At 47.7% G+C, this 57,671-nt stretch carries 57 protein-coding genes, 2 tRNA genes, 1 other RNA gene and 1 other annotated feature; of the genes, 38 read left to right on the top strand and 22 right to left on the bottom strand.

Translation table 11 applies throughout. The annotated features are described in order from the left end of the window. Window positions 1–81 precede the first annotated feature (81 nt). Window positions 82–1,524, bottom strand: a complete 1,443-nt coding sequence (locus Q6A92_RS01805) for a catalase (protein ID WP_274399142.1) — start codon at window positions 1,522–1,524, stop codon at window positions 82–84. 712 nt (window positions 1,525–2,236) lie between these two features. Between Q6A92_RS01805 and Q6A92_RS01800 the strand changes: the two genes are divergently transcribed. The 5 genes from Q6A92_RS01800 (at window position 2,237) to Q6A92_RS01780 (ending at window position 5,515) form a co-directional block, all read left to right on the top strand. Further along, window positions 2,237–3,172 carry a cation diffusion facilitator family transporter gene (locus tag Q6A92_RS01800; RefSeq protein ID WP_274399144.1) on the top strand — a complete coding sequence of 312 codons (936 nt, stop codon included), beginning with the start codon at window positions 2,237–2,239 and terminating at the stop codon, window positions 3,170–3,172. An 86-nt stretch (window positions 3,173–3,258) separates the two neighbouring features. Then, a complete protein-coding gene (locus Q6A92_RS01795; RefSeq protein WP_274399145.1) occupies window positions 3,259–3,711 on the top strand; it encodes a chemotaxis protein CheW in 453 nt (150 codons plus the stop codon). A 104-nt stretch (window positions 3,712–3,815) separates the two neighbouring features. Then, complete coding sequence (locus Q6A92_RS01790) at window positions 3,816–4,460, top strand: HD domain-containing protein (RefSeq protein ID WP_274399147.1); 645 nt, start codon at window positions 3,816–3,818, stop codon at window positions 4,458–4,460. A 147-nt stretch (window positions 4,461–4,607) separates the two neighbouring features. After that, window positions 4,608–5,168 carry a DUF420 domain-containing protein gene (locus tag Q6A92_RS01785; protein ID WP_274399208.1) on the top strand — a complete coding sequence of 187 codons (561 nt, stop codon included), beginning with the start codon at window positions 4,608–4,610 and terminating at the stop codon, window positions 5,166–5,168. A gap of 77 nt (window positions 5,169–5,245) precedes the next feature. Continuing rightward, window positions 5,246–5,515, top strand: coding sequence for a hypothetical protein (locus tag Q6A92_RS01780; RefSeq protein WP_274399149.1), 270 nt, complete (start codon window positions 5,246–5,248; stop codon window positions 5,513–5,515). On the opposite strand, the gene Q6A92_RS01775 is transcribed toward Q6A92_RS01780, so the two are convergent. The 7 genes from Q6A92_RS01775 to Q6A92_RS01745 form a co-directional block, all read right to left on the bottom strand. After that, window positions 5,494–7,209 (bottom strand): DUF6044 family protein, encoded by a 1,716-nt coding sequence (locus Q6A92_RS01775; RefSeq protein WP_274399150.1) that lies wholly within the window; start codon window positions 7,207–7,209, stop codon window positions 5,494–5,496. The two genes, Q6A92_RS01780 and Q6A92_RS01775, sit on opposite strands and share 22 nt — an antisense overlap. A gap of 201 nt (window positions 7,210–7,410) precedes the next feature. After that, on the bottom strand, window positions 7,411–7,641 hold the full coding sequence (gene rpsR / locus Q6A92_RS01770) for a 30S ribosomal protein S18 (protein WP_274399151.1): 231 nt from the start codon (window positions 7,639–7,641) through the stop codon (window positions 7,411–7,413). 43 nt (window positions 7,642–7,684) lie between these two features. Continuing rightward, window positions 7,685–8,197 carry a single-stranded DNA-binding protein gene (gene ssb / locus Q6A92_RS01765; RefSeq protein ID WP_274399152.1) on the bottom strand — a complete coding sequence of 171 codons (513 nt, stop codon included), beginning with the start codon at window positions 8,195–8,197 and terminating at the stop codon, window positions 7,685–7,687. A gap of 23 nt (window positions 8,198–8,220) precedes the next feature. Beyond that, window positions 8,221–8,526: a 30S ribosomal protein S6 gene (gene rpsF, locus Q6A92_RS01760; RefSeq protein WP_274399154.1), complete on the bottom strand. Its 306-nt coding sequence runs from the start codon at window positions 8,524–8,526 to the stop codon at window positions 8,221–8,223. Between the two features lie 124 nt (window positions 8,527–8,650). Continuing rightward, window positions 8,651–9,751: a redox-regulated ATPase YchF gene (gene ychF, locus Q6A92_RS01755; protein ID WP_332236826.1), complete on the bottom strand. Its 1,101-nt coding sequence runs from the start codon at window positions 9,749–9,751 to the stop codon at window positions 8,651–8,653. Window positions 9,752–9,809: 58 nt separating this feature from the next. Beyond that, window positions 9,810–10,034: a DUF951 domain-containing protein gene (locus Q6A92_RS01750; protein ID WP_332236825.1), complete on the bottom strand. Its 225-nt coding sequence runs from the start codon at window positions 10,032–10,034 to the stop codon at window positions 9,810–9,812. A gap of 81 nt (window positions 10,035–10,115) precedes the next feature. Next, a complete protein-coding gene (locus Q6A92_RS01745; protein WP_274399158.1) occupies window positions 10,116–11,498 on the bottom strand; it encodes a glycine--tRNA ligase in 1,383 nt (460 codons plus the stop codon). Between the two features lie 502 nt (window positions 11,499–12,000). On the opposite strand from Q6A92_RS01745, the gene yyaC reads away from it, so the two are divergent. Then, window positions 12,001–12,588, top strand: a complete 588-nt coding sequence (gene yyaC / locus Q6A92_RS01740) for a spore protease YyaC (protein WP_332236824.1) — start codon at window positions 12,001–12,003, stop codon at window positions 12,586–12,588. Between the two features lie 233 nt (window positions 12,589–12,821). On the opposite strand, the gene Q6A92_RS01735 is transcribed toward yyaC, so the two are convergent. The 11 genes from Q6A92_RS01735 to rpmH form a co-directional block, all read right to left on the bottom strand. Continuing rightward, complete coding sequence (locus tag Q6A92_RS01735; RefSeq protein ID WP_274399160.1) at window positions 12,822–13,682, bottom strand: ParB/RepB/Spo0J family partition protein; 861 nt, start codon at window positions 13,680–13,682, stop codon at window positions 12,822–12,824. Next, window positions 13,663–14,436 (bottom strand): ParA family protein, encoded by a 774-nt coding sequence (locus Q6A92_RS01730; RefSeq protein ID WP_274399161.1) that lies wholly within the window; start codon window positions 14,434–14,436, stop codon window positions 13,663–13,665. Before Q6A92_RS01730 ends, Q6A92_RS01735 begins: the two co-directional genes overlap by 20 nt. Before the next feature lie 138 nt (window positions 14,437–14,574). After that, window positions 14,575–15,435: a nucleoid occlusion protein gene (noc, locus tag Q6A92_RS01725; protein ID WP_332236823.1), complete on the bottom strand. Its 861-nt coding sequence runs from the start codon at window positions 15,433–15,435 to the stop codon at window positions 14,575–14,577. Window positions 15,436–15,533: 98 nt separating this feature from the next. Next, complete coding sequence (rsmG, locus tag Q6A92_RS01720) at window positions 15,534–16,241, bottom strand: 16S rRNA (guanine(527)-N(7))-methyltransferase RsmG (RefSeq protein WP_332236822.1); 708 nt, start codon at window positions 16,239–16,241, stop codon at window positions 15,534–15,536. A 21-nt stretch (window positions 16,242–16,262) separates the two neighbouring features. Further along, complete coding sequence (gene mnmG, locus Q6A92_RS01715; RefSeq protein WP_332236821.1) at window positions 16,263–18,152, bottom strand: tRNA uridine-5-carboxymethylaminomethyl(34) synthesis enzyme MnmG; 1,890 nt, start codon at window positions 18,150–18,152, stop codon at window positions 16,263–16,265. Between the two features lie 71 nt (window positions 18,153–18,223). Next, on the bottom strand, window positions 18,224–19,603 hold the full coding sequence (gene mnmE / locus Q6A92_RS01710; RefSeq protein ID WP_332236820.1) for a tRNA uridine-5-carboxymethylaminomethyl(34) synthesis GTPase MnmE: 1,380 nt from the start codon (window positions 19,601–19,603) through the stop codon (window positions 18,224–18,226). Between the two features lie 431 nt (window positions 19,604–20,034). Next, window positions 20,035–20,658: an RNA-binding cell elongation regulator Jag/EloR gene (gene jag, locus Q6A92_RS01705; protein WP_332236819.1), complete on the bottom strand. Its 624-nt coding sequence runs from the start codon at window positions 20,656–20,658 to the stop codon at window positions 20,035–20,037. After that, entirely contained in the window at window positions 20,655–21,434 is a 780-nt protein-coding gene (gene spoIIIJ, locus Q6A92_RS01700) for a YidC family membrane integrase SpoIIIJ (protein WP_274399167.1), read from the bottom strand. The genes jag and spoIIIJ overlap by 4 nt, the downstream gene beginning before the upstream one ends. A 42-nt stretch (window positions 21,435–21,476) precedes the next feature. Next, a complete protein-coding gene (gene yidD / locus Q6A92_RS01695; protein ID WP_274399168.1) occupies window positions 21,477–21,713 on the bottom strand; it encodes a membrane protein insertion efficiency factor YidD in 237 nt (78 codons plus the stop codon). A 2-nt stretch (window positions 21,714–21,715) separates the two neighbouring features. Next, window positions 21,716–22,069, bottom strand: coding sequence for a ribonuclease P protein component (rnpA, locus tag Q6A92_RS01690; RefSeq protein ID WP_274399169.1), 354 nt, complete (start codon window positions 22,067–22,069; stop codon window positions 21,716–21,718). A gap of 105 nt (window positions 22,070–22,174) precedes the next feature. After that, complete coding sequence (gene rpmH / locus Q6A92_RS01685; protein ID WP_188803355.1) at window positions 22,175–22,309, bottom strand: 50S ribosomal protein L34; 135 nt, start codon at window positions 22,307–22,309, stop codon at window positions 22,175–22,177. 718 nt (window positions 22,310–23,027) lie between these two features. On the opposite strand from rpmH, the gene dnaA reads away from it, so the two are divergent. The 14 genes from dnaA (at window position 23,028) to Q6A92_RS01615 (ending at window position 39,924) form a co-directional block, all read left to right on the top strand. Then, window positions 23,028–24,452 carry a chromosomal replication initiator protein DnaA gene (gene dnaA / locus Q6A92_RS01680; RefSeq protein ID WP_274399170.1) on the top strand — a complete coding sequence of 475 codons (1,425 nt, stop codon included), beginning with the start codon at window positions 23,028–23,030 and terminating at the stop codon, window positions 24,450–24,452. Window positions 24,453–24,688: 236 nt separating this feature from the next. After that, window positions 24,689–25,831, top strand: coding sequence for a DNA polymerase III subunit beta (gene dnaN, locus Q6A92_RS01675; RefSeq protein ID WP_274399209.1), 1,143 nt, complete (start codon window positions 24,689–24,691; stop codon window positions 25,829–25,831). Window positions 25,832–25,957: 126 nt separating this feature from the next. After that, entirely contained in the window at window positions 25,958–26,179 is a 222-nt protein-coding gene (gene yaaA, locus Q6A92_RS01670) for a S4 domain-containing protein YaaA (RefSeq protein ID WP_274399171.1), read from the top strand. 14 nt (window positions 26,180–26,193) lie between these two features. Beyond that, window positions 26,194–27,318, top strand: coding sequence for a DNA replication/repair protein RecF (recF, locus tag Q6A92_RS01665; RefSeq protein WP_332236818.1), 1,125 nt, complete (start codon window positions 26,194–26,196; stop codon window positions 27,316–27,318). A gap of 5 nt (window positions 27,319–27,323) precedes the next feature. Further along, window positions 27,324–27,587, top strand: a complete 264-nt coding sequence (gene remB, locus Q6A92_RS01660) for an extracellular matrix regulator RemB (RefSeq protein WP_274399173.1) — start codon at window positions 27,324–27,326, stop codon at window positions 27,585–27,587. A 59-nt stretch (window positions 27,588–27,646) separates the two neighbouring features. Further along, window positions 27,647–29,566: a DNA topoisomerase (ATP-hydrolyzing) subunit B gene (gyrB, locus tag Q6A92_RS01655; RefSeq protein ID WP_274399174.1), complete on the top strand. Its 1,920-nt coding sequence runs from the start codon at window positions 27,647–27,649 to the stop codon at window positions 29,564–29,566. Window positions 29,567–29,669: 103 nt separating this feature from the next. Further along, the gene (gene gyrA / locus Q6A92_RS01650; protein ID WP_274399175.1) at window positions 29,670–32,198 is read left to right on the top strand and encodes a DNA gyrase subunit A; all 2,529 of its coding nucleotides are present in this window, start codon (window positions 29,670–29,672) and stop codon (window positions 32,196–32,198) included. A gap of 24 nt (window positions 32,199–32,222) precedes the next feature. Beyond that, window positions 32,223–33,308 (top strand): HD-GYP domain-containing protein, encoded by a 1,086-nt coding sequence (locus Q6A92_RS01645; RefSeq protein WP_332236817.1) that lies wholly within the window; start codon window positions 32,223–32,225, stop codon window positions 33,306–33,308. A 228-nt stretch (window positions 33,309–33,536) separates the two neighbouring features. Beyond that, complete coding sequence (guaB, locus tag Q6A92_RS01640; RefSeq protein ID WP_274399177.1) at window positions 33,537–35,003, top strand: IMP dehydrogenase; 1,467 nt, start codon at window positions 33,537–33,539, stop codon at window positions 35,001–35,003. A 111-nt stretch (window positions 35,004–35,114) separates the two neighbouring features. Beyond that, the gene (locus tag Q6A92_RS01635; protein ID WP_332236816.1) at window positions 35,115–36,458 is read left to right on the top strand and encodes a D-alanyl-D-alanine carboxypeptidase family protein; all 1,344 of its coding nucleotides are present in this window, start codon (window positions 35,115–35,117) and stop codon (window positions 36,456–36,458) included. Window positions 36,459–36,652: 194 nt separating this feature from the next. Then, entirely contained in the window at window positions 36,653–37,537 is an 885-nt protein-coding gene (gene pdxS, locus Q6A92_RS01630; protein WP_274399179.1) for a pyridoxal 5'-phosphate synthase lyase subunit PdxS, read from the top strand. Window positions 37,538–37,550: 13 nt separating this feature from the next. Then, window positions 37,551–38,126 (top strand): pyridoxal 5'-phosphate synthase glutaminase subunit PdxT, encoded by a 576-nt coding sequence (gene pdxT, locus Q6A92_RS01625; RefSeq protein ID WP_274399180.1) that lies wholly within the window; start codon window positions 37,551–37,553, stop codon window positions 38,124–38,126. A 49-nt stretch (window positions 38,127–38,175) separates the two neighbouring features. Next, window positions 38,176–38,395, top strand: a binding site (T-box leader). A gap of 44 nt (window positions 38,396–38,439) precedes the next feature. After that, a complete protein-coding gene (serS, locus tag Q6A92_RS01620; protein ID WP_274399181.1) occupies window positions 38,440–39,729 on the top strand; it encodes a serine--tRNA ligase in 1,290 nt (429 codons plus the stop codon). A gap of 48 nt (window positions 39,730–39,777) precedes the next feature. Continuing rightward, a complete protein-coding gene (locus tag Q6A92_RS01615) occupies window positions 39,778–39,924 on the top strand; it encodes a hypothetical protein (RefSeq protein ID WP_274399182.1) in 147 nt (48 codons plus the stop codon). Between the two features lie 62 nt (window positions 39,925–39,986). Here the strand turns inward: Q6A92_RS01615 and Q6A92_RS01610 are convergent, their stop codons facing one another. Continuing rightward, the gene (locus Q6A92_RS01610; protein WP_274399183.1) at window positions 39,987–40,646 is read right to left on the bottom strand and encodes a deoxynucleoside kinase; all 660 of its coding nucleotides are present in this window, start codon (window positions 40,644–40,646) and stop codon (window positions 39,987–39,989) included. A gap of 538 nt (window positions 40,647–41,184) precedes the next feature. Here Q6A92_RS01610 and cspD point away from each other — a divergent pair. After that, on the top strand, window positions 41,185–41,385 hold the full coding sequence (cspD, locus tag Q6A92_RS01605) for a cold-shock protein CspD (RefSeq protein ID WP_023511604.1): 201 nt from the start codon (window positions 41,185–41,187) through the stop codon (window positions 41,383–41,385). Between the two features lie 188 nt (window positions 41,386–41,573). Continuing rightward, window positions 41,574–41,646, top strand: a tRNA-Arg gene (locus Q6A92_RS01600). Between the two features lie 906 nt (window positions 41,647–42,552). On the opposite strand, the gene Q6A92_RS20200 is transcribed toward Q6A92_RS01600, so the two are convergent. Continuing rightward, the gene (locus Q6A92_RS20200; RefSeq protein WP_443029671.1) at window positions 42,553–42,630 is read right to left on the bottom strand and encodes a putative holin-like toxin; all 78 of its coding nucleotides are present in this window, start codon (window positions 42,628–42,630) and stop codon (window positions 42,553–42,555) included. Window positions 42,631–43,387: 757 nt separating this feature from the next. On the opposite strand from Q6A92_RS20200, the gene Q6A92_RS01595 reads away from it, so the two are divergent. Beyond that, on the top strand, window positions 43,388–44,875 hold the full coding sequence (locus tag Q6A92_RS01595) for an MFS transporter (protein WP_332236815.1): 1,488 nt from the start codon (window positions 43,388–43,390) through the stop codon (window positions 44,873–44,875). 177 nt (window positions 44,876–45,052) lie between these two features. Here the strand turns inward: Q6A92_RS01595 and Q6A92_RS01590 are convergent, their stop codons facing one another. Beyond that, window positions 45,053–45,799 carry an NADPH-dependent oxidoreductase gene (locus Q6A92_RS01590; RefSeq protein WP_274402217.1) on the bottom strand — a complete coding sequence of 249 codons (747 nt, stop codon included), beginning with the start codon at window positions 45,797–45,799 and terminating at the stop codon, window positions 45,053–45,055. 225 nt (window positions 45,800–46,024) lie between these two features. Here Q6A92_RS01590 and Q6A92_RS01585 point away from each other — a divergent pair, with 225 nt between their 5' ends. The 15 genes from Q6A92_RS01585 (at window position 46,025) to Q6A92_RS01515 (ending at window position 57,274) form a co-directional block, all read left to right on the top strand. Beyond that, on the top strand, window positions 46,025–46,336 hold the full coding sequence (locus tag Q6A92_RS01585) for a hypothetical protein (protein WP_332236814.1): 312 nt from the start codon (window positions 46,025–46,027) through the stop codon (window positions 46,334–46,336). 187 nt (window positions 46,337–46,523) lie between these two features. After that, window positions 46,524–47,297, top strand: coding sequence for an RNA polymerase sigma factor (locus Q6A92_RS01580; protein WP_332236813.1), 774 nt, complete (start codon window positions 46,524–46,526; stop codon window positions 47,295–47,297). Window positions 47,298–47,347: 50 nt separating this feature from the next. Then, entirely contained in the window at window positions 47,348–47,935 is a 588-nt protein-coding gene (gene clpP / locus Q6A92_RS01575; protein ID WP_274402214.1) for an ATP-dependent Clp endopeptidase proteolytic subunit ClpP, read from the top strand. A 190-nt stretch (window positions 47,936–48,125) separates the two neighbouring features. After that, window positions 48,126–48,668 carry a biotin transporter BioY gene (locus Q6A92_RS01570; RefSeq protein ID WP_274402213.1) on the top strand — a complete coding sequence of 181 codons (543 nt, stop codon included), beginning with the start codon at window positions 48,126–48,128 and terminating at the stop codon, window positions 48,666–48,668. A 582-nt stretch (window positions 48,669–49,250) separates the two neighbouring features. Further along, entirely contained in the window at window positions 49,251–49,406 is a 156-nt protein-coding gene (locus tag Q6A92_RS01565; protein ID WP_274402212.1) for a YpzG family protein, read from the top strand. 233 nt (window positions 49,407–49,639) lie between these two features. Further along, window positions 49,640–50,281 carry a Bax inhibitor-1/YccA family protein gene (locus Q6A92_RS01560; RefSeq protein WP_274402211.1) on the top strand — a complete coding sequence of 214 codons (642 nt, stop codon included), beginning with the start codon at window positions 49,640–49,642 and terminating at the stop codon, window positions 50,279–50,281. A 181-nt stretch (window positions 50,282–50,462) separates the two neighbouring features. After that, a complete protein-coding gene (gene uraA / locus Q6A92_RS01555) occupies window positions 50,463–51,734 on the top strand; it encodes a uracil permease (protein WP_274402210.1) in 1,272 nt (423 codons plus the stop codon). 339 nt (window positions 51,735–52,073) lie between these two features. Further along, entirely contained in the window at window positions 52,074–52,547 is a 474-nt protein-coding gene (tadA, locus tag Q6A92_RS01550) for a tRNA adenosine(34) deaminase TadA (RefSeq protein ID WP_274402209.1), read from the top strand. Between the two features lie 683 nt (window positions 52,548–53,230). Continuing rightward, window positions 53,231–53,323 (top strand) — tRNA-Ser (locus tag Q6A92_RS01545). Between the two features lie 63 nt (window positions 53,324–53,386). Next, an RNA gene (gene ffs, locus Q6A92_RS01540) (signal recognition particle sRNA large type) lies at window positions 53,387–53,654 on the top strand. A gap of 168 nt (window positions 53,655–53,822) precedes the next feature. After that, window positions 53,823–55,529: a DNA polymerase III subunit gamma/tau gene (dnaX, locus tag Q6A92_RS01535; RefSeq protein WP_274402208.1), complete on the top strand. Its 1,707-nt coding sequence runs from the start codon at window positions 53,823–53,825 to the stop codon at window positions 55,527–55,529. A 24-nt stretch (window positions 55,530–55,553) separates the two neighbouring features. Continuing rightward, window positions 55,554–55,868 carry a YbaB/EbfC family nucleoid-associated protein gene (locus Q6A92_RS01530; protein WP_274402207.1) on the top strand — a complete coding sequence of 105 codons (315 nt, stop codon included), beginning with the start codon at window positions 55,554–55,556 and terminating at the stop codon, window positions 55,866–55,868. 135 nt (window positions 55,869–56,003) lie between these two features. Further along, entirely contained in the window at window positions 56,004–56,600 is a 597-nt protein-coding gene (recR, locus tag Q6A92_RS01525) for a recombination mediator RecR (protein WP_274402206.1), read from the top strand. Window positions 56,601–56,682: 82 nt separating this feature from the next. Continuing rightward, window positions 56,683–56,901 (top strand): YaaL family protein, encoded by a 219-nt coding sequence (locus Q6A92_RS01520; RefSeq protein ID WP_274402205.1) that lies wholly within the window; start codon window positions 56,683–56,685, stop codon window positions 56,899–56,901. Between the two features lie 103 nt (window positions 56,902–57,004). Next, window positions 57,005–57,274: a pro-sigmaK processing inhibitor BofA family protein gene (locus Q6A92_RS01515; RefSeq protein WP_274402204.1), complete on the top strand. Its 270-nt coding sequence runs from the start codon at window positions 57,005–57,007 to the stop codon at window positions 57,272–57,274. Window positions 57,275–57,671 lie beyond the last annotated feature (397 nt).

Below are 57,671 nucleotides of genomic sequence, written 5' to 3'. Positions count from 1 at the left end.
ATTCGGTGTTTCTCCTGCCTCTGACTTCCCAGCTGCTTTTACCCTGCATCCGATTCTAGCCTTTCCTTATATAGATCGAACTTATTTAATTTCATCCAATTCAATATTCAGCGCCTTGGCAACACGAGTCCCGTAATCCGGGTCGGCTTGGTAAAAATGTTTCGTTTGCAGAATTTTCACTGCCTGGCTGTCTACGGAACCCAGATTTTTTGCAATCGTTTGAATCAGACGATCCCGTTCGTCGGTACTCATGACGTGGTATAAACGGCCGGCCGCAGAGTAGTAGTCGGTATCATATGGCTTGAAATCACCCAGTTTCCCGTGCACTTCATCCTGATGGATTCGAGCACCCGGATCTTCGACCGGTCCCCCGTGACTGTTCGGTTCATAGTTGACAGAGCCATCCTGCCCCTGCGCCATAAACCCGTCCCGTTCGTAGTTGTGTACTTCATTTAACGGACGATTGACCGGCAATTGTTCATAGTTCACACCGAGTCGGTAACGTTCGGCATCTTTATAAGCAAATAAACGTCCTTGAAGGAGTTTATCGGGTGAAGCTTCAATTCCGGGAACAAAGTTCGCCGGTGAAAAGGCCGCCTCCTCGATCTCATCGAAATAGTTCGTCGGATTTTGATTGAGGGTAAATTCACCGACTTCAATCAACGGGTAATCTTTATGCGACACAACTTTGGTGACGTCGAAAATATCATATTTGTAATCCAGTCCGGCTTGATAGGGCAGGATTTGTACGTAAACCTTCCATGAAGGGAAATCACCGGTTTCAATGGCGTTAAATAATTCGTTCTGCAAGTAGTCCGTATCTTCACTGGCGGCCTTGGCGGCGACCTCATCGGTCATATTTTGAACGCCCTGCTGGGTAATGAAGTGATATTTTACCCAGAATATCTCGCCTTTGCCGTTCACCCACTTAAAAGTATGGCTGCCATAGCCATTCATCGTGCGATAACTGGCTGGGTTGCCCCGGTCGCCCATTAGATAGGTCACTTGATGCACGGATTCGGGAGAATGAGCCCAAAAGTCCCATTGCATGTCGTTATCCCGCCGGTGAGTCCGCGGATCACGTTTTTGCGAGTGAATGAAATCGGGAAATTTCAGCGGATCATTTACAAAGAAGACCGGCGTATTGTTACCGACAATGTCGTAATTTCCCTGCTGACTGTAGAATTTCAGCGCAAAGCCGCGAACATCGCGGATGGTATCCGGATAACCCGATTCGCCGGCTACTTGTGAAAATCGAAGAAGAATCGGCGTTTCTTTTCCGGTTCCGTTAAACAAGTCTGCCTTAGTATATTCGCTCATGTCATGGGTCAGCTTAAATATCCCTTTGGCACCAGCTCCCTTGGCGTGGACAACCCGTTCCGGGATGCGTTCACGATTAAAATGAGCCAGCTTTTCCAGCAACTGATAATCCTGAATGAGTACGGGACCCCGCTCGCCGGCTGTCAGAGAATGATTGTTGTCGGCCCATGGCTGCCCCGCTTCCGTCGTTAATTGATCCGTCATCTTTAATTCCCCCCTCTATCAAATGATCACAGGCAATTCTCTTATTTACATGATAATCATAATAAAGTGACACCATTTATACAAGAGCGATACCGCAAGGGAAAAAGCTGCCGCGAATGATTCATAAACCGGCACTGACGCGGTACTCTCGCTCGCTCCGGCCGGCGGGACCGATTCCTCACGATGGCTGTCAACGGAAGCGTAGCGGCCGTTGCAATGACGTTAATAACGGTGTAAAATAATACTTGTTAGTTTTAAATTGAGAAAGCGTTTTAAATGAACCGATAGATGCCCGAATTCTTCTTCCCGTTTGTTCCCACAGGGTGAGTGAACAAGCAGCGATATTTCGTTGTTTCAACGCTCTAAAAGAATTGGGCCTTTTTCGTATTGATTCTTTTTATATCGGCAGTTTTAGGCTAAAGTGTCATTCGAGAGTTGGTGCAGATCATGGCTGTTATCACTGCGCGGGACGCCTTGAAACGCAAAGATGCGGGACGCAGTTCCGTTATCCGTTCAGGCAGAAGAACGGCCGGGGAAGCTTTTCCGGCCTTGGCGCGCTATCCGGCTGGTCTTTTTAAATTCACCCGTTTCCTGTTCCCGGCGGGTCCAGTAAAGAATAAAAGAATGCTTTTAAAAAGACAATCCTTTTCCGGATTGCCTTTTCTCTTTATTAATTTTCCTCAAGCAAACAATTTAAGGGGGGTGAATCTTTATGGCCCGTGAAAATCCGAAAGCAGTGAAGGCGGCCTGGATCAGTCTGATCAGCAATTTTTTCCTGACATTGATCAAAATTGTCTGCGGTTTGTTCTTTCGCAGCACCGCGCTTATCGCAGACGGTGTGCATAACGGCGGGGACGTTATCGGTTCAATTGCCGCTATCGGCTCAATGAAGCTTTCCAATCATCCGGCCGATAGAGATCATCCCTACGGTCACGGAAAAGCTGAGGATGTTTCCAGCGCTTTCATCGCGATTATTTTAATCGGCGCGGCTTTATTTCTTGTATACGACGCAATTAAAGTCCTGCTCGGGCCCGTTTCGGCGGTCAGTGTCTGGGCGCTTTTAGCAGCCGTTGTTTCAGCAATCTGGAAATGGATCCTTTATGTCTACACTTATAAAACGGCTCAAAAATACCGCAGTAAAAGTCTCCGCGCCGCCGCTTCGGACCATCTGGCCGACATCTTTGCTTCATGCGCTGCCGCCGTCGGCCTCGGCATCGGTTGGGCGGGAAATCTGCTGAATATGCCTGGTGCCCGTTTCGGCGATCCGGTTGCAGGCATCGTCGTCTCTTTTCTCGTGCTGAGAATTGCGATCATTATGATCATAAAGTCGACCAATGTACTTATGGAAAGCAGTGTCCCTGAAGACAAACAGGAAGAGTACCGGCAGGTGTTCCTCTCTTTTCCGGAAGTGAAAAAAATCGATATTTTGCGCGCACGCGAGCAGGGCAACGGAGTGCTGATCGATGCTCAGATCAGGCTCCCTGCTTCGCTCACTATTCAGGAGGGCGACGATATTACCGAGGCAATCAGGCGGCGGATGATCCGCAAATATCCTTATGTCGATGAAGTGCTGATTCACATCAATCCGTGGTACGCGGACCGGGAAGTCGTTGAACCGGATTCTGTTCCCGACCTGAAAAAAAAATGACGATTGATCCATTATCCTTTATAGTTATAAGTAAATAAAACGGTCAGCGTCTGCACACAAATATCTTATCTTTTGAGGTGAGCGAAATGTCAGTTGCTTCAGTAGAAAATACAGCCATTGCGCTGAATGTTGGAGATCAGGCGTTCGGTCTCCCGATCGGAGAAATCCATGAGTTCGTAGAACCGATTCATGCCGTGAAGGTACCGATGACCCATCCCTACTTTCTGGGCCTGATTTCATTAAGAGGTAAAGTTCTGCCCTTGATTAATCTGGCGGGTATCTTTCACATTGATCACAATCCGTTTCCTAAAGAAGATGAAAAATACGTCGTTTGCGGTACAGAGAATGAAATCATCGCTCTTGATATTCATTCTGTCGGCGAACCCTTAACTTTTCATCCTGAAGATCTGGTTCCGGTCAGCGACAAAGGGGAGGCCGTTACCGCCGAACTGAAATTGGAAAAACGCGAGCTTCCTCTGCTGAATATCCAGAAACTTTTCACCCTGACAAAATCACTGAACAGCCTGGAACGGCGCTGAATCGATTTTTTATGAGAAGGATTGACGGATCCTTTTTATGACTACATTAATCTGAATACTCTTAGAAAAAAGATCAAAAACAGGCGGAGGAAGGTGGCACATTCATGGGCATTCACAAATATTTTCAGAGTTTGTCCGACCTGGAAGGGATATTCCGCTGCCCGGGCGTTTTTAAGTATCAGGAACATTCCGTAGCCAGCCATTCTTTCAAAGTGGCAACCATTGCCCAATTTCTTGCCACTGTTGAAGCTCAGGACGGAAAGACGGTCGACTGGAAAACGATGTACGAGCGGGCGATCAATCACGACTATTCCGAACTGTTCACCGGTGACATCAAAACTCCTGTCAAGTACGCGCTTCCAAAACTCCGGGAACTTTTCTCCCAGGTGGAGGGTTCGATGACTCAGGAATTCCTGAACAAAGAATTCCCGCCTGAATTTAGAAAAGTTTATGAAGGCCGGTTTAAAGAAGGAAAAGACAGTTCGCTTGAAGGCCGGATCTTGTCCGTTGCCGATAAGATCGATCTGCTTTATGAAGCTTACGGTGAAATACAGAAGGGCAATCCTGAGCCTTTATTCTTTCAGATTTACAAAGAAGCGCTGGCATCCATCATAAAATTCAAGGATATGGCCGCTGTTCAATACTTTATTCATGTCATTCTTGAAGAAATGATCAATGAGGAGATCTCTTCGCATCAGAAAATTAAAGCCATTACAAAGCGCCTGCTGGCCGGAGAGTCTTCGGAATAACCATCTTTTGAATTTGGACAGCTCTTTCCTTGCCATGGCGAAAAATCTAATTTATGATGTAAGAGCTTGGAACCGTTTATTTTTATCATAGGGCCCGGTCAAATTTCTTACAGTTTTTAAAGGAGTTTTTCTCAGATGAGCAAAAATATGCTGACACAGGATCCTCGCGGAAGAACGCCAAAAAGTACGGCTAACTATGCGGTTCTGATCCTTTCGGTATCGATTATCGCCGACATTTTGATTTTACTGCTTTTTTTTGCACCCTTTATCGGTTACCACGGTAAAATCGGTTTTGATGTTTACCTGCTTCCGAGATTTAATGCCGTTTTCAACAGTTTTACGTTCATCTTCCTTCTGGCGGCCTTTATCGCTGTCAGGAAAAAGAATATCGCCATGCATCGCGGCTTTATTCTGGCCGCGTTTACAACAACCTTTCTCTTCCTGATTTCGTATCTTTCATTTCATTATCTCGCGCCGCCGCCCCATTACGGGGGCACCGGCCTGATCCGTCCCGTCTACTTTTTTCTCCTGATCACCCACAGTACGCTTGCAGCGATCGTTGTCCCGCTCGCTCTTTTCGCACTCGTATGGGGATGGACCAACCAGATTAAGAAGCATAAACGAATCGTTCGCTGGACGATGCCGATCTGGCTCTATGTCAGCCTGACCGGTGTTATCGTTTATCTGATGATGGCGCCGTATTATTAAATAGATCGAAAGGATCGCGCATGAACAGACCCCCTGATACCGGCCTACTGAATAGCCGGTATCAGGGGGTCTTTTGTATGGCCGGGTATTCAATCAATTTTAACAAAACGGCCGGCCAGTATTTCGGCGCTATTGAACCCTTTCATTGCACCATGCTGCCGGGCGCTTCACAGTTCCGGCGCGGGTCCGTCATCAACAGCGGGAAAACAGCGCCGTCTGCAAAAATTGACTGCCATTCACGCATTTATGTAAATAGTCCGCTCTCTGGAAAATTGACCGATGCGAACGGCGGCCTGGCTTCGGGACAGACTGTTTGCCTGCCGCATCATTTGGCTTCGTACAGATAGATCGTCCATGCGGAGGCTGAATTGTTAAATGATTTCAGGAAGCGCAGCCCGTCCTGATCGGCATTCATAATCGGCACGGAAGACAAAATATAACGGCCGCCCAGCTTTTTAAATGCATTGATATTAAGCTGAAGATGGTGAATTTTTACCGCCGACCCCTTCCGGAATTCATAATTTTTTCCCAACTCTGCCGTAAAAAGATAGCATCTGCCGCCCCAGTTGTCGAAATAACTTTTGATTTCTTTGTTCTTATCCAACTCTTTAGCAATAATTTTCCTGAATGTATGCTTATAAGACAGCGGATAGAAATTATTGTAAGTGTCCAAAGTATAGAAACCGTTGTACTGAGCGATCGCCGGGTGAAGGCCGATACTGGCTATGCGATAATCCGATTGCGGTTTTCCGATAAAAGCGGCAATATCATGGAATTGCTGCACGGCATAAAATTGTTTGAACGTCGGTTCGCCATGAAATTCAATTTCCGGATTGTAATAAAAAAGTACGGCAAGCTGCAGTACGAAACAAATTCTGACAAAACGCCGCCATTTATTTCCCATCTTCCAGAGGATCGCCGCCCCCACGGCAAACATGAGATAGATAAACAAGGGATGCAGATAATGGTAGCGGGAAAAATTAAAAGTTGTCAGAATGCTGATTTTTTCTTTGAGCGGTGCCCACCCCTTATAAAACCAGAAGGCGAACCATACGGACAGCAAAATGTTTATCACAAGGAGACAGACAAACCACTTTCGCAGCCGCTTTCCGCCGCCTCCGTTCCGGATCATCTGCCACAGGACGACGCCAGTAAAGGGAAGAATGACAAATTCATGAACGGTCATCACCTGGTTATGCCCCAATATAAAGTTCTCCAGCGCCAGCTTGGCCGTACTGTATAAACTGCCTGTCGATTCAAGAAATTCATTGCGGTTTGTCGGCGGACCCGGAAAAAGCAGTGATGCAACCAGTCGGTAATCCAGCAGCAGATAGAGGGCGGTCATGAATGCGATCGATCCTAAAAAAAGCAGGTTTGCCTTTCTTTTAACAATCCAATCGCGCAGCCAGAGAAACAACATCGCAGTCAGGAAAAAGAAAAAGCCAAGCACAAAACTGGAATAGAACGGCAATAAAGAAAAGATCAGCCACTCTCTCCAGGTTCCTTTCCGCGCCCTGATATTTAAAAAAGCCCACAGAGCGAGCGGCATCCCCATTGTACTGAGCATTCCGGACGGCCAGAAGGGCGTCAGTGCAAAGGCCAGAGAACCCAGCACACGGACGGGATAAGCATCTGCCGACTTGACGCAGTAATCCCGAAGCAGTAAATACATGCCGAGAAAAGCAAAGACGCAAACGATCGCCTGACTGAGGGAAAAAGCAAGCATTGATGGAAAAAGAACGTGAAGCCAGACAATTCCGCTAAACTGAGAATCGAACGCATTTCTTGAAAGCTCTCCGTTGATGACCTGCGGAATCCCGGCGTTAATGGAACCGAACAACTCGCCGCTGCGATTAAGAACCTGGTACCAGGCGACATTCGAATCCAGATTATCCTGGACACGTATATGAGCGTTTTCGCCCAGTATAAACAGAGGAGACAGATAGACGGCAATTAAGAGAGCTGCAAGAATCAATGCCCTTTTCTCTTTGAACGCCGGACCGGCATGTCTTTGATTGCCGGAGTTCAGCTGCTGATTCATTGTCTTTCACCACACTGTTTCAGGTTAGAACGGACCGGCACGGTCGTTTCAAAAGCCGGCCGCATGCTTAGATCGGAATTCAACCGGCAAAGATGCTGTCCCTTAGGAAGGTCCGCTGAATAAAAAGAACCGCCATAAAAGATCATTCTTTTACCGCGGCCTTTCATTGCTGTTTTCAATTTGACATAAAACTGGAGAAAATCATTCCGTTGTATACGGGAGTAAAGCCATCTGACGTGCGCGCTTAATCGCCTTTGTCAGCTGGCGCTGATATTTCGCACTCGTTCCCGTAACACGGCGGGGCAATATTTTCCCGCGTTCAGAAATAAACCGTCTCAGTAAGTCAACATCTTTATAGTCAATATAAGTAATATGGTTGACCGTAAAATAGCATACCTTGCGGCGTTTACCGCGTGACCGGCGTACTGCCATTCCAAGCACCTCCCTGTTAATCATTTGTTTTTCGTGCCGTTTATCAGAACGGCAGATCATCATCCGATATATCGATCGGCTTACTGTCGTTAGCAAATGGATCTTCAAAAGAAGGGGTATCCTGACCGCGGTTACTACTACTGCCGGCGCTCGCGCCCTGCCGGTTCGCCTGCGGCGGATAGCCCGCGTTTCCCGCAGCCGGAGCGGCGTTCCCGTTGCCGTCGCCATGTCTGGCGCTCTTCGGTTCAAGGAACTGCACACTATCCGCAATAACCTCCGTGACATAGACACGGCGGCCTTCATTATTCTCATAGTTTCGTGTCTGAATGCGGCCGTCGACTCCTGCCAGGCTCCCTTTTGTCAGAAAGTTGGCAGCGTTCTCCGCCTGTCTTCGCCACACGACCACAGGAATAAAGTCCGTTTCGCGATCGCCCTGCTGATTAGAGAACGGACGATTGACTGCAAGCGTAAAACTTGTCACGGCAACTCCGTTCGGTGTATAACGAAGTTCCGGATTTTTTGTTAAGCGTCCGACCAAAACAACCCGATTAATCATCAGAATTCCCCCTGTTCCGCAAATTATTTGCTTTCTTCAGGTTTGCGTTCATCCTTGATGATCATAAAGCGAATCACATCTTCATTGATCTTGACAAGACGGTCGAATTCATCAATTGCCGTGTTTTCGGCCGTTACATAGAGAACGTTGTAAACGCCGGTATTATAATCATTGATTTCATAGGCCAGCCGACGCTTGCCCATTTCCTTGACATCATTGATTTCGGCGCCATTGTCGGTCAGGATGGACGCAACCTTTTCTTTGACTGCTTTTTCCTGATCTTCTTCCAAATCCGGACGAAGAATGTACATAATTTCGTATTTGCGCACGATGTTCACCTCCCCTTGGACTAAACGGCTCCTGAACGGAGCAGAGAGCAAGTCTTCTCACTCATAGGGCTTTATAATAACACATTCAGCAAATGATTGCAAGATTCATCGATTCATGCCAAGGTCAGACATTAAATCTGAAATTAACGATGTCTCCGTCCTGCATCACATAATCCTTGCCCTCGAGCCGCAGATGCCCTTGTTCCTTTGCGGCAAGTTCTGAACCGGCGGCCACCAGATCCTCATAAGACACGATCTCGGCACGAATAAAACCGCGTTCAAAGTCGGAGTGGATGATGCCTGCCGCCTGCGGCGCTTTCGTCCCTTTCCGAAATGTCCACGCCCGCACTTCTTTTTCTCCCGCCGTGAAGTAGGTAGCCAGTCCGAGAAGCCGGTATGATTGGGCGATCAGCCGGTCAAGACCCGAAGTTTCAAGACCGAGATCCTGCAAAAACGCTTTTTTCTCTTCGCCTTCAAGTTCGGCTATCTCAGACTCAATCTTTGCCGAAATGACAACGACTTCCGATCCGTCTTTTTCCGCATAGTCCCTGACCGCCTGGACATATGCGTTATCGTCCGGTGCCAGCAGATCGTCTTCAGAAATGTTTGCTACATAGAGAACCGGTTTTTTCGTCAGAAAATTGAACGGTTTGACAGCTGTCTCCTCCTCGTCCGTCAGCGCAACATGGCGGGCCGGCTCCCCTGCGTCAAAGGCTTCTTTCAGTTTTTGCAGTGCGGAAAATTCGATGATCGCCTGTTTTTCTTTCTGTTTTGCCAATTTTTCCGTCCGGTCGAGCCGTTTATTTATCTGCTCCATGTCGGCCAGAATCAGTTCCAGATTAATCGTTTCGATATCGTCGATCGGATCGATTTTTCCGGAGACGTGCGTAATGTTTTTATCGTCAAAACAGCGGACGACGTGGGATATGGCATCGACCTGCCGTATAGTGGCAAGAAACTGGTTACCCAGTCCTTCTCCTTTGCTTGCCCCTTTAACCAATCCGGCAATATCCGTAAACTCAAATGTAGTCGGGATCTTTTTTTTCGGATGGTACATTTCCGTCAGTTTGTCCAGCCGTTTATCCGGAACACTGACGATTCCCACATTAGGTTCAATCGTGCAGAACGGATAATTGGCCATTTCCGCCCCGGCCTGCGTGATCGCATTAAACAGTGTTGATTTGCCGACATTCGGCAGACCTACAATACCTGTCGTTAAGCTCATTATTTTTCAACTCCCCGGATCTTCCCGATCTTTGTTTCGCTTCCATTGTATTCAGAACTTATTCATGACCGTCTGCGTCCCCGGCAGATCCATGTTCGATGATTCGTTTTATTTTTTTCTGGAATTCCGCTCTCGGCATCATCACACTGTGGCCGCAGCCGAGACACTTGATGCGGATATCGGCGCCCATCCTAATGATTTTCCACTGATTGACGCCGCACGGATGTGATTTTTTCATCTCAACGACGTCGTTTAAGTCAAAGATAATCCGAGGTTTCGCCATCTATTATTCCCCCTCTTAAAGAAGACCTTGATCGTCGCTAAAAGAATATACGAGTGTCCGCCGTCGATGCAACCGGGCGTATCAGAAACTGATTTTTTCTCTTAGAAAACCGGAGAGCGCATCAATCGGCAGACGGACCTGATCCATCGAATCCCTGTCCCTGACGGTAACCTTGCCATCATCTCTTGAATCAAAGTCATAGGTAATGCAGAAAGGAGTCCCTATTTCATCCTGCCTGCGGTATCTTTTGCCGATCGATCCCGTCTCATCATAATCGACCATCCAATCCTTCGCCAGGCTCCGGTAGATCGCCTGTGCTTCATTGCCGAGTTTCTTTGAAAGCGGAAGAATGCTTGCCTTATAAGGAGCGAGCACCGGATGCAGATGAAGCACGATCCGTTGATCATGATCATCGATTTTCTGTTCCTCATAGGCATCGGCCAGAAAGGCGAGAGTGACACGGTCAGCGCCGAGCGAAGGCTCGATCACATACGGGATATAGCGTTCATTCAGGTTTTGATCGATATACTGCAGATCCTGCCCCGACACTTCCATATGGCGGCGCAGATCGTAATCCGTTCTTGATGACAGGCTCGACAGTTCTCCCCATCCGAACGGGAAGAGGTACTCGATATCCGTCGTCGCATTGCTGTAATGCGGTAGTTCTTCTTTTTCATGATCGCGGAGCCGGAGATTGTCTGCTTGGATATTCAGTGACTTCAGCCATTCGAAACCGAATGAGCGCCAATATTGGAACCATTTCCCGTCTTCGCCTGGTTTGCAGAAAAATTCCAATTCCAGCTGTTCAAATTCCCTCGTACGGAAAGTAAAATTTCCGGGCGTGATTTCATTGCGGAACGATTTGCCGATCTGGCCGATGCCAAAAGGAATTTTCTTGCGCATCGTTCGTTGTACATTTTTAAAATTCACAAAGATGCCCTGAGCCGTTTCCGGACGCAGATAAATTTCGTCTTTGGCCGATTCCGTCACGCCCTGATAGGTTTTAAACATCAGATTGAACTGGCGTATTTCCGTAAAATCGTGTTCTCCGCATTCCGGGCACTTGATTGCATGAGACTCGATCAGTTTTTCCATAGTAGCAAAGTCCAGTCCGTCCACCGGTCCAGGAAGCTCTTCCCTCGGAATGTTGCTTTCAATAAGTTTATCAGCCCGAAAACGTGACTTGCATTTTTTGCAGTCAATCATCGGATCATTAAAATTTGTAATATGGCCGGAAGCTTCCCATGTTTTCGGATTCATCAGAATTGCCGCGTCCAGTCCGACATTGAAAGACGGTTCCTGAACGAACTTTTTCCACCATGCCTGCTTGACATTATTTTTCAGTTCTACGCCAAGCGGACCGTAATCCCATGTATTCGCCAGGCCGCCGTAAATTTCCGATCCCGGAAAAATGAATCCCCGATGTTTCGCCAGATTGACAATTTGCTCCATTGTTTTACTCATTCGCCGGACTCCCTTATTTTCAAAAATAATGAAGCTCCCGTCTGCTAGGCAACGAACAGCCTAGGGACGAGAGCTTTTATTGACTCACGCGGTTCCACCCTAATTGATGCGGACAATCCGCACCCTCTTTTAAAAACTGCAGCTCAAGAATGCCTTCTTCAGGTGCTGTTTCCGGGTTCCCACTCTCCCCGGATCACTGTGTAACAGCCGCTCCTGCTTACTCTTTTCTCTCATTGCCGAAAAAAATTTTCAAATTTATCCATTTTCGCTTTCTGTTACATAGTATAGCCCATTTTTCGGAAAAAGGACAGTAATTCTTGTTTTTCCCAAATAAAGCCGAAAGATGACGTCTGAAACGGTATATCACCCATAGCAGATATTTGAAATTCGGGCAGTGGAAAAGGATGAGCTAAATGCGAGGGCGCCGGATTTTCTAGGGAAACAGGTATAGATTCTCCGGATAGTCCGTATACTGATAATACTTTATTAAGGAGCGGAAACTATGAATCTTAGGCAGGAAAAACAAACAGCGCATTATGAGGACAAAGTCTCCCACGCTTTGCTCGTCCGGGCGATTCGAAGCTATCTTCCCTCGCCCGGAACAAATCCGCTCGTTATCGTCTGCATCGGGACGGATCGCTCCACCGGAGATTCACTTGGCCCGCTGGCCGGCACTTTTTTGCAGAAGCATACGATTCCCGATACTTATATTTATGGTACTCTGGAAAATCCGGTGCATGCAGTAAATCTTGAAAACACCCTCAGTACCATAGCGGCCTCCTATCGGAATCCTTTTATTATTGCCATTGATGCCTGCCTGGGCAAGCAAAAAAATATCGGCATGATCTCAGTTTCAAAAGGTCCTGTTCTCCCGGGTGCAGGCGTTAATAAAAAACTTCTGCCTGTCGGGGATATCAACATTACCGGAATTGTCAACGTCAGCGGCTTTATGGAATATTCTGTACTCCAGAATACACGGCTCAATATTGTAATGAGTCTTTCGGAGGTCATCAGCCGCTGTCTTTATCTTGCCATTCTTTCCCGCGATAAAGCCGGTCTCCCGGCTCGAATGCACCTCAGCCGTCATTAACAGCATCTGTCCGGCTAAAGTGCGATCCTGAAACTCGTTTATGATGTGCAGTCAGGCTTTGAAGCCTCATTTATCAGCTTTAAACAGGCATCCGCAGAAAAGCAGCGCTTTTTCGAGAGAAAAAATAGGAACCAATGTTTTTCACGCGCATTTAAAGCATCTTTCATTAGTCCGAGAGGTGAATCCCAGCTTTCTCTGAATCACAATTCAAATAAAAAATTAGGGGGCAGCTGTTACGGCCGCCCCTCAAGCAACTCAAGCAGCCGATTCAGATCATCGGCTGAGTAGTAATCCATTTCAATTTTCCCTTTTTCCTTGTTAGCTGTCGGCTTTATTTTTATTGACGTGCCGAACCGTTCACGAAGCGTATGAACCTTCTCCTTCAACTCGGGAGGCATGATCCACTCTTTTTTCATCGATGTTTCACGTGAAACATGATGATTCAATTTTTGAATCAGCGCCTCAAGCTGCCGTACATTCATTTGCTCCTTAATAATCTTATCGACAACCTGCGGAATCCGTTTTCTGTCCTTAAGCCCAAGCAATGCCCGGCCGTGCCCCATTGAGAGCTTTCCGTCTTCAAGCAGTCCTTTGACGGTTTTATCCAGCTGCAGCAAGCGTAAATGATTTGTGATATGCGGCCGGCTCTTTCCGAGTTTTGCTGCCAGTTCCTCCTGAGTCAGATTCAATTCATCCATTAATCTTCGATAAGCCGAGGCCTCTTCAATAGGATTTAAATCTTCCCGCTGAAGATTCTCAATCAGAGCAATCTGCATCATTTCTTTATCGGAGAGCTCTCTGATAATCGCCGGAACTTTTTTCTGGCCGGCGATTTTGGCAGCCCGAAATCGGCGTTCCCCGGTAATAATATCGTAGCCTTTAATACTTTTTCTGACGACCAGCGGCTGAATGACTCCATGCTCTTTAATGGACTGGGCCAGTTCTTCCAACCCTTGTTCATCGAATTTTTTACGGGGCTGATAAGGATTAGTCCTTAGATCGCTTAATTCGACGTTTTCTACTGTATCTTCCTGTTCGTCGGAAAAAGTGGTCGGAAAAAAAGCATCAAGGCCCTTACCTAACGCTTTGCTCATTCATCATCACTTCCTTCGCAAAGTCAAGATAGACTTCAGCACCTTTTGATCTGGCATCATAAATGATGATCGGTTTTCCATGGCTTGGTGCTTCGCTCAAACGGACATTGCGGGGAATGACAGTCTGAAAAACACGATCCTGAAAATATTTTTTCACTTCCTGAATGACCTGAATTCCCAAATTTGTTCTCGCATCGAGCATCGTCAAAAGCACACCTTCAATGGCCAAATGATGGTTCAGGTGTTTTTGCACAAGCCTGACTGTATTCAATAGCTGGCTGAGTCCTTCCAGCGCGTAATATTCACACTGAACCGGAATGATGACGGCATCCGAAGCCGTCAGGGCATTGATTGTCAGTAAACCGAGCGAAGGCGGACAGTCTATGATTATATAATCATATGTATCTTTTATCTTTTCCAGAGCACGTTTCAGCCTGACTTCCCTCGAAATTGTCGGAACCAATTCAATTTCCGCTCCTGCCAGTTGAATCGCGGAAGGAATCACGTCAAGATTTTCAATAGCCGATTTTTTAATCACCTTCCGGATTTCCGTATCCTCCACTAAAACATCATAAATGCATTCATCAACTTCACCTTTATCAACACCTGAACCGCTTGTCGCGTTTCCTTGAGGATCAATGTCAACCAGTAACACTTTACAGCCCAGCATAGCCATGCAGGCACTGAGATTTACAGCCGTCGTTGTTTTACCTACGCCGCCTTTCTGGTTGGCGATCGCTAATATCTTGCTCACACCTTCACCTACTCTCAAACTTCGATCGCTATCTTTCATTCTATCATGAATTCTCAGATCCAGGTTCATAATTCAACGATTTGCACAGAAAAAAGGAGCCGCAAATAAGATGGCTCCAAAATTACAGCCTTCACTTATTTATTTTTTAGGGATGCGGATCGTAAACTGGTAGTATTCGCCCATGTCTTCTTCACTGGTATCTATATTAAGTCCCGAATCCGTCACCATATGGACAGACTGGCGAATAGTGTTGACTGCGATTCGCGAATCGCGGCTTAACGAGACACGCCTTGTCCGCTTTTCTTTTGTTTTCTCCGCATCCTGATCACGTTCCAGTATTTTTTTGATGCGACTCTCGGTTTGTTTCACATTTAATTGCTTTTCGATGATTTCATGCAACAATTTTTCCTGTTTTTCAGGATCTTTTAATATAATTAATGCTCTTGCATGCCGTTCTGTTATTTTCTTTTCGAGAATCGCACTCTGTACGGATGGCGGCAGTTTCAGCAGCCGCAACTTGTTGGCAATCGTCGACTGCCCTCTCCCGAGTTGCTGAGCCAGGCTTTCCTGTGTCAGCCCGTGAATATCTATTAGTCTTGAATAAGCCATTGCTTCCTCGATCGCCGTCAGTTCTTCCCGTTGCAGATTTTCGATCAGCGCTACAGAAGCCGTTTGATCATCGTCAAACATTTTAACGATCGCCGGTATTTTTTCCCAGCCCAGAGAAGAAACAGCCCTCCAGCGCCGTTCACCCGCTATAATTTCATAGCGGTCCCCGATCGGCCTAAGCACGATCGGCTGAATGACACCGTGTTCCTGAATAGTCTCGGCGAGTTCCCGGAGTTTCTCCTCATTGAAAATCGAACGGGGTTGATATTGATTGGGAATGATTTTGGAGACTAGAATCTCCTGAACGCGCTCGTCCTCATTTTCCCGGGGATCTAGACTTGTTTCTTCTTCGCCGCTTTGGTTGAAAATCTTAGAAAAAGGATGCTTCATCTTTCCGACACCACCTTTTTACTGTCTGACCCAATTATTACTTCGCTGAAAAAATAATAAATCCTGCAAAAATAACGATCCGTGTTCCACGTGAAACATTATAAAGGATTTTTTGCCGGAATACCCGGTTTTCTCGGATATTTATGGGGAGTCTCACCTATTTTCCTTATAAAGAAAATATTGCGGCGGCTGTCTTCTTCCGGAAGAACAAGTGAAACCTTTCTATCCAATTTTCCCCCTAACAGATCAATGGCATGACCGGCCAGTTCCAGCTCTTCTTCTGATCGCGGCCCTTTTAACGCAATAAACTCGCCGCCAGGCAAAACCAAGGGCAAACAGTACTCACTGAGTACCGAAAAGTTAGCAACCGCGCGGGCAATCACGACATCAAAGCTCTCCCGCTTCCCCGCTTTACGTGCAAAGTTTTCGGCACGATCATGGCAAAGCGTGACCCCGCTCATTTGAAGCGATTCAGTCAAAGCCTGCAGAAAGATCAACCTTTTATTAAGTGAATCGACAATCGTCAGTTCCATTTCTGGAAACAGTATTTTCAACGGAACTCCCGGAAAACCGGCTCCGGATCCAACATCGCAAATGTGAAGCGGGCCCTGGAAAGAAAAGTAGAAGCTCGGAGTGAGTGAATCGTAAAAGTGCTTGACGGCTACTTCTTTTTCATCCGTTATTGCCGTCAGATTCATTTTTTTATTCCATTCAATCAGTTTCTGAAAATAAATGTCAAACTGTCCCTTTTGTTTTTCAGACAAATGAACGTCTTGTTTTAAAAGGATCTGTTCCAGCAGCTTCATAGCATCCTCCATGGATTGGGATCAGCCTGTTTTTCTGGCAAGCCTTCCCTGTTCAAGATAAACGAGCAAAATAGCAATATCGCTCGGATTGACACCGGAAACCCGAGAAGCCTGTCCAACAGATAACGGCTTAACCTGACTGAGTTTCTGCCTCGCTTCCGTGGCCAGTCCGCCGATCTGATCATAATCCAGATCTTGGGGAATTTTTTTCTTCTCCATTCTTTTCATTTTCTCAACCTGTTCGAGCTGTTTATTAATATAACCTTCATACTTTATCTGAATCTCCACCTGCTCGCCGACTTCATCAGACACCGTTTCGCTCCGTGGAAGAAGACCGGCGACATCACGGTAAGTCAGCTGCGGACGTTTTAACAATCGGTCCGCCTTCATCGGTTCCCTGATCGGTGCGGCTCCTCTGCTTTCAAGCAGCGCCGTGACTTCTTCAGAAGGTTTGACCGTCGTCAGCGCAAAACGATCGCGCTCCTTTTGAATCTGCCGCTTTTTAACAAGAAACCGGCGATATCGTTGTTCCGATATCAGACCGATGTCGTGGCCCAATTCCGTGAGCCTGAGATCAGCATTATCATGACGAAGAAGCAAACGGTATTCGGCACGCGATGTCAATAAACGATAAGGCTCTTTTGTTCCTTTGGTCACAAGATCATCGATCAGGACGCCGATATATGCCTGTGAACGGTCCAGTATCACCGGGTCCATGCCCAGCACCTTTCTTGCAGCATTGATACCGCCCATTAAGCCCTGCCCCGCTGCTTCTTCGTATCCGGAAGTCCCGTTGATCTGTCCGGCCGTAAAAAGTCCGCGGATCTTCTTGGTTTCAAGAGAAGGCCAGAGCTGGGTCGGCACAAGGGCATCATATTCAATGGCATAGCCCGGACGCATCATTTCCGCATTTTCCAGACCCGGAACTGTTGCAAGCATTTTCCGTTGAATTTCTTCCGGCATACTTGTCGAAAGGCCGTCAACATAGACTTCGCTTGTTTCCTTTCCTTCCGGCTCCAGAAACAGCTGATGACGGTTTTTATCGCTGAAACGGACAATTTTGGTTTCAATGGAAGGACAGTATCTTGGGCCCGTGCCGACAATAACACCCGAATAGATCGGCGAACGGTCCAGATTCTCATGAATAATTCTGTGGGTTTCCGGATTCGTGTAGGTCAGCCAGCACGGAATCTGATCTTTTACATACTCAGTCGTATCATAGGAGAAAGCGAGCAGAGCCTCATCGCCGGGCTGAATTTCCGTCTTCGAATAATCAATCGTCCGCCCGTTAACACGCGGCGGAGTTCCCGTTTTAAAACGGACAATATCAAAGCCGAGCGCACGGAGATTATCTGCCAGCCTGACGGAGGCCTGCATGTTATTAGGCCCGCTTTCATATTGAAGCTCTCCGATAATGATTTTTCCCTTTAGATAGACACCCGTCGTTAAGACAACGGACCGGGCACGATATTCCGCACCGGTTGCGGCAACAACGCCCTTGCAAATCCCGTCTTCAACAATCAGTTCTTCTACCATCCCCTGGCGGAGCGTTAGATTTTCTGTCTCTTCAATCGTTTTTTTCATTGCCCGCTGGTAAAGCTGCTTATCGGCCTGGGCTCGCAGCGCGCGGACCGCCGGACCTTTTCTGGTGTTCAGCATCCGCATCTGAATGTACGTTTTATCAATATTATGGCCCATTTCACCGCCGAGCGCATCAATTTCCCTGACAACAACGCCCTTCGCCGGACCTCCTACCGAAGGATTGCAGGGCATAAAGGCAATTCCCTCCAGGCTGATTGTCAGCATCAATGTCTTGGCTCCCATCCTTGCCGCCGCGAGTCCCGCCTCGACACCGGCATGGCCGGCTCCGACAACAATCACGTCATAGTCACCGGCTTGATATCTGTTCATTTTGTCATCCTCCTTCAGCTGTTATCACGAACATCTATTTTAAGCCGATACGGCTAAATAACCGCCGGCATTTATTTTCCAAGGCAAAACTGCGAAAAAAGCTTATCAATCAAACTGTCGTCTACTGAATCACCGATAATTTCTCCAAGGATATCCCACGTCCGCTTTACATCAATCTGAACAATATCAACGGGGAATCCCTGCTCTGCGGCTGCAATGGCATCCGATATAGCCGACCTGGCCTGCTTTAATAAAGCGATATGACGAGTATTGGAAACATAAGTTTCAGTCTGTGCCTGTGCACCTCCGCTAAGAAAAAGCGAAGCAATCACCTGTTCCAGTTCTTCAGTTCCCTTATCCTGCAAAAGCGAAGTACGGATAACGGGACGGCCGGATACAAGCCGCTGCAGTTCATCCGCCGATACATGCGATGGAAGATCCGTCTTATTTAAAATAATAATTGTCTGTGTATTCCCGATCATGTCAAACAAACGGCGATCATCAGCAGTCAATTCTTCATTGTTGTTCAGAAGCAGGAGAATAAGATCGGCCGACTTCAACGCTGCCTGCGACCGCTCGACTCCGATTTTTTCCACAATATCTTCTGTTTCTCTAATACCTGCCGTATCGACAAGTTTCAGCGGAACACCCCCGACATTGACATATTCCTCAATCACATCGCGGGTTGTCCCCGGAATATTCGTCACAATGGCTTTATTCTCATGGACGAGATGATTCAGCAGAGATGATTTCCCGACGTTCGGTTTTCCGATAATCGCCGTCGACAATCCTTCCCTCAATATCTTTCCCTGCTTCGCCGTCGAAAGGATTCCGTCGATTTTTTTTTCGACCCGGGACGCTTTTTCAAAGAGTAGTTCCCCCGTCATGACTTCAGCATCGTCGTATTCCGGATAATCAATGTTGACTTCAACCGCGGCAAGCATGTCGAGCAGTTCATCCCGGAGTTTACGGACCAATCCGGAAAGCTTCCCTTCTATCTGGCTCATGGCCACATTCATGGCCCGGTCGGTCTTCGCGCGGATCAGATCCATGACGGCCTCGGCCTGAGACAGATCGATTCTGCCGTTCAGAAAAGCCCTTTTTGTAAACTCGCCGGGCTCCGCCATCCGCACATTCTGATCCAGAACCAGGCTGAGTACCCTATTAACGCTGACCAGTCCGCCATGGCAATTGATTTCAACAACATCTTCCCGAGTAAATGTTTTGGGTTTCTTCATCACTGAAACCATGACTTCCTCAATTGTACGGCCGGTTTCCGGATCGACGATTTTTCCATAATGAATGGTATGGTTCTTTACTTTTGTCAGGGACGCTTTCCCTTCAAATAATCGATCCGCTGCGGGAATCGCCTCAGGTCCGCTGAGACGGACAATACTGATCGCACCCTCTCCGATCGGAGTCGACACGGCAGCAATTGTATCATAATCCAATTTTATCACCCCTTCCCTTAGAAGTCCTCTATTCAACCATACCCGGAACGGATTCAAAATAAATTCAGTTCAAAGCAATTATTTCTGTGAAGCAAACCTTTACCCGGTAAAAACAGCAATACCCGTCTGAAAAGTCGGCTGCCCGGTTAAACAAACTCTGCTGAGCAAATATCTAAGAAACGGCACCGGTTCATTGTTTGTTCCCGGTAATCTATCAAACCGTCACGTCGTCACATTTTATTTTTCAAATAAAACGGAAATTACTCAGTGTGCACTCTACAGATGATCGGAATTATTTTCCGCTGTCCCCCCGTTACCGTTACGATCCCAAGAAAAAATTCAGCGGTTCCACCAGCATAATCAATCCACAGACTAAACGAAAGATAAAAGAAAAAAGCGCGCAAATAGGCGCGTTTTTCTTTCACCGATCACTAATTATCTGAAAGAGCGACTGTCACGTAACGGCGCGGTTCTTCACCGAATGAAAAGGTCTCCACTTTGCTGTTCCCGGCAAGTTCCGAATGAATGATTTTCCGCTCAAAAGACGGCATCGGTTCAAAACGGTAGGCTTTTCCGGTTTTTGCAACCCTCTCCGCTACACGGTCGGCAAGAGAAATCAATGCCTTCTTCCTTGTCTCGCGATAATTTTCCGCATCAAGGATCAGCGTCATCCGATGATCGGAATTTTTATTGACGACAAGATTCGCCAGATACTGCAAGGCATTTAAGGTTTGGCCGTGCCTGCCGATCAGCTGCGAAACATCCCGTCCGACAAATTGACAGCGGCAGATCCTTCCGCTTTTGTCACTGACCTGAATATGCGCCGAGATATCCATTTTCTCGATCAGATTTCTCAGAAAATCGATACCCGAATCAAAGGGCGTTTTTTTCAAAGTGACACTCACAAGTGCTTTCCTTGATCCGATTCCGAGAAAACCGCCCCTCGGTCGTTCGATTACCGTGACTTCTACCTGATCGACGGTCGCATTAAGTTCCTCGAGGGCTGAAGATACAGCCAGGTCAACTGTCTTCCCATATTTCGAGACTTCCCTCACTTTTTCTTAGCGCCTCCGGATTCCGTTCTCGCCTGTGAAATATCCTTCTTCTCATAAATAAAATAAGTCTGGAATATCATGAAAATGTTTCCGACAACCCAGTAAAGAGCCAGAGCCGATGGGAAATAAAGAGCAGGCACAGCAATCATTATCGGAAAAACATAGGTCATCATCGCCATCTGAGGATTGGAGTTGCCCATTCTGCCAACCATAATCTTCTGCTGCAGAAATGTCGACAAAGCGGCAATGATCGGCAGAATATAAAATGGATCCGGCGCCCCGAGCTGAAACCACAGGAACGACTGTTTCTTGATTTCCCATGTCCGCATGATTGCCTGATAAAAAGCAAAAAGAATCGGCATCTGGATCAGCAGCGGCAGACAGCCGGAAAGCGGATTGACCTTATTCTCCTGAAAAAGTTTCATCTGCTCTTGCTGCAGTTTTTCCTGAGTAGCCCGGTCTTTAGAGCTGTACTTTTCCTGCAGGGCCTTGATTTTCGGCTGCAGATCCTGCATGGCCTGCGAGCTTTTCACCTGTTTTGCCATGAGCGGCAGCAGAACAAGCCGGACAATGATCGTCGTAATAATAATGGCAATGCCGTAACTGTCCCAGAACATATGAGCAACATAGATGATAAACTCCGACAGCGGATATACAAAATACCTGCTCCAGAATCCTGTACTCTGAGCATTAATCGGTTGATTCACATTCGAACAGCCCGCCAGCAAAACAGCCAGCAAAATCAAGATGCCCACCACAGCTCTTTTTTTACGCAAAACGCTACCTCCTCGATAGGTCCCGAACGATATTTTAAATTTTTACGGTTTTTCTCTATTCGTGTCTTTTCCGGGAACAGGATCGAACCCGCCCGGATGAAAAGGCTGGCATTTCAGCAGACGACGGACGGTCAGCCAGCCCCCTTTAAAAACGCCGAACCTGTCAAATGCCTCCACGGCATACTGCGAACACGTAGGATAAAACCGACAGGTCGGAGGTGTTAAAGGAGAAATAAATTTTTGGTACAGCCGAATTAAAAAAATAAAAATATATTTCATCGTCAAACATCCCTATTACTCAATATGGCACCCGCTTTTTTTAACACGTGAACCAGACTGTCCTGCATTTCCTGATGAGACATCGTTCGGACCGGAAGGCGCGAGATCACAACATAATCATTGCCAAGTTCCAGTTTGTCCGATAAATTTCGAAATATTTCCTTAATGTTCCTTTTAATATGGTTTCGCATAACGGCATTTCCCATCTTCTTGCTGACCGACAGTCCGAGACGGATATACGGCCGTCCGGTCTGCTTAAGCACATAGACGACGAACTGGCGATTGGCGAAAGACCTGCCCCTGTCAAAAACCGACTGAAAATCTTTATTTTTTTTTAATCTTTTCAACGTCTTCATCTTGTCCCTCCATAATGGGACATACCTTTTTCATAGACAGCATACAAATATTATACAAATGTAAAGGCCTGTGTAAAAAAGACCACTGTAGGTCTCACAGTGGCCTTATGCAGACAGAACTTTTCTTCCCTTGCGCCGGCGGTTTGCCAAGACTTTACGGCCGTTTGCCGTTGCCATGCGTGCGCGGAAACCATGCACCTTTTTTCTTCTCCGATTATTAGGCTGAAAAGTACGTTTCAATGATATTACACCTCCTAGCAAAACAGGAAAAACCAGTCTTATTAATTATAAGGACCCATCATCCAAAAGTCAAACAACGCGGATCCGTTTTCTCCTTCATTCAGTCGACAAACTGTGCATAATTTCGAGCCGCCGTTCGCTTTTTTCCACCGATTGTCGACATCTTTTTCACAAATTATCAAGCTGTGAACAACTTTCCCGTGCATAGTTATCCGTCTGTGGATAACATTTGCAAAGCATTGCTTTGCCTGCAATTTTTTGATATGATCATACTGCTTTAATTGTGCAAACAGTTTGTTTATCAACCGTTTTTTCCACAGGCTGTGGATAAAAATGTGGATATTCATAAACAGCCGTTTCTTCTTTTATCCACAGCTCGGTGATTATTGTTGACGATTCTTTTTTTTATGACAAAATCAACCTTATTTACTTTTTCTCTTTGTGGATAAATAACTCGCGCAACAGAATCGCGAGTCGCAAAGGCCGGGCAGTCCGCCGTATGGTGCGGCGCTTTGTTCCGGCCCTTTGCGCTAGTTTTGCTGTTTTTTGTGCTTTCTGAAAGAAAAGATACCGCTTACCAGAGAGGGACGAAAAATGTCCCATAAAAACTCTGCTTTCGTGTCAGCCACAGACAGATGATCATTTTCAGCATCCTCTTAAAGCACAAATAGAGCACAAAAAACATGCTTCAATTTTTCAAAAGGGGGGCCGCCAGGCATTGGATAATCTTAAAGAAATATGGAACCAGGCACTTGCGATTATAAAGAAAAAACTCAGCAAGCCCAGTTTTGAAACTTGGCTGAAAGAAACACAGGCCCAGTCAATAAACGGACAGACAGTCATCATCAGTGTCCCCAATGAATTTTCCCGCGACTGGCTGGAAGAGCACTATTCCAGGCTGATTTCCGATATTCTTTACAACATCACAGGTGTCCATTACAATGTCCAGTTTGTTATCCCGCAAAAAAGGTCCGGCGAAACCGAAAAACCGGGGCCGCCGAAAACAAGAAAGAGTGATCTAATGAATCCCAGGCCGCAGAACGGCTACTCGGACAATGCAGGCCGTTTAAACCAAAGCACTCCGAGACGCATCGAAGAATTGAACAACAGTATGCTCAATTCAAAAAATACATTTGAAACATTTGTTATCGGTTCGGGAAACCGCTTTGCCCATGCCGCATCGCTGGCCGTTGCCGAAGCCCCGGCAAAAGCTTATAACCCGCTGTTCATCTACGGCGGTGTCGGGCTGGGGAAGACCCATTTAATGCACGCGATCGGGCATTACGTAATCGAACACAACCCGGCCGCGCGGGTTGTCTATCTTTCTTCCGAAAAATTTACGAACGAATTCATCAACTCGATCCGCGACAATAAAACCGTCGAATTCCGAAACAAATATCGCAGTGTCGATGTGCTACTTATCGACGATATTCAGTTTCTCGCCGGGAAAGAACAGACTCAGGAGGAATTTTTTCACACGTTCAATGCACTGCATGAAGAATATAAGCAGATCGTCATCTCAAGCGACCGGCCGCCGAAAGAAATTCCGACGCTTGAAGACCGGCTTCGTTCCCGTTTCGAGTGGGGGCTGATTACAGATATCACGCCGCCCGATCTCGAGACGCGGATCGCCATTCTCCGGAAAAAGGCCAAAGCGGAAGGCCTCGATATTCCGAACGAAGTCATGATTTACATTGCCAATCAAATTGACACAAATATCCGTGAACTGGAAGGTGCGCTGATACGCGTCATCGCCTTCTCATCCCTGAACAATCAGGATATCAATGTCGATCTGGCCGCAGAAGCGCTAAAAGACATTATTCCTTCGTCAAGGCCGAAGACCATCACGATACAGGATATACAGATGACTGTCGGAGAAGAATACAGTTTGAAACTGGAAGACTTTTCCGCAAAGAAAAGAACTAAGTCAATTGCTTTTCCGAGGCAGATTGCTATGTACCTTGCCCGCGAACTGACCGATTACTCTTTGCCGAAAATAGGGGAAGAATTCGGAGGACGCGATCACACCACGGTCATTCATGCTCATGAAAAAATAACGAAGCAGCTTGCGTCCGATCGTGAGCTGCAGCAGAAAATCAACAGCCTCATCGACCGTCTCAAAGCGCCGATTAAGACACAATGAACATTTGAAAAGAGATCGTCGTTCACAGGGTGTGTATAAGTCCGGTATCATGCTGCGGCTTTGTTCACATTTTATCGACATGTGAATAACCCGGATTTAGAACTTTGTCGGTGTTATCCACATGTTCACAAGCCCTACTGCTGTTATGACTATTTTTAATTACTTTTTATAAATAAACACTGGGGGAAATAATCATGCAAGAAACGGAAGACACGAACCGAAATACAACACTCGCTATGAAATTTACAGTTCGAAAAGACAAACTGGGCGATGCTGTCAATCGTGTGATGAAAGCGATTTCCACAAAGACAACTGTGCCGATCCTGACAGGTATTAAAATAACGGCCGGTTTAGACGGAATAACATTGACCGGCAGTAATTCCGACATTTCGATTAAATCTTTTATTCCCGTTGAGGAAAATGACAGTGAAAATGTGGTCATTGAATCGACCGGGAGCATTGTCCTCCCTTCCCGCCTTTTTTCCGAGCTGGTCCGCAAACTTCCCGCTGAACAAGTACTGATTGAAGCAGACAGCCGCCTGATCGCAAAAATCACATCGGGAAAAGCCGAATTCAGCCTGAACGGACTGGATCCCGACGAATATCCGAATCTTCCGGTCATTAACGAAGGCGACGTCATCAGCATCAGAAAAGATCTTCTGAAAGATCTGATCAGGCAAACGGTTTATGCAGTATCCGTCTCGGAAACCCGTCCCGTACTGACCGGCGTAAAATGGACGATTCAGAACGGCAGACTGGATTGTGTGGCGACCGACAGCCATCGTTTAGCGCAAAGATCGGCCTCCATTGACATTCCAAACGAAACGGAAGCTTTTAACATCGTGATCCCGGGGACGAGCCTGAACGAATTGTCGAAAATACTTGACGATGACAATGACGAAAAAAATGTCGATCTGGTCATTACTGCCAATCAGGTCCTTTTTAAAACGCATAATACGCAGTTTTATTCACGGCTTCTGGATGGAAATTATCCGGACACAAGCCGGCTCATCCCAAAAGACAGCAAGACAACGATGACGCTCGCAACAAAAGATCTTTATCATTCAATTGAACGGGCCTCGCTTCTGGCAAAAGAAGAACGGAACAATGTCGTCAAATTGCGGGCGGAGGGCAATCAGGTTGAGATTTCATCCCAGTCGGCAGAACTCGGCCGTGTTTTTGAAACGTTAAACTCGGAAAGCTTCGAAGGAGAAACTCTGCATATTTCCTTCAGCGCGAAATTCATGATGGATGCGCTTAGTAAAATAGATGCACAGAACGTCAAAATTTTTTTTACGGGGCCGATGCGGCCGTTCATTATCCGTCCGATCGGCGACGAAGGGATCCTGATGCTGATCCTGCCGGTCAGAACATTTTAACGTAGGTATCCGAAAGGCCCGGCAGAAAAACTGCTGCCGGGTCTCGCCTTTTTTACTGCCGGCCTTCCCTGCTGCTTTTTTAAGAAGGCGAATACCTGATTTTACTGACGAAAAGAGGCGGAAATGATGAATAAAGTAGCATTGGACGAGAAGGAAGACTTTATTACGCTTGGGCAGCTCCTCAAATACACAGGAACGATTCAGATGGGCGGCGAGGCTAAATGGTTTCTGATGAACCATGAAGTTTATGTAAACGGCGAACGTGAGATGCGCAGAGGAAAAAAATTGCGCGAAGGCGATCGGATTAAAATTGCGAAAACGGGCGAATTCGTCATCGGCAGGCAGTAAGGGGGCACCCCGGCTTGAAACTGGAATCTATAGAATTGACAAATTATAGAAATTACAGCCATCTGTCGCTGTCATTTTCTGATTCCGTCAATATATTTCTGGGGGAAAATGCTCAGGGAAAAACCAATCTTCTGGAAGCGATCTATGTATTGGCGATTGCCAAGTCTGCAAGAACGGCTCATGACAAAGATTTAATCAAATGGGATAAAGAATATGGTAAAATAAAAGGTAAAATAACAAGACACGGCGATACGGTCCCGATGGAAATTGTTATCTCAAAAAAAGGGAAAAAAGCAAAGGCAAACCATCTTGAGAAGCGCAGGCTGAGCGAATATGTGGGCATCTGCAATGTGGTCATGTTCGCTCCCGAGGATCTGAATCTCATTAAAGGCAGTCCGGCGATCCGCAGGCGTTTCATCGATATGGAGATGGGACAGATTGCGCCTGTTTATATACATGATTTAGGTGAATACCTGAAGGTGCTTCAGCAGAGAAATGCACTGTTAAAAGATTTTTCACGCCATGCCGGCAGTTCCGGCGCTCTGCTGGATATTCTGACTGAGAAACTGATCGAACTTGCTTCCGGAATCGTCATGCGCAGGCAGGCATTTGTTTCCGGACTGAACAAATGGGCAATCGAAATTCATTCGGATATCAGTCACGGCAGAGAACGTCTTTCAATTGCTTATCATTCCTCGGTCCGTGACGTATTAGAAAACTGTGATCGGTCAAAAATAGTTAATGCCTATGAGGAAACTTATGAACGGCTGAAAAAGAGAGAGATTGAAAGGGGATTGACGCTGATCGGCCCGCACCGCGATGATCTGCGATTCCGGATCAATGACCGTGATGTCCAGACATTCGGCTCACAGGGCCAGCAGAGGACGGCGGCCCTCTCAGTGAAACTTGCAGAGCTTGAGTTGATCAGGCACGAGGTGGGCGAATATCCGCTCCTTCTCTTGGATGATGTGCTGAGCGAGCTCGATGATGCCAGAAAAACACACCTGCTCGGCGTATTTAAACAAAAGGTGCAGACGTTTGTCACGACAACATCCGTTGCCGGGCTCGACCGGAGCCTATTGGATCGTGCGGCACTTTTTCAGATTCATCAGGGAACAGTAGAATCATTGAAAGGCTGAGGCCAATGTATGTCCATCTGGGCGAAGGGATGGTCGTTGATTCAAGTGAAGTCATTGCTGTATTTGATTATCAAACCATAAAAGACGCGGAAATGAATCAGAAAGTTTTTTCCAGCCAGAAGAAAAACGGAACCTGGGTGCAGAATGCGGACCGTCCTGCTAAATCTGTCGTTTTGACCGAGAATAGATGGTACGTGTCCCCCTTTAATTCCGCTACAATCAGGAAAAGGATCGGATCAGCTTTCTCCCTTCTGAAAAACACGAAGTAGAAAAGCCGGGAATTAAGAGGCATTCTGTGTCTGATGATACCAAGTTAGGTGGGGTATGGATGAAGGAACAACGTGATGTAAATCAGTCTTATAACGCCAGCCAGATTCAGGTCCTCGAAGGACTCGAAGCCGTCAGAAAAAGACCCGGCATGTATATCGGCACGACCGGTGAAAGAGGGCTGCATCATCTTGTATGGGAAATTGTCGACAACTCGATCGATGAAGCGCTTGCCGGCTACTGCAGCCATATTCAGGTCATCATTGAGCATGACGGCAGTATCACGGTGATGGATGACGGCCGGGGGATTCCTGTCGATATTCAGAAAAAGGTCGGCCGGCCCGCAGTGGAAGTCATCATGACCGTCCTTCACGCAGGCGGAAAGTTCGGAGGCGGCGGATATAAGGTGTCCGGCGGCCTTCACGGCGTCGGCGCCTCGGTAGTCAATGCACTGTCGACCACTATGTGGGTCAAGGTCTACCGCAACGGCCACATTTATTATCAGGAATATCATCGCGGCAAACCGGCCGAAGACCTGAAGGTGATCGGAGACACCGACCGTACAGGGACGACGACCCACTTTATTCCCGATCCCGAGATTTTCAAAGAGACGACCCGTTTTGATTACGATACGCTGCGCACCCGCGTCAGAGAACTGGCTTTTTTAAATAAAAATATTCGTATTTCGATTGAAGATAAACGGGAGAAAGACAAAAAAGAAACGTTTCATTTTGAGGGCGGCATCCGTTCCTATGTTGAATTTCTCAATCGTTCAAAAGAAGTTCTTCACCAGCCGATCGACCTTGAAGGCGAAAAGGACGGAATTAAGATTGAAATCGCACTGCAGTACAACAGCGGTTTTTCAAGCCAGCTTTATTCCTTTGCCAATAATATTCACACTCATGAAGGCGGGTCGCATGAATACGGCTTTAAAATTGCCCTGACCCGCGTCATTAACGATTATGCCAGGAGAAACCAGCTTATTAAAGGCGCCGACCAGAATCTGAGCGGAGACGATGTGCGCGAAGGTCTGACTGCTATCGTCTCGATCAAACATCCGGATCCCCAGTTTGAAGGCCAGACGAAAACAAAGCTGGGCAATCCGGAAGTCAGGACCATTACCGATACATTATTCTCGGAAGCATTTTCAAGATTTCTGTATGAAAACCCGGATGTCGCGCGGCTGATCGTAGAAAAGGGCATTGTCGCGTCGAGAGCGCGGACCGCGGCCAAAAAAGCCCGTGAACTGACGAGGCGCAAGAGCAGTCTTGAAAGTGCCTCGCTGCCCGGCAAACTGGCGGACTGTACATCGCGGGATGCCAGCATTTCTGAGCTGTATATTGTGGAGGGCGATTCGGCGGGCGGCTCGGCAAAACAAGGCCGCGACCGGCTGTATCAGGCGATACTGCCGCTGAGAGGGAAAATATTAAATGTAGAAAAGGCGCGGCTGGACAAGATTCTGTCCAATGCCGAAATCCGCGCGATGATTACCGCACTCGGTACGGGCGTCGGTGAAGAATTCAAACTGGAAAAAGCACGGTATCATAAAATTATTATTATGACTGATGCCGATGTCGACGGCGCACATATCCGTACCCTATTGTTAACGTTCTTTTACCGGTTTATGCGGCCGCTTCTGGAAAACGGATATGTTTATATTGCCCAGCCGCCGCTGTATCGCGTCCAGTACGGAAAAAACCTGCAGTATGCTTACAATGACCGGGAATTGGAGAAGATTCAGAGCACTCTTCCTGAAAACGTAAAACCGGTCCTGCAGCGTTATAAAGGTCTTGGAGAAATGAATCCCGAGCAGCTCTGGGAAACAACGATGGATCCGGGCAATCGCGTCGTGCTCAAAGTGAATCTGGAAGATGCGATTGAAGCGGATCAAATATTTGAGATGCTGATGGGCGACCGGGTGGAGCCGAGGCGCGACTTTATTCAGGAGAATGCCCATTACGTTCAGAATCTTGACGTCTAACGGGATACGCCTGTAAAGCGGGTCGGCGTTATATGAGTGCGTGGATTGAGCTTGTCCCGCAGGCCGTGGGACGGGTCAGTGTTATCGCTAAGGAGGAAAAAAGATGGCAGAGCAAGATGAATCAAGGGTCAGGCCGGTCGATATCGGGCATGAGATGCGCACGTCGTTTCTTGATTATGCAATGAGTGTCATTGTCAGCCGTGCGCTGCCCGATGTTCGGGACGGACTCAAACCGGTTCATCGGCGGATTCTTTTCGCCATGAATGAACTGGGGATCACTGCCGACAAGGCCTATAAGAAATCGGCGCGAATTGTCGGAGAAGTGATCGGCAAGTACCATCCGCACGGCGATTCTGCGGTCTATGAATCGATGGTGCGGATGGCGCAGAATTTCAGCTATCGTTATGAACTTGTGGACGGTCACGGAAATTTCGGTTCGGTCGACGGCGATCCGGCGGCGGCGATGCGCTATACCGAGGCGCGCATGTCGAAAATATCCATGGAAATGGTCCGTGATATCCGCAAGGATACGATCGATTTTCAGGATAACTATGATGGATCGGAGCAGGAACCGGCCGTGCTTCCCTCGCGTTTTCCAAACCTGCTGGTAAACGGAGCCTCCGGTATTGCCGTCGGTATGGCAACGAATATCCCGCCGCATCAGCTCGGCGAAGTGATTGATGCCGTACTTGCCCTCAGCAAGGATCCGGAAATCCGTGTGGAAGAACTGATGCAGTATATCCCGGGTCCCGATTTTCCGACAGGCGGCCTGATCCTGGGGCGGGAAGGAATCCGGCGGGCGTATCGGACGGGACGCGGATCGATTATCGTCCGGGCCAGAGTTGAAATCGAGGAACATCCGAGCGGCAAGCAGAGCATCGTTGTTACCGAATTACCCTACCAGGTCAATAAAGCAAAGCTGATCGAACGCATTGCCGACCTGGTCAAGGAGAAAAAGCTCGACGGCATAACCGACCTGCGCGATGAATCGGACCGGAGCGGCATGAGAATGGTCATTGAAGTCCGCCGGGATGCCAATGCCAATGTACTGCTGAACAATCTGTACAAACATACCGGCCTTCAGACCAGCTTCGGCATCAACCTGCTTGCTCTGGTCGACGGCAGGCCGCGTATTCTGAATCTGAAAGAGTGTCTCCACTATTATCTGGCTCATCAGGAGACCGTGATCCGGCGGAGGACCCGCTTTGAACTGAAGAAGGCGGAAGCAAGGGCTCATATTCTCGAAGGTCTGCGGATTGCTCTCGATCACCTGGATGAAGTGATCGCCTTGATCCGCGGTTCGAAAACGGCGGATATCGCCCGAAGCGGATTGATGGAAAGTTTTGCACTGACCGAGGAACAGGCACAGGCGATCCTTGATATGCGCCTGCAGCGGCTGACCGGTCTCGAACGTGAAAAAATCGAACAGGAATATGCGGAACTGATCAAGAAAATTGCCGAACTGAAGGCCATTCTCGCCGATGAACAGAAAGTCCTGCATATCATCCGAAAAGAATTGCGGGAGATCAAGGAAAAGTATAACGATAAACGCCGTACGGAGATAACGGTCGGAAGCGATCTTTTTGAAGATGAAGATCTGATCGAGCGTGAGGACATCGTGATTACCGTTTCTCATAACGGCTATGTCAAACGGATGCCGGTCGGAGCATATAAAAGTCAGAATCGCGGCGGCCGCGGCATTCAGGGCATGGGTACTAATGAAGACGACTTTGTCGAGCATCTTTTTCAGACCACGACGCATCATCGGGTGCTCTTTTTTACGAACAAAGGAAGAGTATTTCAGCTTAAGGGTTATGAAATTCCCGAACTGGGCAGGACGGCAAAGGGGATTCCGATCATCAATCTGATTCAGATAGAGAAAAATGAATATGTTACGGCGTTTTTTCCGATCGAAGACTTTGATGATGCTCATTATCTTGTTTTTCTGACGAAAAAGGGCATTACGAAACGATCCCCTCTCTCCGACTTTTCCAACATCAGAAAAGGGGGCCTGTTTGCCGTCACAGTGCATGATGAGGACGAATTAATCGCTGTCCGGCTGACGGACGGCAAAAGAGACCTGATCGTCGGTACGAAAAAAGGGATGGCAATTCGCTATAATGAAAATGATGTCCGATCAATGGGCAGAAACGCGGCCGGCGTCAAGGCAATCACACTGGAAGCGGGAGATGAAGTCGTCGGCATGGGTATTGCCGGCGATGACAACGACGTGCTGATCGTGACGGAAAAAGGGTTCGGCAAACGGACTGCCTGCAGTGAGTACCGGAAACAGACGCGCGGCGGAAAAGGTCTTAAAACATGCAATATTACTGAAAAAAACGGCAATCTGGTTGCTCTTCGGACGGTTGAAAAGGATGAGGATCTGATGATTATGACCGCCAACGGCGTTATTATCCGGATGCCGGTCTCCGGAATTTCGAAGTTGGGGAGAAATACAATGGGCGTCACGCTTATCCGTGTCGATGAAGGAGACAGCGTGTCGACCATTGCCCGCATTCAAAAGAACGAAGAAGACAATGGGGACGCCCTGCCGAAGGACGATCCCGGCGACAGCGGGGAAGAAGAAGAAAATCCGTCGGAACAATCGCAGCAGCAGGATAAAGAACCTTAATCTTTAGAATGTGAGGAAAACAGCATGCTGGTGAAAGCGAGCGAACTGGAAGCAGGCTATGTACTGAAAAAAGACGTTTACGCCAAATCGGACAAGCCGCTGATTCGTTCGGGCACTGTTCTGGAAGACGTGCATCTGGCCTTCCTGAAAGCATTCCTGATCGACAGCGTCGAAGTGGAAACAAAAACAGTCTCGGGCCGGACGCTGCATACGGGCAGAGATAAGCCGGACAGACCCGCGGAAACATCCGATCCGGAAAAACCGACGGGCAATGCTTCGGACGATAAATATCAGACGGCTGTTTCTGCCTACCGTTCGTTTTTTAGACAATGGCAATCCGGTTCGGGAATCAATATCGGGGCATTCAGGAAGGCTGTGATGCCGCTTCTTGCGGATTCTCTTAATGATCCGATCTGGATTGCCCGTTTTCTTTTGAAACGGACAATGATTCGCAGCAGAGCGGATCGAAGCGTCACGATGGGATTTCTTTCCGCTTTTCTTGGGAAAAAGCTCAGTTTTTCCCAGGGAGACGTCTATCAGATCGGGCTGGCGGGCATGCTCGCCGATTGCGGTCTGGCCAAACTGCCGCCCTCCGTCCTGAATCAAGAGGAAAACAGCACGGTAAAAGAGCGGCTGCTGTATGAAAGACATGTCACGGACAGCTACAAAATGCTGAAAGATGTTCCAAGTTTGCGGAAAGAAACGTTGCTCGCTGTCATCCAGCATCACGAGCGGGAGGACGGAAGCGGCTATCCGCTCCGGTTGAACGGCGAACGGCTCAGCTCTTTCGCGAAGGTACTGGCGGTCTGCGACAGTTTTCTTCATTATGCGGCAGCGAGCCCGGAAAACGGGGGGCCGGTACGGATACTTGACCGTCTCAGGGAGGCCTCTTATGGAAAATTGTCCGGATATCTTCTGGATAAATTTTGCGATGAGGTGATGACTCTTTTCATCGGTTCTAAAGTCGTGCTGTCGGACGGCCGGGAGGGAAAAATTATTTTTATCCCTGCCAAAACAGCAACGCGTCCGCTCATCCGTCTGGAAAATAACGAGGTCATCAGTCTTACCGAAAAGAGACGGCTCAGTATTGACCGGATTGTGACCGGTTGATCACGAATGCGTCAAGCGATTCCCATGCGGATGCCCGGCCCGTTTCCGGTCTTTTTTGTTCCGCTTTCAAAGGGAAACGGCGGAACAGCGTAAAATTTGCCGAATCGGAAGCCGTTGTTAGAAAAGTACAACTTCGTTTAGTCTTCTTGACAGTCGTTTGTCCAGTTGATAAGCTAACAATAAAAATTTCGGGTAGTGAAGACAATTATCTATGGGGGTAAAACGTTCATGCGAGAAGACAAATTTGCAAAAGAATCACTGACTTTTGATGACGTATTGCTGATCCCTGCCGAGTCTGAAGTTCTGCCCAGGGACGTCTCCGTAAAAACCGCGCTGACGAGTACGCTTAAGTTAAATATACCGATTATCAGTGCCGGGATGGATACGGTGACCGAAACAACGATGGCGGTTGCTATGGCCAGGCAGGGCGGCATGGGTGTGATTCACAAAAATATGTCCATTGAGGAGCAGGCGGAACAAGTAGACAAAGTCAAAAGGTCAGAGAGCGGCGTTATCACGAATCCCTTCTTTTTGACTCCGGACGATCAGATTTTTGATGCGGAACACTTAATGAACAAATATCGCATTTCAGGCGTTCCGATTGTCGACAATAAGAAGGAGCGGCATCTAGTCGGCATCCTGACAAATCGCGATATGCGGTTTGTCAAAGATTACTCCTCACGAATCGGCGACATGATGACAAAAGACAATCTGGTCACGGCACCGGTCGGTACGAGCCTGAGCGAAGCGGAAGAGATATTGAATCGCCATCGGATCGAAAAACTGCCGCTTGTCGACCGCAACGGCGTCTTAAAAGGGCTGATTACAACTAAAGACATCGAGAAAGTCGTTGAATTTCCAAATTCGGCGAAAGATGAACACGGCAGACTGCTGGTTGCGGCTGCCGTCGGTGTCACTTCGGATGCTCTGCTGCGTGTCGAAAAACTTGTCGAAGCCGGGGCGGATGCACTTGTCATTGATACGGCGCACGGCCATTCAAAGGGCGTGCTGGAAAAAGTCGCCGAGATTCGTAAAGCCTATCCGAATATTAACCTGATTGCCGGAAATGTAGCCACTGCGGAAGGGACAAGGGCGCTGATTGATGCCGGCGTAGATGTCGTCAAGGTCGGTATCGGACCGGGATCGATCTGTACGACCCGTGTTATTGCCGGTGTCGGCGTCCCGCAGATTACGGCGGTCTATGATTGTGCCAATGAGGCGGACAAGCACGGCATTGCCGTTATTGCGGACGGCGGTATCAAATACTCGGGAGACATTGTGAAAGCACTGGCGGCGGGCGGCAGCGCAGTGATGCTGGGCGGACTGCTGGCCGGCGTCGATGAAACGCCGGGAGAAACTGAAATTTATCAGGGCCGGCAATTTAAAGTCTATCGCGGCATGGGTTCGGTAAGCGCCATGGAGCACGGCAGCAAGGACCGTTATTTTCAGGAGAATCAAAAGAAACTTGTCCCCGAAGGCATTGAGGGGCGTGTTCCTTACAGAGGAAAACTGGCGGATACGATCTATCAGCTGATCGGCGGGCTGAGGTCCGGTATGGGATATTGCGGAACAGCGACGATACAGGATTTGCGCAATCAGGCCAGATTTACAAGAATTACCAACGCCGGTTTGCTGGAAAGCCATCCTCATGACGTGCAAATTACGAAAGAGGCACCGAACTATTCTATTAAATAATTAAACACATAATATATTTTTTACGAGACGAGCTGTTTCGCCTCGGTTTTCTATGTCTTTCGTTCATCGCGGGATCGGGATGAAGCGTGAAACCATTCGGGGGTGTAGGGGTTGAATTTCAGTAAACGGCTGCATCGTTATGCAGTGACAGGTCTTGTTTTTATTCTGGCGCTGGTGCTGGGCCTTCAGAGTCTGCCCGCTTCTACGGCAAAAGCGGCGGATACGCTCGGCATTCAAGCTAAATCCGCTATTCTCGTCGACTATAACAGCGGACAGATTTTATACGAAAAGAATGCGGATCAGGTATATCCGCCGGCCAGCATGACCAAGATGATGACCGAATATCTGGTGATGCAGGCGCTCCATAATAAAAAACTGACATGGAATACGAAAGTGTCGATCAGTAATTATGCTTATCAGATTTCCCAGAATCGTACGTATTCCAATGTTCCGTTAAGGATGGACTATCAATATACCGTCAGAGACCTGTATGAAGCGATGGCCATTTATTCGGCAAACGGAGCGGCCATTGCTCTGGCTGAAAAAATTGGCGGTTCAGAGAAAAATTTTGCCAATTTAATGAATCAGACAGCCAAAAAACTCGGCATGACCAATGCTCATTATATTAACAGTACCGGGCTTGAAAACGCCGATCTTGGTAAATTCGCGACTGAGGGCGGCGCGAACGGCGCCAACGAACTGTCGGCGCGGGATATTGCTAAGCTGGCTTATCATGTGATTAAAGACTATCCCGAAGCACTGAACATTTCAAAGGTTCCGGTCAGGAATTTTACGGCCGGTGTCGACTCCCCTATCCAGATGGTGAACTGGAACTACATGCTTCCCGGACTTGGATCGAACATGAAACAGTACACATACGAAGGCGTGGACGGGCTGAAAACCGGTCATACCGATCTTGCCGGCTATTGCTTCACCGGTACGGTGAAGCAGAACGGTCGCCGGCTGATCAGTGTTGTCATGGGGACCGATTCCGACGGTCAGCGTTTCGAACAGACAAAAACGTTATTTGATTACGGCTATCAGCAATTTTCTAAAAAAGCCGTTGCCCGTAAGAATCAGCCGATCCCCAATCAGAAGGCTGTTGCCGTCCGTAACGGCAAGGCGGGAACAGTGAAACTTGCTTTTGGAAAATCGATGAATCTCATGGTAGCGGATGGAGAAAACCCGAACGTCGCATTCCGGGTTACGCTTGACCGTTCAAAACTGGACAAAAACGGACAGCTGGAAGCTCCGGTCCAAAAAGGCGAACAGATCGGCTATGCCACGCTTGCAACGAACGGAAACACTGCGTACGGGCATTTATTTGCGAATGACAATAAAATTCCGGTCGTGGCCGCCGAGCAAGTGGATCAAAACAGCTGGATTGTCCGGATGTTTCAAGGAATAGGCAGTTTCTTTGCGGGAATTTTTTCATGGATCGCCGGCCGTTTTTGAGAAAAGTAATTTAAAAGAGCAGTAGACGCGGAATCAGGAGATTATTTGACATCAATCTTCTGATTTTCTCTTAATCTGAAGTGAAAAAATAGTCAAAATATCTCCAAAATATAGTTATTCACTATGAATTATTGTACACTAGAGTTACCCGAATTCGAAAGGAAATTTTTAAGGCTGAAAATGGAGGAGTAGTCATGGCTGAAAAAGGTACAGATAAAGTTAAAAGAGGCATGGCCGAAATGCAGAAAGGCGGCGTGATCATGGATGTGGTCAACGCCGAGCAGGCCAAAATCGCGGAAGAAGCGGGCGCTACCGCTGTAATGGCGCTTGAGCGCGTACCGTCGGATATCCGCAAAGCAGGCGGCGTCGCACGGATGGCCGATCCGACGATCGTTGAACAAGTCCTGAATGCTGTTTCGATCCCGGTTATGGCGAAGGCGCGTATCGGGCATATCGTTGAAGCACGGGTGCTTGAGGCAATGAAGGTCGACTATATAGATGAAAGCGAAGTGCTGACGCCGGCAGACGATGTGTATCACATTGATAAAAAAACCTTCACGGTGCCTTTTGTCTGCGGCTGCCGCGATCTGGGTGAGGCGGCGCGCCGGATCGGCGAAGGTGCGGCGATGCTCCGGACAAAGGGCGAACCGGGAACCGGCAACATTGTCGAAGCCGTCCGTCACATGCGTCTTGTGAACAGTCAGGTGCGCAAGGTTGTCGGTATGTCGCCGGATGAATTAATGGTCTATGCAAAAGAATTGGGTGCGCCTTATGAAATCCTTCTTCAAATTAAGGAGGCCGGACGGCTTCCGGTTGTCAATTTTGCGGCCGGCGGCGTGGCAACGCCGGCAGACGCTGCACTGATGATGGAGCTTGGAGCCGACGGTATCTTTGTCGGATCGGGCATTTTCAAATCGGAAAATCCTGCAAAATTTGCCAAAGCAATTGTTGAGGCGACAACTTATTACAAAGATTATGAGCGCATTGCAGAACTTTCAAAGGGTCTTGGTGAACCGATGAAAGGAATTGATATGGGTACGCTTACGCCTTCCGAGCGGATGCAGGACCGCGGGTTATAAGGTGGTTCAAGCGATGACGACAAAAATCGGCGTTTTGGCGGTTCAGGGAGCAGTAAGCGAGCACATTAAAGCACTGAAGGCATCAGGCGCAGAAGCATACACGATAAAGAGCATCCGGGATCTGGAAGGCCTTGACGGGCTTGTCCTTCCCGGCGGAGAAAGCACAACCATGCGCCGGCTGCTGGACAAATACGGACTCTTTGAAGCCATCAAAGATTTTGCGGCGGACAAGCCTATTTTCGGTACGTGCGCAGGATTGATTTTGATGGCAAAAAAAATCGAGGGGCAAAAGGGTCCTCATCTCGGCCTGCTCGACATCGATGTCAGGCGTAATGCTTTCGGCCGTCAGGTTGACAGCTTTGAAGCCGATCTGGCAATCAAGCATGTGGCCGACCATTACGATGGCGTCTTTATCCGGGCTCCGTATATTAAAAGTGTCGGCGCTGGCGTTGAGGTGCTTGCAACTTATCAGGATAACATTGTTGCCTGCCGTGAGGGGCGGTTCCTCACATGTGCCTTTCATCCGGAGCTGACCGATGATTTGCGGATGCACCGTTATTTTGTTCAAATGGTTGAGGAAACTGTCTGACTGCTTGCATTTTTTCCCGGCTTATTGTAAATTTTTATTAGTGAAAAATGTGAACTTGATGACGGGAACAATTAGTGACGAGGTCCTTGCAAAGAGAGCCGCAGACGGTGGGAAGCGGTGAAGGGCACGGCATGAATCCGTCCCTGAGAGAAATGCTGTCGGACAGGCATAAACGGATCGTTTCCGTTATCAATGATCAAGCGGCTTGTGAGCTCTTGAAAGATCATAAGCAATTTGGGTGGCAACGCGGGTTAAATCTCGTCCCTTGGTTTAGACAGGGACGGGATTTTTATTTTAGGGAGGCGCAGTGACGATGTTAGACATGAAACTTTTAAGGGAACATTATAATGAAATCGAAAGGAAGCTGAATAAAAGAGGCGAAGACCTCAGCGATTTCAAAAGATTTCCGGCATTGGACGAGAAAAGACGGATGCTGATTAATCAGGCTGAGGCTCTGAAGGCGAGACGCAATCAGGTATCGGCCGATGTGGCAGCGAAGAAACGGGCGAAAGAAGATGCCCGGGATCTGATTGAAGCGATGCGCGAGGTCAGTGCTCAGATCAAGACGCTCGACGGCGAGCTGCACCGGATTGAAGACGAACTGCATCAGGTCATGCTTTCCATACCGAATATTCCTCATGAAAGCGTACCGCTCGGCGACGGTGAAGAAGATAACCAGCCGATCCGCTTCTGGGGGGAACCGCGAAAATTTTTATTTGAACCGAAGCCGCACTGGGACATTGCAACCGGCCTCGATATCCTTGATTTTGAACGTGCGGCCAAAGTAACCGGCAGCCGCTTTGTCTTTTACAAGGGACTCGGAGTACGTCTGGAACGTGCACTGATCAGCTTTATGCTGGATCTTCATACGGAAAAACACGGCTATACGGAAATGATGCCGCCGTACTTGGTCAACCGCGACAGCATGACCGGCACCGGACAGCTGCCGAAGTTTGAAGAGGACGCTTTTAAAATCGCCGACGACCGGGATTATTTCCTGATCCCGACAGCGGAAGTGCCGGTGACGAATTATTATCGTGACGAGATTTTAAACGGCGACGATCTGCCGATTGCCTATGCGGCGTACAGTGCCTGTTTCCGTTCAGAGGCGGGTTCGGCGGGACGCGATACACGCGGAATCATCCGCCAGCACCAGTTCAATAAGGTCGAACTGGTCCGCTTCGTCAGGCCGGAAGATTCATACAATGAACTTGAAAAACTGACCGGACATGCGGAAGAGGTACTGCGGCTGCTGAATCTGCCGTACAGGGTTGTCAGCATATGTACCGGGGATCTCGGGTTCACGGCGGCAAAGAAATACGACCTGGAAGTCTGGATACCCAGCCAGGACACGTATCGTGAAATATCATCATGCAGTAATTTTGAAGATTTCCAGGCGAGACGGGCCAATATTCGGTTCAGGCGCGAGCCGAAAGCAAAACCTGAATATGTCCACACTTTAAACGGATCCGGTCTCGCTGTCGGGCGTACAGTTGCGGCGATTCTGGAAAATTACCAACAGGAAGACGGCAGCATCCTGATTCCCGAAGCGCTTCGCCCGTACATGAAGAATCTTGAAAAGATCACGGCGGCAAACAACTGACGACGGATTGTGAAAAATTGATCGTAATTCGAGGAGGCGGAAAAAACGATGCCCTTTCATCAGAGAGTGGATAATGAAGCAAGGCTGACGCGAATGATCGAAGACCTGGGTATTACAATAAACACGGGGAAGCCCCGGAAGGAAAAGCAGGATTCCGATCCGAAAGAAAAAAATAAGGAAAACGAAAAGAACTGAATGAAAAGCCGCGTGCTGAGAGAGATGCTCTCCCCACGCGGCTTTGTATTCTCGGGTTCTTTTTATCGCTTTTTTCCCGCTTCGCTTGCCAGCTTCTCCTCAATCAGCGGAATGACGGAATCCAGCGAATCGGGATGGTAAATAAGGTCATAATCATCAATATCAATCTTCAATACCGGACATGTGTTGAAATGGGCAATCCACTGTTCGTAACGTTGAAACATTTCCTGCCAGTAGCTGACCGGCGTTTCTTTTTCTGATCCCCGTCCGCGGGAACGAATGCGTTTTATTGTCGCGTCAAGCGATCCGTGCAGATAAATCAGGAGGTCGGGATGGTGAAAATAAGGGGTCATCACCATGGCATCGAACAGCGATGTATAGGTACGGTAATCTGCTTCGGACATCGTCCCTTTTTCATAATGCATCCTGGCAAAGATGCCTGTATCTTCATAGATTGACCGGTCCTGAACAAATCCGCCCGGCCAGGCGTCCATACGCTTGTTCTCTTTAAATCGTTCGCCAAGAAAATAAATCTGGAGCTGGAAGACCCAGCGTTCAAAATCTTTGTAAAAAGCATCAAGATAAGGATTTCCGTCAACTTTTTCGAGAGAGGTCCGAAAGTGCAGACGCCCGGCCAGAGCCCTTGCAAAAGTCGTTTTGCCGATACCGACCATACCTGCGACTGAAATGAGACACTTCGACGGTAACTGACTTGGATTCATAAATAGATTCGCCTTTCTGAAATAAAAATAGCCGCTTTGTTTTCGCTTAAACGGCCGCAGACAGAGAACATACATACGTTCCTTTCAGTTTATCATGTCCTCCTGAATTTGAAAAGAGGACGGAAGACAGCCTGTCCGCTTTGTTATACGGACACGATAAATGACCGTTACGTTATTAAGATATCCGGCAGAGCCGGTTTCACCCGTCTGATTGAATAAAGACGCGAAAATGGAGAAAAAATGGAAACGGCATAATGATACAAACGGGATGCCGATGAAGAATGCCAATGTATCGGTAAAGTATCCGGTTACAAAATGGCTAAATTTATTTGACACCGGGTTGAAGTTGTGCTAAATTAAAGTAAACCATTTTACTACTTAATATATGATCTGGATGTAAGAATGAAGACCCTTCCTTGAAGTGTAGTAGTTTTTACTTCTGGAAGGGCCTGTTTTTTTATATCCTGGTTCACTGTTAAATGGTGGGTGGTTTTATTTCACGCGCGGGCAGCGCAAGGTTTTAGGGAGGCAGTAAAGCATGCAAAACGGTAAAGTAAAATGGTTTAATGCAGAAAAAGGTTACGGTTTCATTGAAGTTGAAGGCGGAAATGATGTATTCGTACACTATTCTGCAATCGAAGGCGACGGTTTCAAAACGCTTGAAGAAGGCCAGGAAGTCAGCTTCGATATTGTTGAAGGCAACCGCGGACCTCAGGCAGCAAACGTTACGAAACTGTGATCGATAACCATAGCCGATGATGCAAAAGCAGTCCTCTCTAAATATAGGGCTGCTTTTATTTGCGTTCTGTTGCGGACCGCAGGACATTGAAGAAAAATGCTTCAGCCGAAACTCCGAAATCCCCGCTGTTCAAAACCGTGTTTTTTTTGTATAATAATAAATGTCGCTTAAAAAGATACTGCAGATACGGCTCTGTAGCTCAGTGGATAGAGCGTCGGTTTCCTAAACCGTGCGTCGGGAGTTCGACTCTCCCCAGGGCCACTACTTAAACCCTTGATACATAAGGGTTTTTATTTTTTTCCTTTTTACATATTCGCCTTTCACCGTGAATTTTCTTTTTTTACAATCCGTGCGCATATGCTCATCATGTAATCTCTCTCTATTTTTTTTATAAAAAGGTTCCTCCGCTGCCTTCCTATCGTATAAAGGCCTTCATATCAAGGTTTTTAACATATATGCGCGATTGTTCGGCTTTCAAGCAAAACGTTAAAAAAACATATCATCCAAAAACGGAGTGCCTCAACAAAGCGAAAATGAGCCTCCCCCCTTTATGGAGGAAGGCAGCGGCGGGATTCCGCACTTATTCAGCGTTTTAAAAAGTCCGGCGTTACATTGGAATAGAGGATTGTGTCTCCGTTACAGAAATAATTGTTAACTTTTATCATAAAACAGTTAATATTTTATCTTACAAAACAGGAAAAAATACAACAGAAAGCCCCGCTGCACGTTCCCGAAAACCGGAAATCAAGGCAGGGGGATTCAAAATTACTTGACTGTTGAAATTGTACTAATCGGGCTGTCTTAGCCTGTTTTTCGGCTTAAACTGATACAGTTTTTCTAATCTGTTATATGTCCTGTTGGTTTGTCTTGGTTACTCTGTCTCCTCTATATCTTGTGTCCGAGAATGGGCCAGGACAGAGCCGAGACGCTCCCCAAATCGGGGGGGAATGACTTTCATCTGCGCTCAAAATTGAGCTGACCTATCCCGCCCATTGCATTTCTTACAGGTTACCGGGTATAATAAGGACATAGGGAACATAAAATAAAACCGCCAGTGCGCGAACACTGACGGAATAGCAATATCCGCACAGAGCGGAACAGCGCTTAAAACTGAATTACATGTGATGAATAATCCGTCTCAGCCACCGTGAATGGCATATGGGCGGATTATTTCTTTCTGTCTGACAGCATGAATACCAGTACACCGAAAGAAACCATCAGTGTTAAGGCTTGAAATACTGTCATTGGCGCCACCCCCATTCTATAAGGGCGTCGCTGTCCGCTCATATGCATCTATTGCCTGTTCTGATTATAGCATGTCATGCCTCGGATTTGACCCATAAACCAGGTCAATCAAATCGACCTGACTAAACAAATCCTTAAATCTGAGGGATCCGCCTAAAATTGGATAGACTCACTCTTTTTTTTAGCGTTAGAGATGTTGGAATAGTCGGCTAAGCAAATGAATCCTTTATGGGAAGTTGGTAAACGGTGGGATCCGAAACCCCTATGTGTTTTAAATGTCAGGGTTTGACTGGCGTTTAGTATAAAAAAGTACAGGGCCCGGATCAATCAATATATCGTCGCAATAGCCATCTTCCTGGTAATGGCACCGGGGGATTGCTTTTTGCATTGATTTTTTGTTTCAAATATTAGAATGTGTAATATATTCTAATTATTCATATATAAACTTTATATTATATGTATTTTATTATATGATAATTATAAGGGTTCGCAGATCGCCTGTGGATCCGGTCGAAGGGATACATGCGGATCCCGTTGTTTTGCCGCTTGGCTTGGCAATCCTGCGCGGTAGGCGAAAACGATCCGACAATAGGCATTATCTTAGTGCGAACGAAGAAGGGAAAACCTGTCGCTGAACTAAGATAACGGACGGACAGCCATCGACCGGTTTTCACGTTGCAAGCGATCATTGCCACTGCAGGTTAAGCAACAAAAAGCTCTGCTGCCCATTTCCGTTTTCAGTGACAGCATCCATTTTTTGACGAATAAAAAAAGACATTCATCGAACGACAGACGAGAGGATAACGATTCACGACAACTGCCGAAAAAAGTAACCATAGTTGCCACGGGAACAGCCAAAAAGGCCGTGATCGCCACGGCAGTCGGCAATTCGATGGAATGGTTTGACTTTGGTATCTATTCTTATCTGGCCGTCACTATCGGCCGGGTCTTTTTTCCGGAGCTGAGCGGGCCGACACAACTGGTTTATTCCTTTGCCACCTTCGCGATTGCTTTTCTGGTGCGTCCAATCGGCGGCTTCGTTTTCGGCAGGCTGGGCGACCGACTGGGCCGGAAAAGGATTCTGGTGATCACTTTAATCATGATGGCGCTGGCAACGCTAAGCATGGGGCTGATCCCTGGATACCGGACGATCGGCGCTGCTGCACCGATTCTGCTCTTGCTGGCCCGCTTGGTTCAGGGTTTTTCCACCGGCGGCGAGTATTCCGGCGCAATGACGTTTATTGCCGAATCGACACCTGACAGTAAACGAGGCACTTTCGCCAGCGGCCTGGAAGTGGGGACGTTGATCGGTTATATTGGCGGCTCCGGCATTGTTACCTTGCTTTCCTTTTTATTGGGCGAGGCAAAGATGCTGGACTGGGGCTGGCGTCTTCCATTTCTGATCGCAGCTCCGCTGGGCGCAATCGGCTTCTATCTGCGTGAGCATATGGAAGAGACGCCGGCGTTTAAAGCGGTGAAACAGACGTGGGAAATACAAAAACGACGACCTGTTTCCATCCGTTCTTTGCTGGCTTATTATTGGCGTGCTCTGCTAATCGGGATGTTGGTGGTCTTCTTTTATAATGTGGTGGATTATACTGTTTTAACTTACATGCCGGCTCACTTGAGTTCCGTACTGGGATATGACGACACATCCGGCTTACTGCTGCTTTTGCTCGTGATGATCATCATGATTCCGATTGTCCTGGCGATGGGCCGTCTCGGCGATCGGATCGGTGTAAAACGTGTCATTCAAGGTGGATTGACCGGTTTGATTCTGCTGACGCTGCCGGCATTCGGATTAATCGGCAGCGGTCATCCGTGGGCTGTATTTGCCGGTCTGCTGATTCTGGCCGGTTTATTAGCATCTTTCCAAGGCACGATGCCATCGCTGCTGCCGTCGTTGTATTATACTTCAGTGAGGTATAGCGCACTGTCGATTACTTACAACGTATCGGTTTCTCTATTCGGCGGGACAACGCCGCTGATTGTTGCTCAATTGATCCGCATGACCGGCAATGCCTTGGTCCCCGCTTATTATCTCATCGGTGCCTGTTTGATCGGCATCGTCATTATTACCTTCTTCGTTAAGGAAACGGCCGGCAAACCGCTGCGCGGATCGGTACCGGCGGTGGAAAATAACGATGAAGCCTGTGACGTCCGGTCTGCTGATCGACCGCTGTGGTGGCAGCCGGAACGAAAAGCGTTGGAATGTCGCATGAATGAACGAGAGGAAGAAAAATAGAACGATGAAACCCTTTTATATGAACTGGACCCCCTGATTTGGATTCTTATTGTCCAACTTCAGGGGGTCCTTATAATATATAAAGCCTTATCAAGTGATACAGATAGTAAAATCACCGTTCCCGCCGCTCTGGAAGCCCCTTGACCGGCGTTCTGAGAGGCTCCGGCCAGTTAAGAATCAATATTGAATAAAGCCCTGAGATTTAATGACATCGAGCATCGACATCCTTTTTTTCGGACGTTTATCCATAGCCTTTGCAATTTGGTTGGTAAACGTATCAATCCGGCGGTTTTTGTTGCGCAGGTCGTAATATTGAGAGACGATGTGATCGTAGTTTTCCAGCTCACGGACCAGCTGCACGGAAGAATGATACTCATTTTTATGGTAAATTTCATTTTCAGGCAGCCGCGGTTTTAATTCCGGCGATTGATTCGGATAACCGACAGCGATGCCGACGACAGGAAAGGTAAATTTTGGAAGATGCAGTAAGTCGATAACAGCCTGAGCGTCATTCAATATACTGCCGAGATATACGCTGCCCAATCCCATGCTTTCGGCAGCGACCACAATATTTTGAGCGGATATGAATGCATCGCCGATGGCTCTTAGAAAATAATCGAACGAACCCAGAACTTCTGTAGATTTTCCTTTTTCCCGGGCAATTTCTGCATTCCGGCGCAAATCGGCTATGATGACGAACAGCCGGTCCGATTCCGCTATGTAAGCCTGATTCCCAATCTCGGCTAATGTTTTTTTCTTCGCTTCATCCGTGACGTCTATGATGGAATACTGCTGCAGAAAACTGCTTGTCGGCGCATGCTGTGCCGCACGGATCAAAAGGTCGGCCTTTTCCTCTGAAATATTTTCTCTGGAAAAGCTGCGGATACTGCGGTGATTTAATAATAATCGGATGGTTTCATTCACTTTTAAAACCTCGCTTTATTAAGAGGATTTGTTAATCAAAATGACGAATCTGAGAAAAAGGAACAGCCGCTGCAATCGTGCAGCGCTCCAATAGACGCATTGGAGCGTTCGGACGGTTTAATCTGTAAATAAGTAATCGCGGTAAGCATGCGGCGATCAGTCCGCAAAAAAGATAATTGTTTCCGGAATTTGATGTTATTCAAAGCAGGGCCAACCGGCTTTAACTTGAAATACCACCACTATACACTATACACCGGTTGGTTTTATTACCTGGGCCGCGGCGCTTATCGGCTGCTGCACCCGATTGAATACGAGCTGCGAGGAATTTATCGGCCATTGGGGGAAACGAACAGTGATCAGCTGCTGATTATCGGTCTTGGACACGATGGTATCGGTCGTTATATGTCCGGTATCGGCCGTCTCAGGGAATTTATCGGTCATTGCAGCAGGTTTATCGGTCGTCACGCCTGGTTTATCGGTCGCTGCACCCGATGTCTGTATATCCGGCTGTTTTTGGCACGATCTGTACCCGATTAAAGAATGAATCTGAACTTTGCTTGGCGTTTTCCTTTATTTTGTATATGATTAATGTTAGGATGAAGAATTAAATAACCGATCCGCTAAGAAAAGGGAAACCGGCTTTTAAAAATTTTTGGATGGCTGAAATATTTACCGCTTTTTTTTCGTTTATACGAATGAAGATGAAATGAGGGAGGGGTTGCCTGTGAAAGGGACGCAGATTGAACAAAAGAAAAGGGAAGAAGAACTTTTTTTGTATTCTGCCCGGCCCTTTTTCGGAGAGATGCGCGGCTGGTGCACATCGCTTGCGGGATCGGCATGGGACGGAGACGACCTTTTCCAGAACTCGATGATTAAGCTGTATAAGGCCTGGGTCAGGCGCCCGTCCCGGCCGATAACCAAAGCCTATTTGTATCGGATCGTCTCGAACACCTGGATTGACGGCCATCGCAAAGTTTCCATCGATGAGACGGTCACGGATTCAATGGAGCGTTTTGCAGGCGAAGAGGGAAAAAAGCAGACGGCTGATCGCCTGACCGAAGCAATGAAAGTACTGATCGAGGAGCTGTCGGCGAAGCAGCGGCTGATCTTTCTTCTGATCGCCGGCATGGACTATCGGGCGGCTGAAGCGGCCGAAATGATCGGCGAGTCGGAAAGCAATGTGCGGGTTATATACCATCGGGCCAGAAAAAAGCTCGCCTCTTGCGGCCGTGTTTTCCCGGTCCGTGATCGAGATGAACTGGCGGATCGTTATGTGGCGGCTTTTCAGAGCCGTCTGCCCGAGCGTCTGCTGCATTTATATCGCCAGGAGACGAGAGCTGCTCTCGGACCGGTTTCGGCAGCGTTCAATCAATTGTCCGCTGCGACGGGCGGTCTCAATGAAAAAGTCAGGCTGATGATTTTAGCCTGCCTTCATGGCGCTTATGAACGTCCGGACGGAAAAATTCGAAAAATTTTCTGCACCGAACAGGCGGCATGACGGCTGAGGCGGGAAAACAGGCCACACACAAATAACAGGAGGAAACATTCATGTCATCATTTTTTATCCCCTATGTGATCGAACAATCCAACCGCGGTGAACGCTCTTATGATATTTATTCAAGGCTGCTGAAGGACCGGGTGATTATGCTCGGAACGGAGATTAACGACGAACTGGCAAACAGCATCGTTGCCCAGCTCCTTTTTCTTGCATCGGAGGATTCAGAAAAGGATATTTCGATTTACATCAACAGTCCGGGAGGTTCTGTAACTGCGGGCTTTGCCATCCTTGATACGATGAACTTCATTAAGCCGGATGTTCAGACAATCTGTGTCGGAATGGCGGCCTCTATGGCGTCGATTATCCTGACGTCGGGAGCCAAGGGCAAGCGCCTGTCTCTGGCGAACGGCGAAGTGATGATTCACCAGCCTCTCGGCGGAGCACAGGGCCAGGCGAGTGATATTGAGATTAGCGCGAAACATATTTTAAGAACGAAAAAGAAACTGAACACAATCCTTTCCGAAACGACGGGTCAGCCTTACGAGACAATCGAAAAGGATACCGACCGCGATAATTTCTTAACCGCGGAAGAAGCGAAAGAATACGGTCTGGTTGATAAAATCATTCGGTCGCTTTAAATAATCGGAAAAAGTGAAAGATATGCCCCGCATCGGAATCGTCCGGTGCGGGCTTTTAAGTTGGAAATGCGGCAGTAGATGGGAAACCGGGCAAACAGATTTATTGTTAACCTAAATAAAAATAAGGTTGACATACATTTCTTTCCTTTTTAAAATAGAGATATTCGATTGATCATGAGGAGAGAGAAGATTGAAAACAAAAGAACTGGTTGAAATTGCACTATTTGCGGCGATTCTCGCGGTACTCGGCTTTTTGCCGCCGATCCCGCTTCCTTTCACTCCGGTGCCGATTACTCTGCAAAATTTAGGTGTGGTTTTAGCGGGAACATTTCTTGGAGTCCGTGCAGCGGCATCCAGTATGATTCTGTTTGTTTTGCTGGTCGGCGCCGGCCTCCCGATTTTGGGCGGAGGCAGCGGCGGAATCGGGGCCATTGTCTCGCCGAGCGGCGGTTTTGTCCTGGGGTGGATTGTTGAAGCCTTTGTTATCGCCCTGATCCTGTCTAAAATTAAAAAACCGGGCTTCTGGGCGATCGTCCTCTCGGGCCTGTTTGCCGGAATCATTGTCCTCTATCCGATCGGCACTCTCTGGCAGGCGCTGATGATGCATATTCCCTGGGGAGCTGCACTTGCCATGAGTGCCGTCTATATCCCCGGCGATGCAATTAAAACGATCGCTGTCGCCGCACTGGCGGTAAAATTGCGGGAACGCGTCCATCTTGCCCGGCGTGCATGACAGTTTAATGCCGGAATGAGGAAACAGATCATCGAGTCAGGCAAAGATAAAAATAGCCGGGTTTGACCGGCCGAGGCTGTAAACGGCCGGATCGGTCCTGAAAACGGAAGATGTGAGCCGTATGGGCCCCGCTGGACCAGCCGATTTTTTGCGGCAGCCGTGCGACCGGAAGCGAATGGCGCCTCGTCCGGCACGCGCCGGGAGACGCCCGCATCCGGTTTGAATCATTACTGCGGAGCCGGACAGCAGCGTGTGTTGAATCGTGCCGGGCCTATGCTTTCCGCAACTACGAAAAGCAGCAGGAAAAAATGGTACCCTTTGTCCATTTATTCGGGAAATGCCCGGAGAAAACGGGATTATTTTTCGGCAGAGCGCGCATAATAAGATTGCCCTTGAAAAAGGAGGTCTTTGCTTGATGGATTGTCCGGGAACAATGTTCAGTGTGCAAAGAAGAAAATGAAATGCGGCCGGCGGTGAAAGAAGCCTTTGCCTTCAGGGTGAACGGCTCAATTAAAAACCGTTCCGGTGAACGAATTTTCGGCACATTCGAAGAAACGGAAAGATCAGACGGAGGGATAACGGTTGACAAAAAAACCTGTTTTGACTGACGAAAAGACCGATCGGTTTCGGACTTCAGGAGCCCATGCAAAGCATCCGGCACGCCAGGTCAATGGCGAAACGGAGCAGACGCAGTCCGGACATATTCTGGAAGTGAACACGCGGCACCGTCAAAAGTAGATCTCAATAAAAGGGAAGGAAAAGAGCGGCTCCTGAATGTCAGGAAACCGCTCTTTTTCAAATTATTTTTGATTTTCGCTGAAATCACTGTATAATAAATGTGAACCTTTCTTGTAAGACATGTCTGTTTAACTCGTCTGGAACGTGCGGAAAAAGAATATAGATGAACGAAGAAACTTTTGCTAAGAGATTACGTATTGATTATTACAAGCCTTAAAAGGGGGATGACAGTCATGGCGGAATTTTCAAGCCAGACATTGAGAAAACCATATTCAAAATTATTTGCGGCTTTCTTCTCGGGTTTATTAGTTACAACTGCGGGACTGTATTTTGGACAGTACGTGTCTCCGGTATATATGATGCCGCTGATGATTGCAGAGATCGGCATGATTGTGATGATGATGTTTGTCAGAAAGCGTCAATCTGTCGGCTATCTGCTGATGTATGCGTTCATGTTTATTTCCGGACTGACACTTTTTTCGGTTATCAGCTACTATGCCAGTCTGATCGGAGCGACGGTCGTACTTGAAGCCTTTACCGTAACGACGGTTTCGTTCGGTGCGATCGCTGTTTATACGATGGTCAGCAAACGCGATTTTACTTTTCTGGGCAGCTTTCTGTTTCTTGGCCTGATTGCTCTTCTTGCCGTCGGTGTATTCGGTATTTTTATACCGTTTTCAAGCACGACAATGATGGTTTACTCTGGAATGGGCATCCTGATTTTTATTGGCTATACGCTGTTTGATTTCAGCCGTCTGACGGTCCACGGCTTTACTGACAAAGATATACCGATGATCGTCGTTTCGATCTATCTTGATTTCATTAACCTGTTTCTTTATATTCTCCAGTTCATCGGCATCGGTTCGAAAAACTGATGGTTCATTCGATAACAGCAGTTCAATAAAAATTTGAAAGAATATCGGGACGTACTTTGTATGTCCCGATTTTTGCTTCTGTAAAATTTTTTTCGGCAGGCAATGCAGGGGGCCTTTTGAGTCTGTCCGAATTCAGCTATACTTGAAACAGTGCGATTCATTGTAAATGGAGGAGATTTTTTTGACGCAGCGCGTGATTCAGACCGATGAAAGGTTACCCTTACTGGAAAGCATTCCTTTAAGCTTGCAGCACTTATTCGCTATGTTCGGATCAACGGTTCTCGTTCCGCTGATTTTCAAAGTTGATCCGGCGACTATTCTTTTGATGAACGGTATCGGCACCCTGATTTATCTGGCTATCTGCCGCGGAAAGATACCGGCCTATCTTGGGTCGAGTTTTGCCTTTATCTCCCCGGTGCTGTATGTTCTGTCCACAAGCAGCTATGAGGCGGCACTGGGCGGTTTCATTGCCGTCGGCCTGGTTTTTATTGTCATTTCATTTATTATTCATGCTGTCGGCACAAAATGGCTGGACGTCGTTTTTCCGCCGGTGACAATGGGATCGATCGTCGCCATTATCGGGCTGCAGCTGATTCCGACGGCGGCTCAGGACGCCGGACTGATTGCACCGGCAGGAGCGGCCGCCAAGTGGTCGCCGTCCGCGACAACCGTGACAGTTTCTCTTCTGACTTTTGCTATTACACTTTTTGGCTGGGTTCTGTTCAGAGGATTCCTTAAAATTATTCCGATTTTGATCGGAATCGTTTCCGGCTATGTCATTGCGGCGTTTGCCGGCTTAGTGGATTTTTCGCCGGTTGTACATGCACACTGGCTTTCGCTGCCGACTTTCTACAGGCCGGAGTTCAATCTTTCCAGCATCATGATTATTCTTCCGGCAGCATTGGTCGTGATCGCTGAACATATCGGCCATCTGATTGTGACCGGCAACATTGTCGGAAAGAATTTAATGAAAGATCCGGGACTGGATCGCTCGATATTCGGGAACGGTATCTCTACCATCATTTCCGGATTTGTCGGTTCGACGCCGAACACAACTTACGGTGAGAACATTGGGGTACTTGCGATCACACGCGTTTATTCGACGTGGATTATCGGCGGTGCGGCCGTTTTTGCGGTCATTCTTTCGTTTGTCGGAAAATTATCCGCTTTGATCTCAACGGTACCGACGGCCGTTATCGGCGGCATTTCGCTGATTCTTTTCGGCGTTATCGCGACCAACGGGTTTCGTATTTTTGTCGAGTCGAAAGTGGACTTTGCCAGATCGCAGAATATCATTCTCAGTACGGTCATCTTTACAACCGGAATCAGCGGGGCGACGATCAACATCGGCAAAGTCGCTCTGAACGGCATGGGGCTGGCTACGGTCGTCGGCGTCCTGCTCAGCCTTTTCTTTGCGCTGATCAACAAGTTCCATCTGTCCAACGAAGAATGAGACGGAAAAATCGTCGCTGGACCATTGATCCGTTCAAAAAAATTTAAGGGCACTCGCGTTCGAGTGTTTTTTTTTAATCCGGTTATTCAGCGTATATGCCCATCAATCACCCAAAATGGCTTCTGAATAATAAGTAATTTCCGTACCGGAACACTGTTGCTGAGAGCGGAGCGATACGCTCTGTAAACGGGCCGGAGAACTTTTCTGCTGTTTGCATCCGGCGTTCGCCGGCACGCTGTAATTATTCGATTCCGGATCATTCGGCCGGCCGCTGCATTTGATTCGGTCTTTAAACTCTTGTATACTTCTGGACAGGATTGGAAGCGGGAGGCGAAGGAAATGACGGCAGAGGATGAACGTTTTATGAAACTGGCGATCGATGAAGCGAAAAAAGCGGAAGCGGCCGGTGAGGTACCGATCGGTGCCGTCATTGTCCGAGACGGTGAAATCATTGCAAGTGCCTGTAACATGCGGGAGACACTCCAGGAGCCGACCGCGCATGCCGAATGCCTGGCGATTCAGGCTGCCAGCCGCAGGCTGAAGACGTGGCGTCTGTCCGGCTGCACACTCTATGTTACATTGGAACCGTGCCCGATGTGCGCCGGGGCCGTTGTTCTTTCCCGCCTTGACAGAGTGGTTTTCGGTGCTTCCGATCCCAAAGCGGGGTGCGCGGGTACGCTGATGAATCTCATTCAGGACCGGCGCTTCAATCATCAGGCAGAAGTGACGGGCGGGGTGCTGCAGGAACCATGCGGCGGCCTGCTGATCGATTTTTTTCGATCGCTGCGCCGCGATAAGAAAAAATCCGGATAAAGGAAAGGCTAAATGAAATCTATGTTTGTATCGGCCTGTAATCTGTGTTAAAAGAGTCACCATTGCGGATTCAACTTAGAGGCGCGCCCAAATGGCTGAAGGGGACTGACCGAAGGGCGCCGTATGAATTCAAATCCTCTCGCCTTTTAACCGATAGGCTCTTGGTTAACAAGTTGATGAATTCATTCTATGTTTATGTAGAATGGAAAAGAATCTGTCACCCAAATTGTTGATCAAATCTTGCTACCTTTATTTACAGATAAAAAAAATTAAACAACCCGGCTAATACCGATTTTAAAATCTTTTAATATCGAATCAGGCTGCGGTCAAGACTCGTGGCTACAAGTGTTTGAAAGGAGAAAATTGATTGATTTCGGATTATGCGAAAGTGCCTGCGGCAGAACAAGATTTACATCTGGAACCGGCCATTAATATTTCAAGTTGAGTACCTGGTATCTGAACAAAATAAATTTACTTATTAATAAGCTGCTGCAATGGATCCGGATATCCACGTATGGAAAAATTTAGTCCGTGCATCATTTTGATTTACACCTTGCTTCCGCTATATTTTTATGTTAAACTAACCATCGTCGTAACGATTAGTTGAACAGGGTTCGAATCCGTTTCATATTCCTTGATCATTGATGATCTGTGTTAACTAATCAGCGTTACGGATTCAGTTTGGAGGCGTACCCAAGTGGCTGAAGGGGACTGACTCGAAATCAGTTAGGGCGTCGTTCGGCGCCGCGGGGGTTCAAATCCTCTCGCCTCCGCCATTAATTATTTTTACAGATTTGATACCGGTTTTCATTCCGGTTTTTATATCGTTATAAAATTAGCCGTGCTAGACGGGGAGGTAGCGGTGCCCTGTAACTCGCAATCCGCTATAGCGAGGTTTAATTCCTTTTTCCGAGGTTCGGACGCTGTAGGGCAGCCTCAGGCACGTGATGCTGACGCTCGGGTCCCGCGCAATGAAAACTCATGAACCCTGTCAGGTCCGGAAGGAAGCAGCAGTAAGTGAGACCTTTCGTGTGCCGCGGGGCTACCTGGGCCGAGTCAACGACTTGAGAAGCGCTTATGGCGCCCTGATCGACGAAAGGTGCACGGCGTTAAAATATAAAACTGCAAGGGCTATCGGAACATTGTTTTCGGTAGCCCTTGTTCATAAATAACGAAGAACGCAGCAATACCTCAGTTCACTTCACTGCCCTATATCGCTATAATGAGATTATAAATTAAAAAACGCTTGTCTCTGGCGGCGAAGGGGGGATGAACATGGGCTATCAGGCACTGTACAGAGTCTACAGGCCTCAGACTTTTCATGATATTGCCGGCCAGAATCACATCACTCAGACGCTTCAGAACGCCTTGGTCAAGCAGCAGTTTTCTCATGCGTATCTTTTTACCGGCCCGCGCGGTACCGGAAAAACGAGCGCTGCCAAGATTTTAGCCAAAGCGATTAATTGCGAACATGCGCCGGTTGCTGAACCGTGCAACAACTGTGCGGCCTGCCGCGGAATTACAGATGGAAGTATTGCCGATGTAATCGAAATCGATGCCGCATCAAACAACGGCGTTGACGAGATCCGTGAAATCCGCGATAAGGTAAAATATGCACCCAGCGAAGTCCGTTATAAAGTGTACATTATCGATGAAGTGCACATGCTGTCGACAGGTGCGTTTAATGCGCTGCTGAAGACGCTTGAAGAGCCGCCGGAGCATGTCGTCTTTATTTTGGCGACAACCGAACCGCAGAAAATCCCGCTGACGATTATATCGCGCTGTCAGCAGTTTGATTTTCGACGCATTCCGGCTTCGGCGATTGCCGAACGTCTGGCATTTGTTGTCCGGGACCAGCATATTGAAGCAGAGGAAGAGGCCCTCCGGTTGATTGCCAAAGCCAGTGAGGGCGGAATGCGCGATGCGCTGAGCGTTCTGGATCAGACGGCGGCCTACAGTGAGGGAAAAATAACAGTCCAGGATGTGCTGGACATCACTGGGATGGTTGCCGACCGGCTGGTCCGTGAACTGGTAGAATCGCTTGAGGCCGATGATACGGCTCAGGCAATCGATAAAACAGGCATGCTTCTTGACCAGGGAAAAGATCCGCTCAGACTGATCGAGCAGCTGATTTTTTATTATCGCGATCTTCTGCTTTATCAGACGTCTCCGGATCTTGAAGACGTACTCAGCCGTCCTCGTGTGGACGAAGCGTTTCGCGATCAGGCAAAAGAGCTGGACACGGACCGGCTGTTTGAGGCAATCACCCGGCTGAATGAAGCTTTCCTTGAGATGAAACGGACCAATCATCCGCGTATTTTTCTTGAAATGGCGATTGTAAAACTCTGCTCTTCCTCCGGACAGCCGGAGCGGCCGGTTCAAAACGACCGGACGGCTTCGGAAACTGCCGCTCTGGAAAAAAGAGTGGAAGCGCTTGAGAAACAGGTGAAAGAGATGTCCGGGACTTCCGGGGGCAGGCGTGCGGATCAAGTTCCGCAGGAGACAGGGCACAGCCGGAGATCCGCTAAAAACGGCGAATTGCGGCTTCCGGTGAAGGATATCAATCGCGTGCTGGATTCGGCGGCTAAAGATGAACTGCTTGAGCTGAGATCCGTATGGGCGAATGTTATGGCGAAGATTCGTGCACAGAATGTAGCGGCTCACGCCTGGATGCTCGAGAGCAAGCCGGTGGCAAGCTCCCCCGACGGCTTCATTCAGGCGTTTAAATATGATTTTCACTGCCAGATGGTCATGGAAAATAAAAACCATATTCTGGAAATGGTACAATCGATTGTCCGGGATGTAACACAAAAAAATAAAACCATGTACCCCGTTCCTGAAGATCAGTGGGAAAAACTGAAAAGGAAGTACATTCAAAGATCGAAAACAACAGAAGAAACCGGTGAAAAGCCGACGGAAGATCCGATGATCACGGAAGCGAAGAAATTAGTCGGCCCGGATTTACTTGATATAAAAGATTGAAAAAAGATATTGGAGGCGATTTACATGATGAGAGGAAATATGAATAATATGATGCGCCAGGTGCAGAAAATGCAAAAGCAGATGGCGGAAGAGCAAGAAAAGTTAAAAGATGAAGTTGTTGAGGGAACGGCCGGCGGAGAAGCGGTCAAAGTGAAGACAAACGGGCATAAGCAGGTCGTCGACGTCACGATTAATCCGGAGGTAGTCGATCCGGAGGATGTTGAGATGCTGCAGGATCTTGTACTGGCCGCGGTAAATGACGCACTGACCAAAGCGGATGAATTGGCGAACCAGCGGCTCGGTAAATTCACAAAAGGATTGAACCTTCCGGGATTCTGAACCGAATAAAATATTTGAAAAAAATAAGCGAAGCAGCCGAGCAGCGGATTTCAAGGACCGGTATTGAGCGGTAGGAGGAATTCGCTGCTGATTATTCGCCGATGATTTGAAAAATTTCTGGAAGGGGGTGCGGCGATGCAGTATCCTGAACCTATAGCAAAATTGATTGACAGCTTCATGAAACTTCCGGGAATCGGTCCGAAGACAGCCGTCAGACTTGCTTTTTTCGCTGTGGAAATGAACGAAGAAGATGTCATGGAGTTTGCCCGTTCACTGGTTGATGTCAAGCGTAAATTAATGTATTGCTCTGTCTGTCAGAACATCAGTGATCGCGATCCCTGTCCGATCTGCGACGATTCATCGCGGGATCACTCGACGATTTGTGTCGTCCAGGATCCGAAAGATGTGGCGGCCCTTGAAAAAATGCGCGATTATCACGGATTGTATCACGTGCTCCATGGAGTGATTTCTCCGATGGACGGTATCGGTCCCGAGGACATCAAAATTGCTGAACTCATTAGACGGCTTGAGGACGAGACCATTAAAGAAATTATTCTGGCAACCAATCCGACGGTTGAGGGAGAGGCTACGGCCATGTACATTTCCCGTCTTGTAAAACCGATTGGCGTGAAAACATCACGGATTGCCCATGGCCTTCCGGTCGGCGGAGATCTGGAATACGCGGATGAAGTGACACTGTCGAAAGCCTTGGAAGGCCGGAGGGAAATATAGACACGAATTCTGCAGGGGGAAGCAGATTCTTCAGAAGAATTTCAGGCTGTCGGGCAATGCGTGATATTGGAGGCTGTTTGTTATGTTTAATCGACGGAAAGGTTTATTGCGTAAAGAATTGACGGATTCGCTTATTGAATTGCTCAATCACAGCAGGGAGGATTGGCTGACTAAAAAGAGAGTGATCGATTCCAGCATCGATCCTTCGGAAGAAGTGCTGCATCGTTTGAAACTTGCGGAAGCCAAATATCTGTTTCTATTAAAAGAAGTGCGTGCGCTGAAAATTTACTCAAGGAAATAATAGTTCTTATTGGGACATGTCGCCATATACTTTTATTAATGAATGACGGGTTTAAAAGGCAAGCTTTTGAGCCCGTTTCATAAAAGGGTGGGGAGGCATGCCTATGAATAATTTTCTGATGATCGGCGCTGCTGTCTTAGTTTTCTTTTTTCTTCTCCTGATCCTTGGAACTTCTTTCCATCCGTTAAGGTGGGTCGGAAAATTGGCTGTCCGGTTTATGGTCGGTGCCTTGCTTCTTTTTTTGCTGAACGTCATCGGAGAATCTTTCAGCCTGCATATACCAATCAATGTTGCCACGGCTGCGGTCGGAGGATTGCTTGGTATTCCCGGTATCACGGCATTAGTATTGATAAAATATACTTTGGGTGTCTGAAAAGGTGTCCTGCAGCCGAGAAAAGTTTTTGCGGGACTTTTAAAAAGAATATTGACGGATCGGCGGCAGGATGATAATACGTGTCTTGCCGTGTTTTTTAAAATTTAATTTTATATTGACAAGGTAACTATGAAACTATATAATATATCTTGTCGCTAAGAAATACGACAAATAGTTAAGAAAAAGGTTGACTTGCGAAAAACAACGTGTTAGAATTAAAAAGTTGTTTTTCGTAAGATAAGAAGCGAATGTTCCTTGAAAACTGAACAAAAGCCAAGCGCAATTGAGAAGGGGCCCACCCTTCAATCAATTCAAACAGTTGAGGAATCAAACACGGAAACAACGGATCTGCGGATCCGAAGCAAGCGATATTTTATGGAGAGTTTGATCCTGGCTC

The organism is Sporolactobacillus sp. KGMB 08714, from assembly GCF_036598985.1.
In the GTDB taxonomy this organism is placed as follows: domain Bacteria; phylum Bacillota; class Bacilli; order Bacillales; family Sporolactobacillaceae; genus Sporolactobacillus.
The sequence above is the reverse complement of the archived record's forward strand: the minus strand, read 5'-3'. Positions and strand labels throughout refer to the sequence as shown.

Excerpts from the sequence above, each read along its gene's own strand:
- Q6A92_RS01805 (WP_274399142.1), bottom strand. The coding sequence starts at position 1,524 with ATGACGGATCAATTAACGACGGAAGCGGGGCAGCCATGGGCCGACAAC.
- Q6A92_RS01800 (WP_274399144.1), top strand. The coding sequence starts at position 2,237 with ATGGCCCGTGAAAATCCGAAAGCAGTGAAGGCGGCCTGGATCAGTCTG.
- Q6A92_RS01795 (WP_274399145.1), top strand. The coding sequence starts at position 3,259 with ATGTCAGTTGCTTCAGTAGAAAATACAGCCATTGCGCTGAATGTTGGA.
- Q6A92_RS01790 (WP_274399147.1), top strand. The coding sequence starts at position 3,816 with ATGGGCATTCACAAATATTTTCAGAGTTTGTCCGACCTGGAAGGGATA.
- Q6A92_RS01785 (WP_274399208.1), top strand. The coding sequence starts at position 4,608 with ATGCTGACACAGGATCCTCGCGGAAGAACGCCAAAAAGTACGGCTAAC.
- Q6A92_RS01780 (WP_274399149.1), top strand. The coding sequence starts at position 5,246 with ATGGCCGGGTATTCAATCAATTTTAACAAAACGGCCGGCCAGTATTTC.
- Q6A92_RS01775 (WP_274399150.1), bottom strand. The coding sequence starts at position 7,209 with ATGAATCAGCAGCTGAACTCCGGCAATCAAAGACATGCCGGTCCGGCG.
- rpsR (WP_274399151.1), bottom strand. The coding sequence starts at position 7,641 with ATGGCAGTACGCCGGTCACGCGGTAAACGCCGCAAGGTATGCTATTTT.
- ssb (WP_274399152.1), bottom strand. The coding sequence starts at position 8,197 with ATGATTAATCGGGTTGTTTTGGTCGGACGCTTAACAAAAAATCCGGAA.
- ychF (WP_332236826.1), bottom strand. The coding sequence starts at position 9,751 with ATGAGCTTAACGACAGGTATTGTAGGTCTGCCGAATGTCGGCAAATCA.
- Q6A92_RS01750 (WP_332236825.1), bottom strand. The coding sequence starts at position 10,034 with ATGGCGAAACCTCGGATTATCTTTGACTTAAACGACGTCGTTGAGATG.
- Q6A92_RS01745 (WP_274399158.1), bottom strand. The coding sequence starts at position 11,498 with ATGAGTAAAACAATGGAGCAAATTGTCAATCTGGCGAAACATCGGGGA.
- yyaC (WP_332236824.1), top strand. The coding sequence starts at position 12,001 with ATGAATCTTAGGCAGGAAAAACAAACAGCGCATTATGAGGACAAAGTC.
- Q6A92_RS01735 (WP_274399160.1), bottom strand. The coding sequence starts at position 13,682 with ATGAGCAAAGCGTTAGGTAAGGGCCTTGATGCTTTTTTTCCGACCACT.
- noc (WP_332236823.1), bottom strand. The coding sequence starts at position 15,435 with ATGAAGCATCCTTTTTCTAAGATTTTCAACCAAAGCGGCGAAGAAGAA.
- rsmG (WP_332236822.1), bottom strand. The coding sequence starts at position 16,241 with ATGAAGCTGCTGGAACAGATCCTTTTAAAACAAGACGTTCATTTGTCT.
- mnmG (WP_332236821.1), bottom strand. The coding sequence starts at position 18,152 with ATGAACAGATATCAAGCCGGTGACTATGACGTGATTGTTGTCGGAGCC.
- yidD (WP_274399168.1), bottom strand. The coding sequence starts at position 21,713 with ATGAAATATATTTTTATTTTTTTAATTCGGCTGTACCAAAAATTTATT.
- rnpA (WP_274399169.1), bottom strand. The coding sequence starts at position 22,069 with ATGAAGACGTTGAAAAGATTAAAAAAAAATAAAGATTTTCAGTCGGTT.
- dnaN (WP_274399209.1), top strand. The coding sequence starts at position 24,689 with ATGAAATTTACAGTTCGAAAAGACAAACTGGGCGATGCTGTCAATCGT.
- yaaA (WP_274399171.1), top strand. The coding sequence starts at position 25,958 with ATGAATAAAGTAGCATTGGACGAGAAGGAAGACTTTATTACGCTTGGG.
- remB (WP_274399173.1), top strand. The coding sequence starts at position 27,324 with ATGTATGTCCATCTGGGCGAAGGGATGGTCGTTGATTCAAGTGAAGTC.
- gyrB (WP_274399174.1), top strand. The coding sequence starts at position 27,647 with ATGAAGGAACAACGTGATGTAAATCAGTCTTATAACGCCAGCCAGATT.
- gyrA (WP_274399175.1), top strand. The coding sequence starts at position 29,670 with ATGGCAGAGCAAGATGAATCAAGGGTCAGGCCGGTCGATATCGGGCAT.
- Q6A92_RS01645 (WP_332236817.1), top strand. The coding sequence starts at position 32,223 with ATGCTGGTGAAAGCGAGCGAACTGGAAGCAGGCTATGTACTGAAAAAA.
- guaB (WP_274399177.1), top strand. The coding sequence starts at position 33,537 with ATGCGAGAAGACAAATTTGCAAAAGAATCACTGACTTTTGATGACGTA.
- pdxS (WP_274399179.1), top strand. The coding sequence starts at position 36,653 with ATGGCTGAAAAAGGTACAGATAAAGTTAAAAGAGGCATGGCCGAAATG.
- pdxT (WP_274399180.1), top strand. The coding sequence starts at position 37,551 with ATGACGACAAAAATCGGCGTTTTGGCGGTTCAGGGAGCAGTAAGCGAG.
- serS (WP_274399181.1), top strand. The coding sequence starts at position 38,440 with ATGTTAGACATGAAACTTTTAAGGGAACATTATAATGAAATCGAAAGG.
- Q6A92_RS01615 (WP_274399182.1), top strand. The coding sequence starts at position 39,778 with ATGCCCTTTCATCAGAGAGTGGATAATGAAGCAAGGCTGACGCGAATG.
- Q6A92_RS01610 (WP_274399183.1), bottom strand. The coding sequence starts at position 40,646 with ATGAATCCAAGTCAGTTACCGTCGAAGTGTCTCATTTCAGTCGCAGGT.
- cspD (WP_023511604.1), top strand. The coding sequence starts at position 41,185 with ATGCAAAACGGTAAAGTAAAATGGTTTAATGCAGAAAAAGGTTACGGT.
- Q6A92_RS20200 (WP_443029671.1), bottom strand. The coding sequence starts at position 42,630 with ATGACAGTATTTCAAGCCTTAACACTGATGGTTTCTTTCGGTGTACTG.
- clpP (WP_274402214.1), top strand. The coding sequence starts at position 47,348 with ATGTCATCATTTTTTATCCCCTATGTGATCGAACAATCCAACCGCGGT.
- Q6A92_RS01560 (WP_274402211.1), top strand. The coding sequence starts at position 49,640 with ATGGCGGAATTTTCAAGCCAGACATTGAGAAAACCATATTCAAAATTA.
- tadA (WP_274402209.1), top strand. The coding sequence starts at position 52,074 with ATGACGGCAGAGGATGAACGTTTTATGAAACTGGCGATCGATGAAGCG.
- dnaX (WP_274402208.1), top strand. The coding sequence starts at position 53,823 with ATGGGCTATCAGGCACTGTACAGAGTCTACAGGCCTCAGACTTTTCAT.
- Q6A92_RS01530 (WP_274402207.1), top strand. The coding sequence starts at position 55,554 with ATGATGAGAGGAAATATGAATAATATGATGCGCCAGGTGCAGAAAATG.
- recR (WP_274402206.1), top strand. The coding sequence starts at position 56,004 with ATGCAGTATCCTGAACCTATAGCAAAATTGATTGACAGCTTCATGAAA.
- Q6A92_RS01520 (WP_274402205.1), top strand. The coding sequence starts at position 56,683 with ATGTTTAATCGACGGAAAGGTTTATTGCGTAAAGAATTGACGGATTCG.
- Q6A92_RS01515 (WP_274402204.1), top strand. The coding sequence starts at position 57,005 with ATGAATAATTTTCTGATGATCGGCGCTGCTGTCTTAGTTTTCTTTTTT.